Consider the following 57,671-nt stretch of genomic DNA (forward strand, 5'->3'; position numbering starts at 1 on the left):
CGGCATTACTGCGTTGACGTCGGCCACCGGGGCCCCTTTCAAGACGTGCTGCTCACCGAACCGAGCAGCCGTCCACCGTACGCGAAAGGGGCCCTCCTTGTGCACCTGCTCGCGGCTACACGTCGACCTTGACCAGGCGTTCGCCGTCCAGCGTGGTCACCTCGAAGTGGTCGATGTCGTTGCGGTCCATGGCGGCGCCCCCGTGCACGTACAGCGGTCCGCGCGCCCACTTGTCCGGGCTGTCCTTGATGCCGTAACCCCACTTCGGCACCGACCACGTGGCGACCGTCTCCTTGTCGCCGTCCTTGCCGACCGCGACCAGGGAGCACTTCAGCGGGCCCTTGACGTTCTTCAGCTCCAGGACGGCGTGGGTGCCCCAGGCCTTCTCCTCCGTGCCGACGGTGGCGCTGACCCGGGTCCTCGGGTCCGTGCCCCGCGACTTCTCCGTCATGTGGTGGAAGAAGGCGTCCTCCGCGGGGCTCGTGGGGTGCGGCTCGGCCACGGCGTCCCTCGGGCCGCCGTCACCGCCCGCCGCGAGGACCGCGAGCGGCCCGCCGACGATCAGCACGGCCGCCACCGCGACGAGCAGCAGGGCCCGCCGGCGTCCGCGCGCCCGCTCGGCGGCCACCTCGCCGGTCAGGCGCTCGGCCAGGCGCGGCCCGGGACGCGCGGCGAGCCGCTCGCCGACCTCCGGGGCGCCGTGCCCCGCGGGGAAGTCCGCGAGCGCCGCCAGCACCGGCGCCATGCCGGAGAACTCCTCCAGCCGGTGCGCGCAGTGCTCGCAGCCGGCGAGGTGGGCCTCGAAGCGGGTCGCCTCCGCCGCGTCCAGGACACCGAGCGCGTAGGCGCCGACGGTCTCGTGGACGTTCTCCTCCTGCCACCCTGCGTGGTGGCCGTGGGACCCGGTCATACCGTCACCCCCCGCTCCTCCAGTGCCAGCTTCATCGAGCGAAGCGCGTAGAAGACCCGCGAGCGGACCGTCCCACTGGGGATGCCCAGCGTCTGTGCCGCCTCATTGACCGTACGCCCCTTGAAGTAGGTCTCGACAAGTACCTCACGGTGCGCCGGAGTCAGGTCCTCCAGCGCGTCGGACAGTGTCATCAGCCACAGCGCCTTGTCGATCTCGTCCTCCGCGGGGATGACCTCCAGCGGCGACGGATCGACCTCCTGCGGCCGGGCCTGCCGGCTGCGGTGGCCGTCGATGACGATGCGCCGTGCGACCGTCACCAGCCAGGGGCGTACCGAACCGGTGGCCCGGTTGAGCCGACCGGCGTTCTTCCAGGCACGGATGAGCGTCTCCTGCACGACGTCCTCGGCGCGCTGCCGGTCGCCCGCCACGAGGCGGAGCACATAGGCGAGGAGCGCTCCCGCGTGCTCGCGGTAGAGCGCGCGCATCAACTCCTCGTCGGGCCCCGGTGGCTGGCGCGAGCGGTGCCGCGGCGACGGCGGGCGTTCATCGGCCACGGCGGAATCCTTGCGCACGGCTGCCTCCGGTGTCCGCGGTTCGGGCGGTCTCACGACGGAGGTACGTAGATGGGGCGGATGGTGTTCAACGAGCGGCGCGTCGGGCGTCGTTCACAGGCGGCGCCGGCCTCGTGCGCGGGCGGGGCCCGTGGTCGTCACGGGCGGGCGAGGGCGGCCCTGCGGCGGTGCCGGGCGACGCGTTCGCGGTTGCCGCAGACCTCGCTCGAGCACCAGCGGCGGCGGTGGCCGCGTGAGGTGTCGAGGTACACGAGGGGGCAGTTGTCGCCCTCGCAGCGGCGGAGCAGGGCGCGCGCCACGGGGTCGGTCAGCAGGTCGACGGCGTCCCTGGCCACGGCGGCGACGAGCGCGGCGCAGCCCGGCTCGCCGCGCAGGGCGCGCACCAGGGTGCCGTCGGTGGCGCGTACGGCGTACGGGGCGGGGGGCGCGGCGGCGGCCAGCGCGTTCACCCGCTCCAGCGCGCCGGGGGCGGGCAGCCGGTCGATCTCCGCGCCGACCAGTTCCGCCGTCCGGCCGCGCAACTCCCGGAAGGCGTCGAGCCATGGGGGACCCGCGCCGGTCAGCCGCGCGTCCCGCGGGACGAGGCCCGTGCCCGCGAGCCAGGCGCGGAGTGCCGCCACGGAGTCGAGCCGTTCCACGGGGTGGTCCGTCGCCATGAGGTCGAGGCAGCTGCGCCCGGAGTCGAATCGCAGCTCGTGCGGAGCCGGGGCCATGCCCAACGCCATGCGTCTGTCACCGCCTTGGGGGTCACCTGTGCGGAAGGCCGTTGCCTCCCCCTACAGTGCCCTTCCCCCGCCGGGTCCGGAACCCCTGCCACCGCGCGGGGCTCCGGCGAGCCGCCCCGGGGCGTCGGTCAGTGCGCGTACTTGGAGTCCGCCGCCGGGTCGACGGCGAGGCGGTAGCCGCGTTTGACGACCGTCTGGATCAGCTTCGGGACGCCCAGCGCCGTGCGCAGGCGGGCCATCGCCGTCTCCACCGCGTGCTCGTCGCGGCCCGCGCCCGGCAGCGCCCGCAGCAGTTCCGCGCGGGCCACCACCCAGCCGGGGCGGCGGGCGAGGGCCCGCAGCAGCGCCATGCCCGCGGGCGGCACGGCCCGCAGCTCCTCGTCGACCACGGCCGCGTGCCCCCGGATCTGCACGCGGTGCCCGGCGACGGTCAGCACCCGGGCGCGGGAGGGCAGTTCCTGGCAGAGGAGCTGGACGAGGGGGCCGAGCCGGAAGCGCTCGGGCTGCACGGTGTCCACGCCGCGCGACTGGAGCGGCAGCGCCGTCACGGGCCCCACGCACGCGGCCAGCACGTCGCGTCCGAGGGCGGTGAGGAAGTCCTCCGCCATGCCCCGCTCCTCGGCCCGCGAGAGCAGGGACGCGGCGGCCGGCGCGCTGGTGAACGTCAGGGCGTCGACGCCCCGCCCGGCCACCGCGTCGAGCAGCCGGTCCACGGGCCCGAGGTCCTCCGGCGGCAGCCACCGGTAGACGGGCACGCCGATCACCTCGGCGCCCGCGGCCCGCAGCGACTCGACGAAGCCGGGGAGCGGCTCGCCGTGCAGTTGCAGGGCGATGCGCCGCCCGGCGACGCCCTCGTCGAGCAGCCGGTCGAGCACCTCCGCCATGGACTCGGACGAGGGCGACCACTCCTCGGTGAGCCCGGCGGCCCGTACCGCGCCCTTCACCTTCGGGCCGCGGGCCAGCAGTTCGACGCCCCGCAGACAGCGCAGCAGCGCCTCGCCGTGCCCCCAGCCCTCGGCGGCCTCGATCCAGCCGCGGAAGCCGATGGCGGTGGTGGCGATCACGATGTCCGGGGCGTGGCCGATCAGGGCCCTCGTCGCCGAGAGCAGTTCGCTGTCGTCGGCCAGCGGCACGATGCGCAGCGCGGGCGCGTGGAGCACGGTGGCGCCCCGCCGCTGGAGCAGCGCGCCCAGCTCGTCGGCGCGCCGGGCCGCGGTCACGCCGACGGTGAAACCGGCGAGGGGCCCGTACTCCGCCTGCGCGGCCGTGTCCGGTTCGTTCGATGGAGTGGCGTGCATAGGTCCGTCTCGTCTGGTCCCGCGGGGCTGGTGACTGGCAGGGGCGGGTCGGGGTCCGAGCGTGCCAACGGCGCGTGACGGGCCCGGTTCATGGTGATGTCCGCCGTGTTACGTCACACCTCGGCGTAGCCGAGCCGCGGCTCCGCCTCCGTGTCCGTACCGGGAACCCTACGGCCGGCCGCGGGCCGGCGGCGAAGGTAGACGGCCCATGTGACGCCCGCGCACACGCCGTAGAAGGCGAGGAAGGCGAGGTACGCCCCCGTCCCCGAGCCCACCTCCTGGAAGGACTGCCGCAGGGCGAGGTTGATGCCGAGCCCGCCGACGGCGCCGATCGCGCCGATGAGCCCCATGGCGGCCCCGGAGAGCCGCCGCCCGTGGGCCGCGGCGGCCTCCCCGGTCAGCCCGAGCGCTTCGCCCTTGGCCTGGAAGATGCCCGGGATCATCTTGTACGTGGACCCGTTGCCGAGCCCGGTCAGCACGAACAGCGCGATGAAGGCGCCGACGAACAGCGGCAGCGACTCCCTGACGGAGGCGATGACGACGGCTCCGGTCGCGACCGCCATGGCGAGGAAGTTCCCCAGCGTGATGCGGGCCCCGCCGAACCGGTCGGCGAGCCGTCCGCCCACGGGCCGGATCAGCGAGCCGAGCAGCGGGCCGATGAAGGTGAGCTGGGCTGCCTCCAGCGGCGTGCGCCCGAACTGCGTCTGGAGGACGAGCCCGAAGGCGAAGCTGTACCCGATGAACGACCCGAACGTCCCCACGTACAGCAGCGCCATCACCCAGGTGTGCCCCTCCCGTACGGCGGCCTTGGCGGCGCCGGTGTCGTTGCGGACGGAGGAGATGCTGTCCATGTACCGCGCGGCGCACAGCACGGACAGCAGGATGAACGGGATGTAGATCCCGAGGACCACCCGCGGCCCGCCGCTCGCCCCGATGACGGCGAGCCCGACCAGCTGCACCACGGGCACCCCGATGTTGCCGCCCCCGGCGTTGAGCCCGAGCGCCCAGCCCTTCTCCCGCAGCGGGAAGAAGGCGTTGATGTTGGTCATGCTGGACGCGAAGTTGCCGCCGCCGACCCCGGTGAGCAGCGCGCACACCATGAAGGCGGTGTAGGAGGTGCCGGGCTCCATCACCACGAAGGCGGCGACGGTCGGCACGAGCAGCAGCGAGGCCGCGATGACGGTCCAGGCGCGTCCCCCGAAGCGGGCCACGGCGAAGGTGTAGGGCACGCGCACGACGCCTCCGACGAGCGTCGCCATCGACACCAGGAAGAACTTCCCCGCGGCGTCGATCCCGTACTCCGGCCCCATGAAGAGCACCATCACGGACCACAGGCTCCACACGGAGAACCCGATGTGTTCGGACAGCACGGAGAACGCCAGGTTCCGCCGGGCGACCCGCTCCCCGCCCTCCTCCTTCCAGAACCGCTCGTCCTCGGGCTCCCACCGCTCGATCCACATCCCAGCCTCCACACCTCGACCGACGCCGTGCCCCGAAGGTAGGAGCCCCCGATTTCAGCTCTGTGGCCCCTGGTGACCACGGGGGAACGTTGCTCTCACTCGGGGGGCGGCGGGATGGTGAGGGACGGCGGGGTGGCGGCCGGGCCGCTCAGCCCAGGTGGGTGTCGCCCAGGGAGACCAGCAGCCTGCGGAGGGCGGCGTCGACGGCGGCGCGGTCCTCCGGGGGCAGGGCCGCCAGCATGCGTTCCTCGTTGGCGATGTGGGCGACGACCGCGCGGTCGACCACGTCCAGGCCCGCTTCCGTGAGGCGGACGCGGACGGACCTGCGGTCCGCGGGGTCGGGGCGGCGTTCGATGAGGCCCTTGCGCTCCAGCTTGTCGAGGCGGTTGGTGATGGCGCCGGACGTCACCATCGCGCTCTTCAGGAGCCCGCCGGCGGTCAGTTCGTGCGGGGCGCCGACCCGGCGCAGCGTGGCGATGACGTCGAACTCCGCGAACTCCAGGCCGTGGTCGGCGAAGACCTTCTTCATGCCCTTGCTCAGCAGGTGGTCGGCCCGCCTGATGCGGCCCACCAGCGCCATCGCGTCCAGGTGCGCGAGATCGAGGTCGGGGCGCTCCCTGCGCCACTGGCCGCGCAGCTCGTCGATGGCGTCCGTCGTCTCGGCGTCGTGCCCGCTCTTGCTCACCGCAAGTCCCATCTCTCTGGCCTCTGAACAGTCATTCTCTCAACGTTCAGATACTTGACGTTCGCAGACTCACGTCCCATATTTATCTCAACGTTGAGATTACCAGCGTTGAGGGGATTTCCGAGGGGGACGTCATGCCCATCCGCGCCATCCGCGCCGGCGAGCCACAGCCGGCCACCGGCCAGGAGGGTCCGGCCGCCACCGGCCCCGCGACGGCGCCCCGCGTCTCCGCCAGGGCCGCCGCGGGCACCGCCACGCTCGCCGCCATCGGGCCCGCGACCTGGGGCACCACTTACGTCACGACCACCGAACTGCTGCCCCCTGACCGCCCGTTGCTCGCCGCCGCCCTGCGCGCGCTGCCCGCCGGTCTGATCCTCCTCGCCCTCACCCGGCGGCTGCCGAGCGGCGACTGGTGGTGGAAGGCGGGCGTGCTCGGGCTGCTCAACTTCGGGGCGTTCTTCCCGCTCCTCTTCTTCGGCGCCTACCACCTGCCCGGCGGCGTCGCCTCGACCGTCAGCGCGATCATGCCGCTGCTCGTCGCCGGTTTCGGGATCGGCGTCCTGAAGGTGCGCCCCTCCCGCCGCACGCTGCTCGCGGGCCTCGTCGGCGTCGCGGGCGTCGCCCTCCTCGTCCTGCGCGGCAGCGCCACGGTGGACCTCGCCGGCCTCGTCGCGATGCTGACGGCCACGACCCTGATGGCCCTCGCCGTGGTGCTGAGCAAGCGCTGGGGCCGCCCCGAAGGCGTCTCCCTGCTCGCCCTCACCGGCTGGCAGCTGACCGCGGGCGGCCTGGTCCTCGCCCCCGTCGCCCTCACCGCGGAGGGCCTGCCGGACCACTTCACCGGCGCCAACGCCGCCGGGTACGCCTACCTCGGCATCATCGGCACGGCCCTCGCGTACGCCCTCTGGTTCCGCGGCATCGAACGCCTCCCCGCCTCGTCGGTCTCCTTCCTCGGCCTGACCAACCCGGTCGTCGCCACGCTGGCGGGCCTGCTGCTCCTCGGGCAGACCCTCACCGTCTGGCAGCTCGGCGGCCTGGTCCTCGTGATCGGCAGTGTCGTCCTCGGCCAGAGCCGCCGCCGGTTCAGGGCGCGGTGACGAGCGGGTCCTCGAAGCTGACCAGGCGGGCCAGGCGGCCGAGGAGCGCCCGGTACTGCGCGCGCCGGACGACGGCGGCGGTCGTCAGCGTGAGGACCGCCATCCGCTGCCCGTCGGGGTGCGGGAGGCGGGCGTGGACCTGGAGCAGCGGCCGCGCCGGCAGCCCGGCCTCCTCGGCGGGCATCCGCAGGACCTCGCTGATCGATGCGGGGCCGCACGGCAGGTCGCGGTACTCCACGCGCGTGTGCCGCTCGGCGCCCGGCAGCTCGACGGCGGCCAGGGCACGCCGCGGCGACCAGCCGATGCCCTGCCAGGCCACGGTGAACAGACAGAGCAGCGGCCTGCCCCGGCCCCGGGAGTCGTCCCGGTGCAGGCCCAGCGAACAGTGGACGGTGCCGGGACCGCGCAGGGTGAGCAGCAGCCGCTGAGCGGTGGCGAGTTCCCCGACGAACAGCTCCCGGCGCGCCCCCTCCGGCATGGCCCCGACCACCGGCCCGAGCGCGTCCCCGAGCCGCCGCGCCGCGGGGGAGCCGGGGGCCGCGGTCAGCACGTCGAGGGGCAGCTCCGTGAAACCGGAGGGCAGGGCGAACCAGATGTCGGCGCGGGGGTCGCGGGCGGAGTCTTCGACGATGTAGCGGGGTGCGGGCATGTCCCGGCCCTCTTTCCGGATCTCTCGGCCGACGACCGAAGCCGTCGGCCAGGGGCGTGTGCGTACGCGGGAACGCCTCCGGCGTGCGCCCCGGCTCGGGGACGCGTCACGGATCGGCGCACCTCGCCGCTCCCGGAAGCGAGGAGGGAAGTTATCGGCGTCGCGCGGGACGTGCCAGTGGCATGTTCGGCCGCCGGACCGGCATACCGCCCATATCGGCCGTCGGCGGGGATCTGACGCCCTCCCGCCGTCGCCTCCCCCGCCGCTCAGGGGCCCACCGATGCCCTGCCGACGCCCCGTGCCTCGGCTCTCGCGTCGGGTCCCCGCGGCGACACAGGGGCAAGAGGCGCAGAACGGGATGCGTTCGCACCCGAGGGAGCGTGAGTCGCGATCTGTACGCCGTCCCGCGACACCCCACGCCGGCGCGCGCCATGAGGTCCCGCACCCGGCACACAGAAAGCCGGCCGCGCGTCGTCACCCGCCCGACGCACGACCGGCCTCCCGCGGCCCCGTGCCTCCCGCCTCGGGGCCCGCACCCCCGTCAGCGGGCCCCGGAGGGGACTACTTCGCCGCGAACCACTCCGCCACGCAGTACTCCGCCACGCGCTACTTCGCCGCGAACTTCCAGATCACCGGCTCGCCCTCGCTGTCCTCCGGCGCCCAGTGGACCTCCAGCGCCTTGGAGCCCGCGGGGACCAGGTAGGTCTGGCAGAGCACGTGGCTCTCGCCCTTCTTCCAGCCTTCGAGCTCCAGTTCGTCCTCGCAGCCCGCGGCGTCCTCGGAAGCGCCGATCAGGAGGCCGCCGCGGGTGCCGTCGGCGTAGATCTCCGCGCCGTCGCCGACGTCGGGGACCTCCGCGAGCGGGGCGCCCGCCTTGTGCGTGTACTTCACGTGGGCGACGGCGGCGACCAGGCCCTTGGCCTTCTTCGGGTCGGAGACCAGCTTCGCGGTCTCCGCCTCGGTGCTGAGGTCGACCTTCTGGGCGGCGATGTCGTACGTGACGGTGGCGTCGCCCTCCTTCGTCCTGCCCGTGGTGCTCTCCCCCGGCTTCAGCGCGGACGGCTTCCCGGCGTCGGAGTCGGCGGAGTCGGCCGAGCCGGAACCGGAGTCCGAGCTGTCGGACTTGGACGTGTCGGCCTTCTTGCCCTCGGACTTCTCGTCGTCACCGCCGCCACAGGCGGTCAGGGCGAGGGCGAGCACGGCGACGGGCGCGGCGAGACGCAGCGCGGTCTTCTTGCGAAGCAAAACGATCTCCTGGCAGGTGTGGGGCCCCGCCGCCCGGCGCGCGATCCGTCCGCATCTGCAATGCGCGTGATCAGCACGCGCGTTGCGGCCGGCTGAGACGACCACCCTAGGAGGCGACCACGTACCGCGTCGAGGCGATTACCGCACACGCCGACCCCACCGTTCGCACGCGCCAATCTCCGTTGCCATACAGGCCCTTACGTACGATCAGACACGGGTCGTACGACATTCGCCCACGCGAAGTTCTGCATCTCTTGCGACCGGCGAGGCGGGCGCGGCGTCCTCAGCGGGCACCCGAACTACCCTGCCATGCGGGGATATTTCCACGCCGTCCGCGGGCCCGCCCCCACTGTTCGCGACGATAACGGTTGCACAACTCGTCGGCGTCACAGACGACTCACCGGGCCACCGCACGCCTCCCCCGCGACGACGCCCCGGCCCCGTTCGGCCACAGGCGGGGACGGCGCTTGGCCGCCAGGTCCTCCACCCAGCCGACGGCCACCACCATCAGCCCGATCAGCGGCCAGACCAGCAGGGTCATCCACAGCATGTACGTGGTGTCGAGCGCCGAGCTCCAGCGCTCGTCCGCCATGAACGGCAGGTCGTACGCCAGGTCGATGATCGGGACCGTCGCCATGATCAGGAGGTTGTGCCAGAGGTAGATCGTGACGGCCCTGTTGTTGGAGAGGGTCACCAGCTTGTCCCACTTCGCCAGCCTGCCCGGCAGCTCCCGCCACGACGGCGCGTACTGGAGCAGGATCACGACGAAGCCGAAGGACCACGCGGCCTGGGCCAGGGGGATGTCGTTCAGGTCCCAGCCGTCCGGGCCGAGGTGCCCCGAGGCCCACCACAGGCCCAAGGCCATGACCAGCGTCGCGGCCGACACCGCCAGATAGCGCGGGACACGGGCCAGCGTGCCGTCCTGGTGCGCGAAGCCGAGCACCCAGCAGCTGCCGTACTGCGCGAAGTCCGTGACCGCGTTGCCCGTCTCGCCCGGGATGGTGACGAGGCCCGTGCCGATGACCGCCGTCAGGGCGAGCGGGGCGGCGAGCGTCACCCAGGGGGCCCTGCGGAACGCCCACAGCAGGAGCGGGGACGCGATGACGAACCACAGATAGGCGCGGATGTACCAGAGCGGGCCCGCCGCCTGCGCGGGCCAGGTGTCCTCCAGGAGGCCCGCCTTGTCGCCCAGGTGCCAGGGGAAGGGCGGCGCGCCCACCGGGAACACGTAGTTGGCCAGGCTCACCGGGCCCCAGGCCCCGCCGTGGTCGGGGTCGTCGCCCACGCTCCAGCCGCCGGCGAAGAGCAGGAGGAGGACCGCGGCGCTGAACACCCACATGGGCGGCAGGAGCCTGCGTATCCGGCCCTTGACCACACCCTGCGCGGGACGCTTCAGGGAGCGCGCCATCAGGGAGCCCGCGAGCGCGAACATCACGCCCATGGAGGGGAAGAGGATCGTCAGCCAGGCCCAGCCGAACAGGTGGTAGACGACGACGCGGACGAGCGCGAGCGAACGCAGCAGGTCCAGATAGCGGTCCCTGCCCGGCCTCCCGGGAGCGGCCGGGGTGCCGGGAGCGGCGGGCGGCGTGGCCGGCAGCGTCGGCGGGTGGCCGGGTGCGAAGGCGTGGCTCATGCGACGGGACTCCGATCATGACTGCCCGACCGCTGTCGCGGGATGGCGCCGGGCGCGTCGAGAACTCCCGTGCGGCGGAGCTTCTGCCAGCGCAGACGGCCTCCGGTGAGAGCGGTTATCCAGGACTGGAGCAGCACGACGTACATCAGCTGCCGGTAGAGGATCTGCTGGAGCGGCAGCGAGATCAGATGGGTCATGCGCTCGCGGTCGAGGCGGAAGGCGTACGCGGCGCAGACCGCCTGCACGGCGAGGACGCCGAGCCAGGCGGCGACGGTCTTCTCGGTGGGGCCGAAGAGCAGGCCGTACAGGAGGAACACGTCGATGAGCGGGGCCAGGAGCGGCGCGAGCACCATGAAGAGCGACACCAGGGGCAGCCCGACGCGGCCGAAGCGGCCCGACGGGCCCCGCTCGACGACCGCGCGGCGGTGCTTCCAGATCGCCTGCATCGTGCCGTACGACCAGCGGTAGCGCTGGGACCAGAGCTGCTGGACGGTCTCCGGCGCCTCGGTCCAGGCGCGCGCCTTCTCCGCGTACACGACGCGCCAGCCGTCGCGGTGCAGGGCCATGGTGATGTCGGTGTCCTCGGCGAGCGTGTCGTCACTCATGCCGCCGACCCGTTCGAGGGCCGAGCGCCGGAACGCGCCGACCGCGCCCGGGATGGTCGGCATGCAGCGCAGGACGTCGTACATCCTGCGGTCGAGGTTGAAGCCCATCACGTACTCGATGTGCTGCCAGGCGCCGATCAGCGAGTCCCTGTTGCCGACCTTCGCGTTGCCCGCGACGGCGCCGACGCGCGGGTCGGCGAAGGGCTGCACGAGTTCGCGGACGGTGGACTCCTCGAAGACCGTGTCGCCGTCCATCATCACGACGATGTCGTGGCTCGCGTTGGCCAGACCGCGGTTGAGGGCGGCGGGCTTGCCCGCGTTGAGCTGGCGCACCACGCGGACGTACGGCAGGCGCAGCCCCTCGACGATGCGGGCCGTGCCGTCCGACGAGCCGTCGTCGATGACGACGACCTCTATGGGGTGGTCGCTCGCCATCAGGGAACGGACCGTCGCCTCGATGCACTTGGCCTCGTTGTACGCGGGGACCAGGACCGACACCGGCTCGGTGACCGGCGGGCCCCAGCGGAAGTCGCGCCGCCGCACCCGGCGGGCGTGCGCGGCGGAGAGCAGCAGCATCAGGCCGAAGCGGGTGAAGACCAGGACGCCGATGACGGCGAGGGCGACGACGAGGCCGTCGGTGATGTGCTCGGCCGCGCCGACCAGGAAGACCCAGGATTTGCCCTTCCACAGCTCGACGCCGCTGACCTTCGTGTGCGCGCTGGGCGCGTCGAGCGCCTCGGTGAGGTTCCCGAACTCGTATCCCTGCTTCTGGAGGGCGGGCAGGAAGCGGTCGAGGGCGGCGACGGTCTGCGAGCGGTCGCCGCCGGAGTCGTGCATGAGGACGATGGCGCCCTTGCCGCCCTCGGGCGTGGCGCGCCGGATGATCTCGTCGACGCCGGGGCGCTTCCAGTCCTCGCTGTCGGTGTTGTTGACGACGGTGAGGTAGCCGCGGCTGCCTATGTGCTTCGTGACGGGGTACGACTTGTCGTCCATCGCGTCGGCGAACGAGGAGTACGGCGGCCGGAAGAGGGAGGTGCGGATGCCCGCCGCCCCGGCGAGCGCGAGCTGGTTCTGCGACAGCTCCCGGTCGATGCGGCTCTCGGACTGGTACGACAGGTCGGGGTGGTTGAAGGTGTGCAGGCCCACCTCGTGGCCCTCGTCGACCATGCGCTGGACGAGGCCGGGGTGGCGCGAGGCCATGGTGCCGGTGACGAAGAAGACGCCGTGCGCGTGGTGTTCCTTCAGCACGTCGAGGACCTTGGGGGTCCACTCCGGGTCGGGGCCGTCGTCGAAGGTCAGCACGAGCCGGTGGTCGGGCACGCTCATGGTGGTCTCGCGGCCGCCCCGGGTGTCGATGACCGGGCCGCCTTCGAGGATCTTCTCCGGTACGTGGTCGGTGGGCGCGGGCGGCCTGACGCGGTGGTCGGCGGCTATCTCGCTGTGCACGTAGCCGCGCAGCATCAGCATGGCGAGCAGCGCCACGAGCAGCAGCGAGGGCAGCAGGTAGCGCAGGGGCAGGCGGCGGCGCCTGGCGGGAGCCGCCTTGCCGCGCCGGCCCTTGCCGCGCCGCCCCTTGGGCCGGACGCCGCGGGGGGTGTGGCCGGCCGGGGCGCGGTGGCCGGTGTGGAGGGTGCTGTTCAGGGCGGGGCCGTTCTGGGGGTGGCTGTGCGGGGGGTGGACGTGCTGGGTGCGGCCGTGCTGCGGGCGGGGGGAGCCGCCCGGGTCGGTGCGGAGGTTCATCGCTGCGCGGCCTCCGGGGGCGGCTGGTCCGCGGGCTGCCGGCGGTCGGGCGTGGTGTAGGCGACGGGGACCTCGCCGCCGCCGTCCGCGCCCGCCGTGCCGCCGGGCTCCGCCGACGTGGGCGGGTCGGGCGGCTGCTCGGCGGGGTCCGTCGGGTCGGCCGCCCCACCGCCGTCGCCCGAGGGGTCCGGGCCGGGGGCGTCGCCCCCGAAGGAGCCGGGGCCGGGATCCGGCTCGCTCCCGCCGTCCGCAGGGTCGGACCCGGGCACGGTGCCGGGCGTGCCGGCGCCCTCGCCGCCGCGGGCGGGCCCGGGGGCCTTGGGGTCGGCGGGTCCGGGTGCGGCGCCGACGCCGTCCGTGGCGGCGGGCGAGGGGGACGTGGCCGAGGACGCGGACGGGGCCGGGGCGTCCGCGGGGCGGCCCGGGGTGTCCACCTTGCTCGCGGGCCTGCCGTCCTCGGGGGCCTGTATCGGCACCCAGGGCGCGCTCGAATTGCCCGAGAGGAGCGTGGCGACGATGGCCACGGCGTACACCGCGCAGAGCAGGCCGACGAACATGCCTATGCGGCGGTACCTCCGGCCGCGGCGGCCCGTCGCGTCGACGAAGACCGGCCCGTCCGCCGCCCCGCCGACCGGGTCGGGGACCAGGTCCGCCAGGTGGCGCCCCACGCCGTCGATCTGAACGGTGACCTCGTTCGGATCATGGGTGTGTTCCGGCCGGGCATCTTCTCGCCAGGTTTCCATGCGTACGCACAACCCCCCACTCAATGGATCGGGTGCGCGCGCGACTCCGGGTACCCGCCGTTCGATCCGGGCCCCCACCCGTACCGAGCGCTCCCCCTATCACATCGCACCCGAGCGATGAATGTAGCGCACCGGCGTGGCAACCGCTGTTCTCGGTCAGATTTGCTCGGTCATGATCTGGGCGTCCATGGCCGGAACCCAGCCGTTCGCGGGCCTCCGCAGCCACCCTTCGGTGGCCGACAGCTCTGCCGCCGCGCTCCGCAGGGCAGTCACACCGGGATGAATCAGGCCCTTTCGCCACACCAGTGACACGGGTGACAGCGGAACCGGGTCGACCAGTGGCCGCAGCTCGGCACCCGGCATGGCCGGAAAGTCGACAACGGCCAGGACTGGATTTCGCTTCTTCGCCATAATCCGCCCGAATTCTTCCGGCCCCACGGCGAGTGGCGCCGGTTCCGCGACAGCGATGCCGCGCCCCTCGAAGAGCCGGTGCGCGAGATCGGTCCACTCCGGCGTCCGGGGGTTCCCCGCCCCCGCGTACACGGTCTCGCCGGCGAGCGCCGCCAGCGGCACCGCGTCGAGCCGGGTCAGCGGATGCCCCTCCGGCAGCAGCACCGCCATCGGTTCGTACCGCACCGGCTGGTGGGCGAGCGCCGAGCGCAGAGCGGGGTCGAGGCCCGCGTACCGCCCGAAGGAGACGTCGAGGCGCCCGGCGGCGATGTCGGCGGCGGCGCCCGTGAGGCCGCTCTCGTAGCGGGCCATCAGCTCGCACTCCGGGGCGAGTTCGCGGGCCCGCTCCAGGATGCGCGCCGAGACGAGGCCGGGGCTGTTCAGATCGACGAGCAGCGGTCGCCCGGCCGCGGTGAACGCGGCGACCAGCTCGTCCTGCGCCGCGATGACCCGCCGCGCGTGCGGCAGCAGCCGCTCCCCGTCGGCGGTGAGCGTGACCTGCCGGGTCGTCCGCGAGAACAGAGCCGCCCCCAGCTCCCGTTCGAGGCGGCGCACGTCACGGCTCAGCGCCTGCTGCGCCACATACAGCCGGGCGGCGGCCCGCGTGAAGTGCAGCTCCTCCGCCACGGCGAGGAAGGCGCGCAACAGCCGCGGGTCGATGTCGCGCCGCGGGGTTCTCGAAGGTCGTGTCACCGGATGCACCGGGGGAACTTACAACACACGTGCGTGAATCGGCACGGAGAAGGTGTTGGACCCCGCCGCGGCCCCCTGGCCAGGGTGAGACCCATGCCGAAACTCCTCACCCGGCGAAGAAGCGCGCCCGGCCCGCCCCGCCGTCCGCGCACCCCCTACGCCGCCCTCTTCGCGATACCCGGGGCCACCGCCTTCACCGCCGGCAACCTCGTCGCCCGGCTGCCCATGGGCATGTTCAGCGTGAGCGCCGTCATCATGATCTCCGGGGCCCGCGGGTCCTACGCCCTCGCCGGCGCCGTCACCGCGACCGGCCTCGCGGCCACCGCCGTCGTCGCGCCCTGGACGGCGCGCCTCGTCGACCGGTACGGACAGGCGCGCGTCGCCGTGCCCGCCACCCTGACCGCCGCGCTCGGCTCGCTCTCCCTGCTACTCTGCGTGCGCTGCGGAGCGCCCGACTGGACGCTCTTCGCCTCGTACGCGGCGACGGCCACCACCCCCAACACGGGCGGCATGTCACGGGCGCGCTGGGCCCATCTCCTCGCGGACGACCCCGAGGCCGTCCACACCGCCAACTCCTTCGAACAGGCCGTCGACGAGCTCTGCTTCATGCTCGGCCCGGTCCTCGCCGCCTTCCTGTGCGGTGCGCTCTTCCCGCAGGCGGGCACCCTGATCGGCGTGATCCTCCTGGTGACGGGGGTGCTGCTGTTCGCCGCCCAGCGCTCCACGGAACCCCCGCCGCGGGGGCGCGCGGACGCCGCCGGGACCCGCTCGCCCCTCCGCTCCCCCGGGTTTCCCGCCCTGCTCGTCGTGTTCCTCGCCACCGGCGCCGTGTTCGGCTCCCTGGAGGTCGTCACCATCGCCTTCGCCGACGACCGGGGGAACAAGGCCGCCGCGGGCGCCGTCCTCGCCCTCCAGGCCGCGGGCTCCTGCGCGGCGGGACTGGTCTACGGCGCCATGAGACCCCGCGGCCCGCTCGTGCGCCGGCACCTGTTGTGCGGCGCCGCGATGGCGGCCCTGATGACGCTGCCGCTGCTCGCGGTGACCGCCACCGGCTCCCTGCTCCTCCTCTCCCTCGCCCTGCTCGTCGCGGGCATGGCGACGGCCCCCACCATGGTCACCGGCATGACGCTGGTCCAGCGCCGCACCCCCGAGGGGCGCGTCAACGAAGGCATGACCCTCGCCGTGACCGGCCTCCTCGGGGGCATCGCGTGCGGCGCCGCGGGCGGCGGCTGGGCCGTGGAGCGCTTCGGCCCGGCCGCGGGCTACTGGGTTCCGCTGGCCGCCGCCTGCACCGCGCTGCTGCTCAGCAGCGCGCAGGCTTGCGCCACGAGCACTCCACGTCGGCGCCGGGCCCGGCCGCGCGTGCCGAGCGCGGGGTGACCGGCTCGGCCCTGTCGGCGGTCGAGGAGGCGAGGGTCACGACGATCGCGTCCTCCAGGGCCTTCACCGAGGAGGGCAGGTAGTTGTTGAGGATGACGCTGAAGACCAGTTCACGCCCGTCCTTGTCCTTGACGTAGCCCGACAGCGCGGACGCCCCCGTCAGCGAGCCGGTCTTGGCGTGGACGTTGAGGGCCGCCGGGGTCCCGCACATCCGCGAGCGCAGCGTGCCGCCCTCGGACTTGCCGGGCGCGCACGCCACCGGCAGGGACGCGTACCAGTCGGCGAACCAGGGCTCGCCCTTCACCGACCGCAGCAGCTCGATGTACTGGTCCGCCGCCACGTTGTCCTTGCGTGAGAGCCCGGAGCCGTCCACCTGGCGGATCTTGCCGGGGTCGACACCGGCGGTCCTCAGATAGCCGCCGATCGCGGCGACGCCATCGCGCCAACTGCCGGGACGCCCGGTCGCCTTGTGCCCCATGGCCTTGGTCAGGGACTCCGCGTGCATGTTGTTGGACAGCTTCATGAAGGGGACCATGAGGTCCTTGACCGGCATGGAGTCGTGCGAGGCGAGCCGATCCGCGCCCTCGGGCGTGGCCTTCCCCGTCCTGGTCGGGCCGCTCACCCGCACGCCGTGTGCGGCGAGCGCGTCGCGGAAGACGGCGGCGGCGTACCCGGTCGGCTCCCAGACGGTCACCCACTCCTTGGTGGTGTCCCCGCCGGCCGGCGCCGTGCCGCTGACGGTGATGGTGTTCTCACCGTGCCGCCGCTCGACGGCGATGGTGTCGGCGCCGCCCGCCGCGACGGTGGTGGCGCGCAGATCGATGTCCACGTACTCGGTCTTCGGGGTGACGCTCACGCGCGGCCTCTCCCCCGCCTTCGCGCCCGGCGCGACCTCGACGATCACCGTCCCGGTGTCGTAGTCCGTGTCGGGGGCGACGCTGAGGGCGCTGATCTGCGCCGCGTAGTAGGCGGACTCGTCGTCGCCGCCCCATGTGTCGCCGACGCGGTGGGCGTCGAAGCGGGTGTCGTCGGCGACGAGGCGCCCCGAGACCCGCCTGACCCCCGAGTCCGCGATCTCCGCGGCGAGACCGTCGTAGTCCTTGGCCAGCGTCGTCGGATCGCCTGTGCCGCGCAGATACAGGTCTCCATGGAGCACGCTCCCGCGCCGCGTGCCGTCGAGGAGGACGTCGGTGGTGAAGCGGTGGCCGGGGCCGAGCAGCTCCATGGCGGCGGCCGAGGTGAGCAGCTTGGTGTTGGACGCGGGCATGAGGCGCCCGCTGGGCCGGTGCTGGTAGAGGATGTCGCCGGACGCGGCGTCGGCGACCACGACACTGGCCGTGCCGCCCTCCATGCGGGGGTCGCCGAGAATGGTGTCGATGGCTTCGGGGAGCCCGGACCGGTCGGAGTCCGCCCCGGCCGGCGGCCCGAAGGAGAGGCCGGCCGCCGCGACGGCGAGCACGGCGGGCCAGATCCAGTGGCGCATGCGGTGGTTGACGCGTCTCACGGGTCTACTCATGACCCTGGAGCATCCCCGACCCGGCCGCGTCGCGACAGACCCCGCTCCGCACGGAACGGAGAAACGGCACGGAAAAAGCCCCCTGGTCCGGGGACCGGGGGGCTCTGACCTCACATGGGAATTGTGGAGATGGCGGGAATCGAACCCGCGTCCAACGGTGCAGAATCAGGGCTTCTCCGTGTGCAGTTCGCTGCGATTTTCTCGGCCCCGGCGATCACGCGAACAAGTCGCCGACGGGCCCAGTCACTGTTTGATTTCCTTCAAGGTCCCGTGACCGGGCCTAGAAGTTTAGTTCCCTAGCTGATGCCAGGATCCGGGTCGGGAACAGCCCCGGGCTGACACTTCGCAAGTCGCTACTTAGGCAGCGAGGGCGAAGGAATCGCGCTTGGTGTTGGCGATTATTTGTTGCGACATATGGTTAACGAGATCATTGCCGCTTCCTCGACACGCTTCCCCTGCTTCGACATCCGCTGTCGAAACCGATCATCCCCATGTTGATTTTTCAAGGTGGATCCTCCGACCCGCCCCGCGGCGGACCTTCGCATCCGGGTGCCCCGTCACCAGCGGAGCAAGACCCATCGTACGTGACCAACGCACGACGGTGCCAGCCCATTCCCGCGGACGGGCGGACCGGCGGGCCGACTGGCCGACTGACCGGCCGGCGAGCGGGCTAGCCGATGCCCTGGCGCCGCCGCACCGCCGAGATCGCGCGGTTCGTCTCGCGGGTGTCCTGCTTCTCACGCAGCGTCTGCCGCTTGTCGTACTCCTTCTTGCCCTTGGCCAGGGCGATCTCCACCTTGACCCGGCTGTCCTTGAAGTACAGGGAGAGCGGCACGATCGTGTGGCCCGTCTCCTTCGACTTCGACTCCAGCTTGTCGATCTCCGCGCGGTGCAGCAGGAGCTTGCGCTTCCGCGTGGCGGAGTGGTTGGTCCAGGTGCCCTGCACGTACTCCGGGACGTGGATGTTGTGCAGCCACGCCTCGCCGTGGTCGATGTGGACGAAGCCGTCCACCAGGGAGGCCCGGCCCATGCGCAGCGACTTGACCTCGGTGCCCATCAGCACCAGGCCGCACTCGTAGGTGTCCAGGATGTGATAGTCGTGCCGCGCCTTCTTGTTCTGCGCGACGATCTTGCGGGAGGGGGCCTTCTCAGCGGCCTTCGCGGCCTTGCGCTTTACCTTTTCCTTCGCCATAGTGCGGCCATTTTCGCACTAGGAGGGGGGTCCGAGGCCAGTCAATACTGTCTCGGCCCGCGCTTCGGCGCCGTCCTCGGCCTCCAGGTCCGGTGTGATGCCCCGGCCGTCCACCGCCCGCCCCGATGGCGTGCGGTAGTGCCCGACGGTCAGTTCGGCGACGGAGCCGTCGGGCAGGCGGCTCGGCATCTGGACCGACCCCTTGCCGAAGGTCCGCGTGCCCACCACCACCGCGCGCCCCCGATCCTGCAGCGCGCCCGTGAGCAGCTCGGCCGCGCTCATCGTGCCGCCGTCGACGAGCGCGACCACCGGTCTGCCGGTGTCCCCGCCGCGCTCGGCGTGCAGAGCCTTCTCCTCGCCCCGCACGTCGTACGTGGCGACGAGGCCGCCGTCGACCAGCGCGGACGCCGCGGTGACCGCCTCCGACACCAGCCCGCCCGAGTTCCCGCGCAGGTCCAGCAGGATGCCGGCGCCCTCGGGCGCCTCGCGCACCGCCTCCCGCACGGCCTCGCCCGACCCCTTGGTGAACGCGTCGATTTTGATCACCCTCGCCCCGCGGGACAGCTCGGCGACCCGCACGGAGTCCGTGGACAGACGCGCCCTGCGCAGCGTCTCGCTCCACGCGCGCGTGCCGCGCTCCAGGCCCAGCTCGACCGGGGTCCCCGCGCGGTCGCCGCGCAGCAGGGAGACGACCTCCGTGACCGGTCGCCCCGCGACGCGCCTGCCGTCGACGGAGCGCAGCCGGTCGCCCGCGCGGATGCCGGCCAGGGCCGCGGGCCCGCCCTCGCTCACCCGGGAGACCTCGATGCGCCCGTCGGCGGCGCGGCGCGCCCACAGGCCGACGCCGGTGTAGGCGCCGTCCAGGGCCTGCTCGAACTTCTGGAACTCCCCGTGCGAGTACACCGAACCCCAGCGGTCCCCGCTGCGGCTGACGGCCTCCTCGGCGGCCGCCTCGGCGGACTTGCCGTCGGCCATGGCCTCGGCGGCGGCGTCGGCCGCGTCACCGGCGGCGCCGCCCAGCGGGGCCGCGGCGTCCGGACGTACCGAAGGGGTGGCCGTTTTCCGGCCCTCGTCCGCCTCGTCGCTCCAGGACCCGGTGGCGGCCCCCGTGACGAGGACGCTCGCGAAGACCAATGCCAGGGCGGCCCCGCGGCGGACGCGGCGGGGCGGTGAGAGCCGGTCCACGAACCGGTCGAGGCCTGACATGCCGGTGAGTCTAGGACAACGGGGAGCGCCGTACGGCTCGTTGAACCGTACGGCGCCCTGTTCCGCTGAACGTACTTGTCACACCTTGAGGTACTTGCGCAACGCGAAGAACGCGGCGAGCGCCGGCATCAGCAGGCCGATCGCGAGCACCAGCGGCAGCTTCGCGAGGACCGCGTCCCAGCCGATGAAGTTGATGAGGTTGATCTTCTCGGAGAGCGCGAGACCGTGGTCGATCATGAAGTAGCGGCCCACGACGAGCATTCCGCAGGCGAGGCCGCCGCCGATGAGACCGGCGACCGCGGCCTCCATGATGAACGGCATCTGGATGTAGAAGCTGGACGCGCCGACGAGGCGCATGATGCCCGTCTCACGCCGACGGCTGAACGCGGAGACGCGCACGGTGTTGACGATCAGCATCAGCGCCACCACGAGCATCAGCGCCATGACCGCGACCGCCGCCCAGTTCATGCCGTTGAGCAGTTCGAAGAGGTTGTCCAGATAATCCTTCTGGTCCTGCACGGACTGCACGCCGTCACGGCCCGAGAAGGCGGTGGCGACCACCTGGTACTTCTCCGGGTCCTTCAGCTTCACACGGAAGGACTCCTGCATCTGGTCCGGCGTCAGGGAGCTGGCCAGCGGCGAGTCGCCGAACTGCTCCTTGTAGTGCTTGTACGCCTCGTCCGCCGACTCGTGCTGGACGGTGTCCACGACCGGCATCTTCTTCAGATCCGTGAGGATCTGGTCCTTCTGCTCGTTCGTGACGGCGCCCTTGGCGCACTTGGGGTCCTGCTCGGCGTCGGCCTTGTTGCAGAGGTAGATCGAGACGTTGACCTTGTCGTACCAGTAGCCCTTCATCGTGCTCACCTGGTCACGCATGAGCAGCGAACCGCCGAACAGGGCGAGCGAGAGCGCTACGGAGACGATGACCGCGAAGGTCATCGTGAGATTCCGGCGGAGACCGACGCCGATCTCCGACAGGACGAACTGGGCGCGCATGGCGGCCTTTCAGTGGATCAGGTGGATCGAGTGGATCAGACGTGCGGGCGGACACGGACGCCGGGCGTCCGTGTCCGAGAGTTCGCAGCTAGTGCTGGTATCCGTACACGCCGCGCGACTGGTCGCGGACGAGACGGCCCTTCTCCAGCTCGATGACCCGCTTGCGCATCTGGTCCACGATCTGCTGGTCGTGGGTGGCCATCACGACGGTGGTGCCGGTCCGGTTGATCCGGTCGAGCAGCTTCATGATGCCGACGGAGGTCTGCGGGTCGAGGTTGCCGGTCGGCTCGTCGGCGATCAGCAGCTTCGGGCGGTTGACGAACGCGCGCGCGATCGCCACCCGCTGCTGCTCACCGCCGGAGAGCTCGCCGGGCATCCGGTCCTCCTTGCCGCCGAGGCCCACGAGATCGAGCACCTGGGGCACGGACTTGCGGATCTCGCCGCGGGACTTGCCGATCACCTCCTGCGCGAAGGCGACGTTCTCGCCGACGGTCTTGTTCGGCAGGAGGCGGAAGTCCTGGAAGACGGTGCCCAGCTGGCGGCGCATGTGCGGCACCTTGAAGTTGGACAGGCGCGCCAGGTCCTTGCCGAGGACGTGCACCTGGCCGTGGCTGGTGCGCTCCTCGCGCAGGACGAGCCGCAGGAAGGTGGACTTTCCGGAGCCGGAGGACCCGACGAGGAAGACGAACTCGCCCTTCTCGATCTCCAGGGAGACGTCCCTGAGCGCGGGGCGGCTCTGCTTCGGATAGGCCTTGGAGACGTTGTCGAATCGGATCACGGATGCACCACGGGTTGCCGGGGGTAGGTGAGCGTGACCATACGCGAACCCGGTGCGCGAGCGCAGTCGGCGTCCTGAGTTGCGCGATTTGTCGTGGTGCGCCCGGGGAACAAAAGGGGTGGGCGCCCTGACGGGCGGCGGCGCGGCGACCGGTCGGAAACCGTCGGAACAGGGCGGGCCGCGCCTAAATCCGCGGAAGCTGGCACAGTGGTAGGGGGAACGATTGCGTTCCCCGTAGCGTTGGGCAGGCTGACACTGTGCGGGAGGAGAAGCGCATGACCCTGGATCGGTTGGTATGCGCGAACTGCGCAGCGCCCGTGAGCGAAGGCCGCTGCCCCGTGTGCCGGGCCAATCGCGAGCGCATGCAGCAGGACGGGCCCTTCGCGGGCCTCAATCCCGCGGCTCTGATAGCGCTGCTCGTGGTGCTCATCGCGGCGGTCGCGCTGCTGGCGCACCAGTCCGCGTAGGGACGACACGCACGCGGCGTCCCGAGCGGGACGCGATGGCGTCCGGAGCCGGACGCGTGAGAAAGGGCCCAGGTCCTCCGCCGGAGGTCCGGGCCCTTCGTCATGTCCGCACACCGCGTACGTCGCCGTACGTAGCTACCGCGTCACCCCGCGGTCAGGCAGCGGCGCCGCGGCTGCCGACGAGGCGCGGCAGGATGCGGAAGCCGATGCCGCCGGCGATCATCGTCGCGGCGCCGATCAGCAGGAACGTGGTCTCGGCGGCGCCGGTCTCGGCCAGCTCGCCCTTCTCGCCGCCGGCCTGGTTGCTGCCGCCCTGCTCGACGGGCTTGGAGCCGGTGTCGGTCAGGCTGTCCTTGCCCTGACCCTGCTCGACGGGGTTGGAGCCGCCGTCGGGGCCGGGGCCGGTGTCGCCGCCGCCGGTGCCGCCGCCGTTGCCACCGCCGCCGGTGCTGCCACCGTTGCCGCCACCGCCGGTGTTGCCGCCGTTGCCGCCACCGCCGGTGCCGTTCCCGTCACCCGGGGCGGTCGGGTCGGTGGTGGGCGGGTCGGTGGGCTCACCCGGGTTCGTGGGCTCCGGGTCCGGGTTGGTCGGCTCGGGGCCCGGGTTCGTCGGCTCCGGGTCGGGGTTCGTCGGCTCCGGGTCCGGGCCGGGGATCGTCGGGTTCGGGTCGGTCGGCTCCGGGTCGGGGTCCTCGTCGCCCGCGGCCGGAAGGTCCACGTCCACACCGACGCCGCTCTCGTCCGCGTGGGCGCCCGCGCCCACACCGCCGAGGTCGACGCCGACGTCGAGGGCCGAAGCGGCACCCGCGGCGGTCAGCGAGGCACCGGCGGCGATCACGGCGCCGGCGGCTATCCGCGCGACACGGATCCGCGTCTTCTTGGTCATCTGGCTGCTACCCCCAGTAGCTGAAATCGTCGGTGAGGCAGCGTCCGGGGCGGCGATCGCAGGGGCGCTCGATCAGCCCCCACAGATCCCACGCGCCCCACGAATACGCATGCCGCGCGCCAGCCTTTCCACTTTTGACAGCAGCGTCAAGGTCGTTGCGGGCGCGATGTCCGTTATCGAGGGGGTTGACCGTCCTACGGAGATGTGACTGTGACGTAAAAGGCAACTGCCGCCTTTGCGGCGGCAGTTGCCTTGTCGATAAAGCCGCTCAGGGCCGCTTTTACTTCTCCTGCTGCTTGCGCCAGCGAATTCCGGCTTCGAGGAAGCCGTCGATCTCGCCGTTGAAGACGGACTCGGGGTTGCCGACCTCGCACTCCGTCCGGAGGTCCTTGACCATCTGGTACGGGTGCAGGACGTACGAACGCATCTGGTTGCCCCAGGAGTTGCCGCCGTCGCCCTTGAGCGCGTTCATCTTCGCCTGCTCCTCCTGGCGGCGGCGCTCCAAGAGCTTCGCCTGGAGGACGTTCATCGCGGTCGCCTTGTTCTGGATCTGCGAGCGCTCGTTCTGGCAGGAGACGACGATGCCGGTGGGGATGTGCGTCAGGCGGACCGCCGAGTCGGTCGTGTTGACGCCCTGGCCGCCGGGGCCCGAGGAGCGGTACACGTCGACGCGCAACTCGCTCTCGTCGATCTCGATGTGGTCGGTCTGCTCGACCACGGGCAGGACCTCGACACCGGCGAAGGAGGTCTGGCGACGGCCCTGGTTGTCGAAGGGCGAGATGCGCACGAGGCGGTGGGTGCCCTGCTCGACCGAGAGCGTGCCGTACGCGTACGGCACCTGGACGGCGAAGGTGGTCGACTTGATGCCGGCCTCTTCCGCGTACGAGGTCTCGTAGAGCTCCGTCTTGTAGCCGTGGCGCTCGGCCCAGCGCAGGTACATGCGCTGGAGCTTCTCGGCGAAGTCGGAGGCGTCGACGCCGCCGGCCTCGGCGCGGATGGTGACGACGGCCTCACGGGAGTCGTACTCCCCGGAGAGGAGGGTCCTGACCTCCATCTCGTCCAGCGCCTTCTTGACGGCCGTGAGCTCGGACTCGGCCTCGGCACGGGTGTCCGGGTCGTCCTCCTCCTCGGCCATCTCGAACAGCACACCGAGGTCGTCGATGCGACCGCGCAGCGCCTCGGCCTTGCGGACCTCCGCCTGGAGGTGGCTCAGCTTGCTGGTGATCTTCTGCGCCGCCTCGGGGTCGTCCCAGAGGGACGGGGCGGCCGCCTGCTCCTCGAGCACGGCGATATCGGCCCTCATCTTGTCGAGGTCCAGGACGGCCTCGATCGACTCCATGGTCGAGGAGAGGGACTTGAGCTCTTCGGATACATCGACGACTGCCACGACTCCAGCGTAACGGCTGCGGCAACCGTTTCCCTCCGGGGTGGGTCCGGCCCCCGGGCCCGCGCCTACGGGGCCGGAGGGGCGGAGGTGCTGGTGTCCGGGGGCGCGGCCTCGTCGTCGGAGGTGGCCACCCACGTGCCCGCGGCGGCCGCCGCCACCAGCACCGCCCCCGCCACGCCGAGCGTGATCCGGCGGCGTCGCGCGGAGGCCCGGTGCTTCGCGGAGCCCGGCCGCGCCGCTCCCGAGGCCCGCGGGGCGCGTGCCGTGCCGCGGGCGCCGCCGGCCAGCTCGTCGGGGCCCGGCACCCGCATGGAGGTGTGCGTGTCGCGGTTGGAGTCGGCGGGCGCGGCCCCCGGCACCAGGGGCACCGCGCCCCGCCGGGGAGCGGCCTCGCGCGGCTCGGGGTCGGACTCCTCGTGCGCCGCCTCGGCCGGTGAGGCCTCGGTGTCCGGCTCGTCGACGTCCAGCGGCGGCATCCCCGCGACCAGCGGCAGCAGCTCCCGCAGGCGGGCGGCCAGCTCGGAGGCGCGCAGCCGGGACGCGGGGGCCTTGGCGAGGCACTGGACGATGAGCTGCCACAGCTCCTCGGGGATGCCCGGCAGGGGCACCACGGTCTCGGTGACGTGGCGCCGCAGGATCGCCCCGGGGTGGCCGCCCCCGAAGGGGGTGAAGCCGGCCAGGAGTTCGTACAGGACCGTGGCGAGGGCGTAGATGTCGACGGCGGCGCGCGGCGGCAGGCCCTCGATGATCTCGGGGGCGAGGTAGTCCGGGGTGCCGATGATCTTCGCGGCGCGGGTCCTGCGCGGGGAGTCGATCAGCTTGGCGACGCCGAAGTCGGTGAGCAGGGCGGGGTGCGCGCCGCCGGGTCCGAGGGGGCCCTGCATGTCCAGGAGGACGTTCTCGGGCTTGACGTCCCGGTGCACGATGCCCGCGGCGTGCGCGGCGGCGAGGCCGTCGGCGACGTCCGCGACGATGGCGACGGCCGCCTCGGGGGCCATGCGCCGCTCGCGGTCGAGGCGGGTGCGCAGATCGGTGCCGCGGACGAGGTCCATGACGAGGGCCAGGTCGTTGCCGTCGACCACCAGGTCGTGGACGCCCACCACGCGGGCGTGGTCGAGGCTGAGCAGGGCCGTGCGCTCCTGCACGAAGCGGCCGACGAGTTCCTGGTCGGAGGCCAGGTCCTCGCGCAGCAGCTTGATGGCGACGGGGCCTTCGGGCCCCTCGCCGAGCCACACCGTGCCGGCGCTGCCACGGCCCAGGATCTGGTGGGCGGTGTACCGGCTGCCGATCTTGCGCGTCAAGACTGCTCCTACGGATGCGTGTTGGCGACAAAACTACGCGGCCTTGCCGCCAACCTTCACTCCGGGAGCGGAAATCACTCCGCAGGTGTCGACAAATCCCCACACCGAGCCGGGGATCGTCGCTCCGGGACGCGTCGCGCTACTTGCCGCCGAGGTCCCCGACCCAGCCGCTGACGGTGTCGTACCAGTCCGTGAGCTGCTCCCAGTAGCCCTTCGTCGTCCCGATCCACTCCTGCAGCGGGCTGAACTCCCAGACCAGCCAGCTCACGACGAAGAGGATGACGATCGTGAACAGGCAGCCCTTGAGGCAGCCGAGGCCCGGGATCCTCATCGGGTTGGCGCTGCGCTGCCGCGGCTGGCGCGGCTCGCGCGCGGGGCGCGGGGCGGGCTGCTGGGGCGGCGGGGCCTGCGGGGGCGCCGCGTACTGCTGGGGCCGGTGCTGCGGCTGCTGCTGCGGCGCGGGCGCGTACTGCTGCTGCGGGCGCCGGTCACGGGCCTGCCCGCGGGGCTGCTGCGGCGCGTACTGCTGGGGGTGCTGCTGCTGCGGCTGCTGCTGGGGCCTGGCCACCTGACGCTGGGGGCGGCGGCGCAGCGGGTCCTGGCTGGGGTCGAGGTAGGACTGGACCTGTGTCTGTTCGTTGCGGTCGCGGGCCGCGCGCATCTGGTTCTGCCAGGGGTGCGGCTCGTTCGGGTCCGCGCCGGGGTCGTTCGGCGGCACGGGCGGCATGACCGCGGTCGGGTCGGCAGCGCCCCGGTTGTTCGGCAGCACGGAGGTCGGGTCGGCGTCGCCGGGGCCCTGGCCGTGGCCGGTGCTCTGCATGACGCTGGTCGCCGCGTTCGGGTCGTACGAGCCCGCGTTGCTCGGCAGCACCTGCGTGGGGTCGGCCGCGCCGGGGGCGTCGGGGACGTGGGCGGGCGCCGGGTCGGGCGTCAGCAGGGCACCGACGCCCTCCGCGGCGGCGATCTGCGCCGGGGTGGAGTGCACGCCGATGCCGTCGGCGACCGTGCGCAGCCCGCGGGCGAGGTTCTCGGCGCTGGGGCGGCGGTCGGGGTCCTTGTCCAGGCAGCGCTCGATGACCGTCCACAGGGGGTCCGGCACGGTGGAGGGGCGGCGCGGCTCGGCGCTGAGATGCTGGTGCAGGACTTCGAGCGCCGAGTCGCCGCTGAACGGCGGGCGGCCCGTGACCAGCTCGTACAGCAGGATGCCCGCGCCGTAGACGTCGACGGCGCTGGTCTGCGGACGGCCCTCGGCGGACTCGGGCGCGACGTACGCGGGCGTGCCCACGAACTCATGGGTCCTGGTCAGGCCGGGAGAGTCCGCGAGGCGGGCGATGCCGAAGTCCGTGAGCATCGGGTGCATGCCCTCGCCGTCCTGCTTGAGCAGGACGTTCGCGGGCTTCAGGTCGCGGTGCACGACGCCGTCGGCGTGGCTCGCGGCGAGCGCGTCGGCGATCTGGGCGGTCAGGAGCGCCGCGGCGACGGGCGTGAACGGTCCGTTCTCGCGCAGGTAGCGGTGCAGGTCCGGGCCGTCGACGAGGTCCATGACCAGAGCGAGGAGGTCGCCCTCGACGACCAGGTCGCGCGTCCTGACGATGTTCTCGTGGGTGAGCCTGAGCAGGACGGACCGCTCCCGCAGGAAGCGCATCACGACGTCCGCGTCGTTGGCGAGCTCTTCCTTGAGGACCTTGATCGCGACGGTCTCGCCGGGCTGGCCGGGAACGGCCGCCTCGGCACCCGCCGTCTCCCGCTGGCGGGCTCGCCAGACGGTGCCCGTGGCGCCGCGCCCGAGCGGCTCCTCGAGCAGGTACTTGCTGCCTACCGGCCGCACGTCATGCGCTCCCTGCTGGTCTGGCTGGTCCCGTCCGGACGCCGATGCGGCCCGGGGGTCTCTTCCCGAAAGATGTTCCGACCCACTGTAGTGCTGCCGGAGGGGGCGCCGGCCGAACGGATTCCGACGGTCCGCCGCCCGACGGAAAGACGCTCTTCCGTGGCCGATGGTTGCCGGAGCGACGCCCTCAACGGTCCAAGCAGGCACTTTTCCGAGCAGAGCCGACCATTCAAGATCACAAACGAGTGGCCGCCGGGCGTGTTGTCAGCGGCAGGTGACAGGATGCCCCCAGTACTGGCCGACGTGCCCGTGTGCGGTGGGGGGAATCACAGCGCGAGTCCCCGCGCCGGGCGCCCAGCGCAGAAGGGACCGCTGACGGCGATGCAGATCCGGCTGACCGTCCTCGGGCCGCGCAGCGGCCAGACCGAGCAGCAAGGCCGCCCCACGGCGGCGACCGGGGCGCAGGGCGCCTGTGACGTCCTGGTCACCGCGCCCGCGGGGACCGCGCTCGCCGCGGTGGCCTCGGGCCTCGCCACGGCCGTCGCGGGCGCCGAGAGCCCCCTCGTGCTGTACGCGGGACCGGAGCGCCTCGACGCCCAGCGGTGCACGCTCGGCGAGCCTCCCCTGATCGACGGCGCCGTGCTCTCCCTGGGGGCGCCCGGCGAGCCCGGCCCCGAGCTGGCGGAGGCCGCGGCCCAGCTGCACGTGGTGGCGGGGCCCGACGCCGGCGGCGTCCATCTGCTGCACGGCGGCCAGATCCGCGTCGGCCGCTCCGCCGAGGCGGACGTCGCGCTGGACGACCCCGACGTCTCCCGGCTGCACTGCGCGGTCACCCTCGCCGCGGACGGCCGCGTCACGGTCGAGGACCTCGGCTCGACGAACGGCACGTCCGTGGACGGCAGGGAGGTCACCGGACGCCCCGTGCCGGTCTCCACCGGCTCCCTGCTCCGGATAGGCGAGTCGGCGCTGCGCCTCGCGGACGGCGCCCTCGGCCCGGCCGCGGGGACCGGCGGCGCCCCGACCACGGCCCCCGACGGCGAGGGGCACGTGCGCGTGCGGCCCGCCGAGCACCCGCAGCCCGCCTTCCGGCCCCCGTCCGCCCCCGAGGCCGCCAGCCACCACGCGTACGGCACGGCGGGCTGGGGAGCCGCGGGCGACGCCGGCGCGGCCCCGGGGGCGCACGCGGCCCCGCCCGGCGCCCACCACCCCGGCGCCGCCGAGCCGTACGGCTCGGCGGGATGCGGAGCGGCGGGCCGGGCCCCGGCCGCCCCGCCCGCGGCGGGCGACCCGCCCGGCGCCGAGCGGGCGCGCGTGGGGACGCCGCCGCGCGGGACGGCGGTGCCGCGCTCCGTGCGCAGGCGCGGCGGCCTCTCCGCCTGGGCCCGGCGCCTGACCGGGGCCAGGGACGGCGAGCAGGGCCGCGGCGCCCCCGGGTCCCCCGACCTCTACGAGGACGACGGCTTCGACGACGAGGAGTTCGGCGCCGCCCCCGAGCCGACCCCGGAGGAGCTCGCCGTGGCCGCCGCCGCGCGGACCCCGGAGTCCTGGCCCGACCCCGCGGCCCTGCTGCTCACGGCCCTCGGCCCGGGCCCCCGCCTCTGGGAGCGCGGCCCCGGCCACCCGGAGGCCCTCGCGGTGCGGCTCGGCACGGTCGACCGGGTCGGCCCCGGCGACCAGGGGCTGCTGCCCGCCGTGCCCGTCACGGTCGGCCTGCGGGAGGCGGGCGCGCTCGGCCTCGCCGGGCCCCGCGAGCGGCTGAGCGGCCTGGCCAGGGCCGTCGTCGCCCAGCTCGGCGCGCTGCACTCGCCCGACACCCTGGAGATCGTGCTGATCAGCACGGACCGGGCACGCCCCACCGCGCGGCGCACCGCCGAGTGGGCCTGGCTCGGCTGGCTGCCCCACCTGCGGCCCACGCACGGCCAGGACTGCCGCCTCCTCCTGGCCTACGACCGCGAGCAGGCCGCGGCCCGCACGGACGAGCTTCTGCGGCGGCTCGACGACCGCATCGCCGACGAGGACCGGGGCGCGGCACGGGCCGGGGCGCCCGCGTCGCACACGGTCGTGATCGTCGACGGCGACCCGGGGGCCGCCGGGCTGCGGGAGGCCACCACCCGCCTGGCCGGGGAGGGCGCCCGCGCGGGGATACACGTGGTGTGCCTCGCCGAGACCGAGGCCGCCTCGCCCGCCTCCCCGGTCCTCGACACGTACGAGGCGGCCTGCGCGGTCTCGCCCGCCTTCCGCGCGTGCGGGGCCGTGGCGCTCCTCAGCGGGGACGTGGCGACCGCGCTGCGGCTGATGCGGACGGCGGGCGGACGCCCCGCGGGGCACGGCACCGTCGCCGCGGTGGACGCGGTGTCCGCCGCCTGGGCCGAGCGGTTCGCGCGGGCTCTGGCGCCGCTGCGCGCCGACGGCGGCCCCGGCGAGGGGCACACGCGCGTGTCCGCGCCGCTGCCCCAGGCCGCGCGGCTGCTGGACGAGCTGGGGCTCGCGCGGGCGACGCCCGCCTCGCTGATGGCCCGCTGGGCGGCGGCGGGCGACGACCCCGAGGCGCTCGGCGGCCGTGCCCTCGCGGTGCTGGGGGCCGGGCCGCGCGGTCCGGTCGTCGCCGACCTCGCCGCCGACGGGCCGCATCTGCTCGCCGAGGGCCCCGCGGGCAGCGGGCGCACCGAGCTGCTGCGCTCCCTGGCCGCGTCCCTCGCCGCCGCCGAGCGGCCCGACCGGCTCGGCATCGTGCTCGTCGACGGACGGGACAGCGGCGGCTCGGGCGGCGCGGCGGGACGGCAGGGCGCGGGGCTCGGGGTCTGCACCGACCTGCCGCACGTCACGACGCACCTGGTGGCGAACGACCCGGTCCGCATGCGGGAGTTCGCCCAGTCCCTGGCCGCCGAGCTGAAGCGGCGCGCCGAGCTGCTCGGCAGGCTCGGCTTCACCGAGTGGCACACGCAGCGGGAGATCTCGGGGCGGATGGTGGCCCAGCGCTCGCCGTCGTCCGCCGGCGGCGGGGCCTTCAGGGCGTCCGCCGCCAGGGCGTCCGCGGCGGCCGGCGGCCAAGGGGCCACCGGTGCCCCGGGCGGGTACGACGCCTCCGGCGCGGCGGGCGGCGCGGGGCCCTCCCCCGCGACCGGCCCCGGGGCTCAGGGAGCGCCCGGCGACGCCCCGCCGGGCGCGGTGGACGCCCCCGGCTCCCCCTCCGTGCCGCCCCAGGCGGCAGGGGGCGACATCGAGACGCCGCCCAGCGCCACGATGCGGCTGCGGCCCGCCGCGCGGCAGCGCGTGGAGCCGGGGCCGCCGCTGCCCCGGCTCGTGGTGATCGTCGACGACTTCGACGCGCTGCTCTCGCCCGCCCTCGGCTCCCCCGGGCGGCCCGCGGCCGGATCGGTCGTGCGCGCGCTGGAGGCCGTGGCGCGCGACGGCGAGCGGCTCGGGGTGCATCTCGTGGCGTCCACCGGCCGCTGCGAGCGGATGCCGGAGACCGAGCTGGGGCAGCGGGCCTCGCTGCACGTGGCCCTGGACGCGGTGACCGCGGGGCCCGACGAACCGGCCCCCGGGCGGGGCGAGCTGCGCTCCCCGGACGGCCGGGCCACGCCCTTCCAGGCGGGCCGGGTCACGGGACGCATTCCCCGTACGGCGACGCTGCGGCCCACGGTCGTGCCGCTGGAGTGGGAGCGGATGGGCGATCCGCCCGCCAGGCGGCCCGTCCGGGAGCTGGGCAACGGCCCGACGGACCTCGCCCTGCTCGCGAGCGCCCTGGAGCGAGCGGCGCGTTCGGTGTCGGCGGAGGAGGTCCCGTCCTTACTGTGAGCGGGACCGTGAGCGCGAGCGCGGGCGAGGCTGCGGGCGCGGGCGCGACGACCGGGTGCGGGCTCGCCGCCGCGCCGCTCCCGGCGGGCCCACGCCCCGTCGGCGTCGTCGGGAGCCGCTGCCCGCCCCCGGTGACGGCTATCCGCACCCCTGACGGGAAAAGACCGCTTCGCGGCGCATGACGCCACGTCACAACGCCATTACGATCAACGAGTTGACAGCGCAGGCCATCTTGCCGCCCCTCCCCGCCCGGGCGTAGACCAGACCCGGACGGGACTCGTCAGGGAAGAGAACGGGGCAGTGATGCGCAGCACTCTTCGTACACGCAGGGCTTCGCTACATCGGCGTACCACCGCCAGGATCGCCGCGGCCGTCGTCGCGGGCACGCTCGCGCTGACCGTCACCGCGTGCGGTGGCGACGACGACAAGGACGGCGAGGGAGGCAAGGGCGGGGGCAAGGACACCGGGACGGCGCTGAAGCTGCCGAAGCTGGACGGGGAGAGCGTCTCCGTGGCGGCCGTGTGGGGCGGCACGGAGCGCAAGGTCTTCCTGAAGGTGCTCGACGAGTTCGAGAAGAGGACGGGCGCCAAGGTCTCCTTCGTGCCCGCGCAGGACCCCATCATCAGCTTCCTCGAATCGAAGGTGGCGGGCGGGCAGCCGCCGGACGTCGCGATGCTGCCGCAGGTCGGCGCGATCGAGCAGGCCGTGGCGAACAAGTGGGCCAAGCCGGTCGGCCCCGAGGCCCAGAAGCAGCTGGAGAAGAATTACGCCAAGGGCTGGCAGGACCTCGGCTCGGTCGACGGCGAGCAGTACGGCGTGTATTTCAAGGCGGCCAACAAGTCGCTGGTCTGGTACAACGCGAAGGTCTTCGAGAACGCGGGGGTCAGCGTGCCCAAGACCTGGGACGACTTCACGAAGACGGCCCAGATGATCTACGACTCGGGTGTGCCGCCGGTATCGGTCGCGGGCGCCGACGCGTGGACGCTCACCGACTGGTTCGAGAACGTCTACCTCTCCCAGGCGGGCCCCGAGAAGTACGACCGGCTCGCCAAGCACGAGATCAAGTGGACGGACCCCTCGGTCAAGGAGGCGCTGACCACCCTGGCGGAGATCTTCGGCGAGAAGGGCTTCGTCGCGGGCGGCGCGAGCCGTGCGCTGCAGACGGAGTTCCCGGCGTCCGTGAAGCAGACGTTCAAGGGCGGCGACCAGCCCGCCGCGGGCATGGTCTTCGAGGGCGACATGGTCTCGCTGGCGATCTCGGAGACCAAGGCGAAGGTCGGGACGGACGCCAAGGTGTTCCCCTTCCCCGCGGTCGGTGACGAGTCCCCCGCCGTGGTCGGCGGTGACGCGGCCGTCGCGCTGAAGGACAGCAAGGGCGCGCAGGCGCTGCTCACGTTCCTCGCCTCGCCCGACGCGGCGAAGATCTGGGCCGAGGCGGGCGGCTTCATCTCGCCGAACAAGAGCCTGGACCTGGCGGCGTACCCGAACGACGTGCAGCGCGACATCGCCGAGAACCTGATCGCGGCCGGTGACGACATCCGCTTCGACATGTCCGACCAGGCCCCGCAGTCCTTCGGCGGCACGCCGGGCAAGGGCGAGTGGAAGGCGCTCCAGGACTTCCTGAAGAACCCGAAGGACGTCACGGGCACCCAGAAGGTACTGGAGACGGCCGCCGTCAAGGCGTACAAGGACTGACGCGGTGACGTCCGCGAACGCCGGTGGCACCCCGCGAGCGGTGCCGCCGGCCCCGACCCCGCGCAAGAGCGTGACCGGCACCCGTACGTCGATGGCGGTGCTGTTCCTGCTGCCGGCCCTGGTGCTGCTGGGCGCGCTCGTCCTCTACCCCATCGGGTACTCGCTGTTCCGCAGCTTCTTCGACGACTCGGGCGACTTCACGGCGTTCGGCAACTACGAGACGCTGTTCACGGACGACAGCATCCGCACCGCCATCAAGAACAACGCGGTCTGGGTGGTCGTGGCGCCCACCGTCGCGACCGCGCTCGGCCTGATCTTCGCCGTGCTGACCGAACGGGTGCGCTGGGGCACCGCGTTCAAGCTGGTCATCTTCATGCCGATGGCGATCTCCATGCTCGCCGCGGGCATCATCTTCCGGCTCGTGTACGAGTCGGACCCCGACCGGGGCGTCGCCAACGCGGTGGCGGTGAGCGTGCACGACACGTTCGCCGAGTCCTCCGCGTTCCCCCAGGCGCACCCCAGCATGAAGTCGCCCCTGAAGAACGCGTCCGGGGGCGCCTTCATCACCCGTGAGCCGGTACGGGCGGGCGCCCCGGTGGTTCTTCCGCTGGTCGGCGTGGCGCCGGACACCATGCCGGACGGCGCGAAGCCGGCGAAGCCCGCGCAGGCCGACCCCGACCAGGTGACGGGGACGGCCTGGCAGGACTTCACGCGCGGCAAGGGCCGGGGCGAGGTCAACGCCCCCGACACCGCCGAGCTGGGCTACGACGGCATCAAGATCGAGGCGGTCAGGGACGGCGAGGTCGTCGCCTCGACCACGGCGGGCGCCGACGGCACGTTCGCGCTGCCCAAGGAGGCGGACGGGGCGCAACTGCGCTTCCCCGCGTCGAACTTCCGCGAGCCGTACAACGGCGTCGAATGGCTCGGCCCCACGCTGATCACGCCCGCCATCATCGGCTCGTACCTGTGGATGTGGGCGGGCTTCGCGATGGTCCTGATCGCGGCGGGCCTGGCGAGCGTGCCGCGTGAACTCCTGGAGGCGGCGCGCGTGGACGGCGCCAACGAGTGGCAGGTGTTCCGCCGGGTGACGGTGCCGCTGCTCGCCCCGGTCCTCGCGGTGGTGCTGGTCACGCTCATGATCAACGTTCTGAAGATCTTCGACCTGGTCTTCGTGATCCCGCCGGGCTCCTCCAAGGACGAGGCGAACGTGCTGGCGGTGCAGCTGTACAACTCGGCGTTCCTCGACAAGGACTCGGGGGTGGCGAGCGCCATCGCGATGCTGCTCTTCCTCCTGGTCATCCCGGTGATGCTGTTCAACATCCGGCGCATGCGGCGGGAGGCCAAGCGATGACCGCCCCTACCGAAACGGTGAAGGCCCGGCAGTCCCTGGGCGGGCGGATCGCCTCCCTCCTCGGCAGCACCGCGCTGCGGGTGTTCCTGGTGCTCGTGGGCCTGTTCTGGCTGGTGCCGACGATCGGCCTGCTGATCGGCTCGTTCCGCACTCCGGCGGACATGAGCGAGAGCGGCTGGTGGAAGGTGTTCTCGGCGCCTTCGCAGATGACGCTGGAGAACTACAGCAATCTGCTGAAGGACGAGACGATCACCGACTCGATCCTGTCCAGCGTCATGATCACCGTGCCGGCGACGCTGCTCGTGGTGGTCATCGGCTCGCTCGCCGGCTACGCCTTCGCGTGGATGGAGTTCCCGGGCCGCGACTGGTGGTTCCTCGGGGTCGTCAGCCTGCTCGTGGTGCCCGTGCAGGTGGCGCTGGTGCCGATCGCCGACCTCTTCGGCAAGATCGGCATCTTCGAGACGACGATCGGTGTGATCACCTTCCACGTGGCGTTCGGGCTGCCGTTCGCGATCTTCCTCCTGCGGAACTTCTTCGCGGAGATCCCGCGTGAGCTCCTGGAGGCGGCGCGCCTGGACGGCGCGGGTGAACTGCGGCTGTTCTTCCGGGTCGTGATGCCGCTGGGGGCGCCCGCGATCGCCTCGCTCGGCATCTTCCAGTTCCTGTGGGTCTGGAACGACATGCTGATCGCACTGATCTTCGCCGACTCCAAGAACCCGCCGATCACGGTGGCGCTCCAGCAGCAGGTGCGGTTCTTCGGCGACAACGTGCAGGTCCTGGCGCCCGGCGCGTTCATCTCGATGGTGATACCGCTGGCCGTGTTCTTCGCCTTCCAGCGGCAGTTCGTCTCGGGGGTGATGGCGGGCGCGGTGAAGTGATCACCGCCCTCCGGCAGGCCGGCCTCCCCGCACGCACCGTTCGGCCGAATGGAGCCTTGTCGGTCCTATGTACCTACAACACGCGCGGTGAGCGAGGAGGTCACGGGCGGACGCGGGGCAAAGTGGTGCGATGCACCGCATTGGGATCACGCCCCCGCGCCTCCCCGGGCTCCCGTCGCCGCTCGGGCGGCGGCTGCGCGCCGCCACGCGAAGCACGCGGTTCCGTCTGGAGCGGGCCGCCGCGGGGCGGGTGCGCGGCCGGTCCGAGCCCCTGCTCACGCCCGTGCACCTCTCGCTCAGGGACAGCAGGACGCTCAACCTCGCCCTGGACGCCGCGGGCGTCGGCGCCGCGGACCGCGCCCGGCTGCTGATCAGCCGCGGCCCGCGCGGGCTCGCCGTCCCCCTCGTCCACGAGACGCACACCGCGGGCGCCCCGCTGCTCACCGCCACGGTCACCCTGCGGGACATGCGGGACGGGGTGTGGCGGCTCACCGTCGAGACATGGGACGCCGGCGGCCGCGTACGGCGTCGGGGCCTCGCACCCGCCGCCGACGCCGCGCCGCTCGCCACGCCGACCCTGCCGCACGCCCCCGACCCGCGGACCGGCACCCTCGTGCGGATCGTCAGGTGCCGCAGCGGGCGGGCCGCGCTCCAGGCCACGCGGTCGCGGCCCCGCGCGGAACTGGTGCGGTTCGAGCCGCGGGGCGACGGGATCACCGTCCACGGCCGCCTGGTGGGCGCGGCGTCCCCCGACCGGCGCGCGCGGGCCGTGCGGCGCAGGGACAAGGTGACGGTGCCCGTCGACGTCGCGTGGTCGGGCGCGGCGTTCACGCTGCGGGTGCCGCTGGCCGCGATGACCGGGGCCGGGCCGGGCCAGTGGGTGTGGGACTTCCGGGTGGGCGGCCTCCCTCTCGGGCGCTGGCTCTCCGACGTACGGGACCCCGCCGCGGCCTGCCCCACGCCCTTCCGCGTCTTCGCGCTGCCCGGCGGGGCGCTGGTGCGGGCGCACGCCCACTTCACCGGGACCGGCGCGTTCGCCGTGACGTGCTGGGACATCACCGACCTGGCGTGGACCCCCGGACAGGGCCCCGCCGGGCAGGTCCCCGTCCCGGACGCGGCGTCCGGGTCCGGCCGACGGGAGCTCACGGAGGAGACCTCATGAAGATCACGTATCTGCTCGGCTGGGGCGACGAGATGGGCGGGACCGAACTCGCCACGTACACCCAGGCCAAGCACCTCGCCGAGCGCCCGGACATCGAGGTCGAGATCGTCTCGGTCTTCCGCACCCGCGACGAGCCGTTCTTCGTCGAGGCACGCGCCCTGCCCGTCCGCTACCTGGTGGACCGCACGGTCACCCCGGAGCGGCCGGTGCGCGACTCGGACCTCGACGACGCCGCGTGCCGGACCCTGGCCGCGCTCCCCAGCGAGCTGATCAGGCCCGCCTGGGAGGACGCCTTCGACCGGCTCTCCGACATCGAGATGGCCGACGCCTTCGCCCGCCTGGAGACCGACGTCCTGGTCACCACCACGCCCGCGCTCCTCGCCGCCGCCGTGACCCTCGCCCCCGCGCGCGTCGTCACCGTCCACCAGGAGCACCGCCCCACCCAGCGGCGCGGCCCCTCCGGCGAACCGCTGCTCCTGCACGCGCCGCGCCTGGACGCCCTGGTCACGCTGACCGGCCGCACCCGGGACTGGATCGCGGAGTCCCTCGGGCCCACCGCGCCCGAGCTGGCCGTCATCCCGAACGCCGTGCCGGACGGCTTCCGGCCGCGCGCCGACGGGGAGTCCACGGTCATCGTCATGGCCGCCAGGCTCACCGGCGAGAAGCGCGTCGACCACGCCGTGCGGGCCTTCGCCGAGGTCGCCGACGCGCACCCGGAGTGGACCCTGCGGATCTTCGGCGGCGGCCACCGCGAGCGGCACCTGCGCCGCCTGGTCGACGGCTTCGGCCTGCACGACCGCGTCGAACTCCTCGGCCCCTGCCAGGACATGGCCGCCGAGTGGGCGAAGGCCGGGCTCAGCCTGATGACGGCGGGGCACAACGAGGCGTTCCCGCTGGTCCTCCTGGAAGCGCTGGCCGCCGGGGTGCCCGTGGTGGCGTACGACGTGCTGACCGGGCCCGCCGAGATCGTGCGGCACCGCGTCGACGGGCTCCTCGTGCCACCGGGGGAGATCACCGAGCTGGCCGCGGCCATGGGTGAGCTGATGGGCGACCCGGAGAAGCGGCGCGCCTGCGCCCGTGCCGCGCGCGAGGGCGTCTACGCACGCTTCTCCTCGGCCGCGGTCACCGCCCGCTGGGAGGAGCTGTACCGGCGGCTCGTGGCGGGGCGCGACCGTCCCGAGCGGCTGCGGGGGCGCGCGGACCGCGTGGCGCTCGGCGTCGCGTCCGGCGGCTGCGGGTTCCGGCCCACCGCCCCGCACACCTTCGACGCCGCGGCGGCCGACGGCGAGCGCGCGCGTGAGGACGAGATCGTCGCCGCCGACACCACGGGCCGCGTCATCCGCTCGGTGGGCCGCCTCGCCGAACGCCGCGACGACGTCCTCGCGCCCCGCATGGCGGCCTGGAACCTCGAACTCACCGCGGACGCCCTGGAGGCGGAGGGCGTCCCCTACGTCAAGGTCCGCACCCACGACGGCACGGCCCACACCCTGGCCGTGGCCGCCGAGCACCGCGACCACGCGCTCAAGGCCCTGGCCGGGGCGTTCGCGGGGAAGCCCGTCTACGCCGAGCTGGTCAACCCGCGCGACGCGGCGCCCGGCGCGGTCCTCGCCGAACGGCTCGACGCGATCGGCGAGGTGGCGGGCGTCAAGGTATTCAAGCCGGTGACGACGACCACGCTGTCCCTGCGCCACGGCACGGCCCAGGCCTGCACGGTGGCGTTCTGGGGGCGGACCGAGGGCGGCCCGTTGGGCACGGAGGGCTTCCGGGCGCCCTTCGGCGCGACCCTCGCCGGGGCCGAGCTGCCCTCGCTCACGCCGACGGCGACACTGCGCGTGGCGGAGCGGGACTACCCCACCCTCGACGTGTTCACCGAACTGCTCGTCAAGGACGTCGACTTCCCCGTCGACGCCGTCTACACCTGGGTCGACGACTCCGACCCCGAGTGGCGCGCCCTGCGTGACGCGGCACGGGGCGCGGCGGGGCGCGAGACCGCCGACGACGGAGCGGTGCGCTTCCGCAACCGCGACGAGCTGCGGTACTCGCTGCGCTCCCTCGCGATGTACGCGCCGTGGATCCGGCACGTCTACCTCGTCACGGCCGGCCAGCGCCCCGCGTGGCTCGACGCGGACCACCCGGGCCTAACGGTCGTGGACCACCGCGACCTCTTCGCCGATCCCGGCGCGTGCCTGCCGACCTTCAACTCGCACGCCATCGAGTCCCAGCTCCACCGCGTCGACGGCCTGTCGGAGCACTTCCTCTACTTCAACGACGACATGTTCCTCGGCCGCCCCACCAACCCCGACACCTTCTTCCACAGCAACGGCATCGCCCGCTTCTTCTGGTCGTCGGCGTCCGTGCCCGCCCTGCCGGTCTCACCGGACGACGAGGGCTATCTGGGGGCGGCGAAGAACAACCGCGAGCTGCTGCGCCGCGCGTTCGGCAGGACGACGACGCACAGCTTCTTCCACGTGCCGTACGCGCTGCGCCGCAGCGTCCTGGAGGAGATCGCCGAGCGGTTCCCGCAGGAGTGGGAGGCCACGTCGCGCAGCCGCTTCCGCTCGACGGGCGACCTCTCCGTCGTCTCGTCCCTGCACCACCACTACGCGTACCTCACCGGGCGCGCCGTGCCCGGCGGCATCTCGTACGACTTCGTGGACATCGGGGACCGCAAGGACCACGCGCGGCTCGGGCGGCTGCTGCAGAACCGGGACCGGACGGCGTTCTGCATCGGCGAGTCGCACGACAGCGGCATGGCGGACGAGGAGATGGCGCTGGCCATCCGGTCGTTCCTGACGGCGTACTTCCCGGTGCGCTCGCCCTACGAGCGGTCGCGGGCCGTCACGGACGCGCCGTGAGGAACAGTTCGCGGACCACCCGCTCGGCGGCGCCCCCGTCGTCGTAGGGGCAGAAGCGGGCGCGGAACGCGGACCGCAGCGCCGCCGCCTTTGGGGAGTCCCAGGCGCCGTCCCTGAACAGCTGCGCCAGGGCGTCCTCGGTGGTGGCCGTCGCGCCGGGCGTCTCGCCGGGGCGTCCGGAGAGCACGTCGAAGTAGGTGCCGCGGGCCAGGCGGTAGGCCTGCCAGTCCGGCGCGTACGTCACGATCGGCCGGTCCAGGCAGGCGTAGTCGAACATCAGCGAGGAGTAGTCCGTGACGAGGGCGTCGGCGGCCAGGCAGAGGTCCTCCACGCGCGCGTGGCCGGTGACGTCGACGAGCTGCGGATGCCGGTCGAGCCCGGCGGCGACGCCGTAGAAGTAGTGGGCGCGCACGAGCACGACGTACGAGGGGCCGAGGCGCTCGGCGAAGCGCGCGAGGTCCAGGCGGGGCTGGAAGCCCTTCTGGTAGTCGCGGTGGGTGGGCGCGTAGAGCAGCACGGTGCGTCCGTCGCCGACGCCGAGCCGGGTGCGGATGCGCGCGATCTCCTCGTCGTCCGTCGTGTAGTACACGTCGTTGCGGGGGTAGCCCGCCTCCAGGGCGCGGTAGGCCGTGGAGGGGTAGACCCGCTCCCACACCTCCGTGGAGTGCGGGTTGGAGGAGAGACTGAGGTCCCACTGGTCGGTGTGGTCGAGGACCTTCTGGAAGCTGATGCCGTGGGTGCCCGCGGGGTAGCGGCGCTGGTCGAGGCCCATCGTCTTCAGGGGCGTGCCGTGGTGGGTCTGGAGGTAGACCTGCCCCGGGCGTTTGGTGAAGCCGCCGGGGAAGCTGGAGTTGTTGACGAGGTACGTCGCCCTCGCCATCGCCTCCCAGTACCGCCGCGAGCCCTCGATGACGTACTCCACGCCCGCGGGCACCTTGTGCTTGTTGCGGCCGGAGACCACCCACACGCCCCGGATGTGCGGGGCGAGTTCGCGGGCCTTGGCGTGGATCGCGGCCGGGTTGCAGGAGACCCCGCGGTTCCAGTAGGCGCCGTAGACCGCGAGGTGGGGGTCGAGGGAGCGGCGCAGGTCGGCGCGGTAGACGGCGCGCATGGCGCGGGCCCGCAGCTTCTTCTTGCGCTGCTTGAGCTCCCTGGTGACGCGGGCCCGCCGGGCGTCGGCCTCGCGCAGGCCCGCGTAGGCGGCGTAGGAGGCGGCGGCGAGCGCCTTCTCCGCGGGGCTCCGGGGCTCCGGGGCCCGCTGGGGCGCGTACGCCCGGTACACGCGCGCCGCCTCGCGGAAGAAGTCGCGCCGGTCGGCCGCCCGGACGCGCCCCGGGTCGTCGAGGACGGCCATGAGGTGCGCGGCGGCGTGCGGCAGGAGCCGGGCGCGGTCGGCGGGGCCGGCGGCGGCGAGCAGTTCCTCGTACCGCTCGACGACGGCGAGGTGCTGCCTGCCGGGCGTCTTGGCGAAGCTGCCGCCGCGCCGCTCGCGCCAGCGCACGCAGTTCCGGTCGAGGACGGCGACGCGGTCCCCGGCCCGCAGGGTCGCGGTGTGGACGGGTACGACGTCCTCGTAGGGCCCCGCGGAGAACGCGAGTCCGCGCTCGTGCCAGAACGCGCGCCGGAAGACGCGGTTCCAGGCGGCCGGGGTGTGGCCGAGCGGGTCGCCGGTGAGGCGGTCGCCGCCGGGGCGCACGTGCTCCCACCAGTCGACGCGGTCGTGGCCGAACAGCAGGACGTCCGGCTCACCGTGTTCGGTGAGGGCGGCGTCCAGGGCGTCGAGGGCGCCCGGCAGGAGCAGGTCGTCGCCGTCGAGGAAGAGCAGGTGGTCGCCGGTGGCGCGGCCGACGCCGGCCTCGCGGGCGGGGCCGGGGCCCGACCGCGCCGGGAGCCGCACGAGTTGCACGCGGGGATCGCGCTCCGCATACTCCCCGGCGATCGCCGCACAGGCGTCCGGCGAGGCGTCGTCGACGACGATCAGCTCGACGTCGGCGAAGGACTGTGCGAGCACGGAGTCCAGGCATTCCCGCAGGTAGCCCTGGACACGGTGGGCGGGGACGATGACCGAGAAGCGCGACATGGCAACCGACCGTAGCCAGCGGGACACCCCCTGTCGAAGACCACGCGTCACTCATCCGGGTGGAAGGCGGCGAAGTGGCTGACCAGCGCGAGCGAGCAACGGGCAAAGGGGATAAATATGCCCGTACTCTCACGAAAGGCCGGTCGCCGTGCAGCCCCGTCTCAGCGTCGTCGTGCCCATCTACAACGTCGAGGAGTTCCTCCAGGAGTGCCTTGAGTCGATCGCCCGGCAGACCATCGGCGGTCCTGACCGGCCGGGCGGCCCCGAGGGAGCGGGCGGGCCCGGGGGCGTGGGGGCGGGCGGGCCCGAGGGGGCGGGCGGCCTCGAATGCATCCTCGTCGACGACGGCTCGACGGACGGCAGCCCCCGCATCGCCCGCGAGTTCGCCGCCAGGGACCCGCGCTTCGTCTACGTGCGCCAGCGCAACGCCGGGCTGAGCGCCGCCCGCAACACCGGGGTGCGCAAGGCCTCCCCCACCGCGGAGTTCCTCACCTTCGTCGACAGCGACGACGTCGTGCCGCACGACGCGTACCAGCGGATGATCGCGAGCCTCGACGCCACCGGGTCCGACTTCGCGAGCGGCAACGTCTGGCGGCTGACCGAGCGCGGGCGCTCCCAGGCCTGGCAGTACAAGTGGCTCACCGAGCCGCGCAGCCGTACGCACATCACGCGCGACCTGGACCTCCTCGCGGACCGCGTGGCCTGGAACAAGGTCTTCCGGCGCTCCTTCTGGGACCGCCACCGCTTCGCCTTCCCCGAGGGCAAGCTCTACGAGGACACCCCCGTGATGATTCCGGCGCACTTCCTCGCCGGCTCCGTGGACGTGCTCAGCGACCACGTCTACTACTGGCGGGTGCGCGAGGGCTCGATCACCCGGCGGCGCACCGACGTCAAGGGCGTGCGCGACCGCGTCGCCGCGTGCGCGCACGTCAGCGCCTTCCTCGCCACGCACTCCCCGCGGCTGAAGAAGACCTACGACGCGTCCTGCCTGCGCGACGACTTCGTGTACTTCCTGGAGGGGCTGCCGATGGGCGGCCCCGAGTACCGCGCGGCGTTCATGACGGACACGGCCGCCTTCCTGCGCCGCGCCGACCCGTCCGTCATCGGGGAGCTGCCCGTCGGCCTGCGCGTCAAATGGCAGCTCGTGCGCGAGATGCGGACCGCCGAACTCATCGCGCTGCTCGCCTTCGAACGGGCCAACGGCGCCGCCTTCCACGTGCGCGGCACGGTACGGCGGCGCGCCGCCTACCCGGACATCGGCCGCGTCCCCGAGAAGCTGCTGCGGCTCGGCCGCGACGAACTGCCGGTGGTGGCCCGCGTCGACGAGACGCGATGGGGCGACGACGGCAAGCTGCGGATCAGCGGCTACGCCTACGTGCGCAACCTGGAGGCGAGCCGGCCGGGGCACTGCGTCAAGACGGGACTGCTCCGGTCGACCAGCGACAGACGGCAGTTCCGCCGGGTGCCGACGCGGACCGTCATCGCGCCGAAGGCCACCGAGGACTCCCGGCAGCGCCTGCACTGCTACGACCTGTCCGGCTTCGAGATGACCGTCGACCCCGAGCGGCTGAAGACCGGCGGCCGGTGGCGGCCCGGCGCCTGGCTGCTCGGCGTGGTCGTCGCGGGCCACGGCTCCGTGCGGCGCGCGGCCGTCCGCGCCGCCGACGGTTCCTCCGCGCAGACCCTGGTGCGCGAACTCGGCGACGGCCTGCGCCTGGCCGTCGGCTACAGCAGGGGGCGGCTCGTGCTGCGCGTGCAGGAGTACGCGGCGCGCGTGGAGGCCCACCGCCTCGACGGGGGCGACGTCGTGCTGAGCGGCAGCCTGCCCGGCGGTCTGCGGCCCGAGTCGCTGCGCCTGACCCACAAGCACTCCGGGACCCACTTCGCCTACCCGCTGCGCCTCGCCGAGGGCCGCTTCGAGGTCCGCGTACGCCTCGGGGACCTGACAGGGGTCCCGCCCGTGCCGCACCTCGCGCCCAAGGAGGTCGAACCGCCGCACGGCGACCGCTTCCAGGCCAATCTCGTCCTGCCCGACGGCACTCTGAAGTCCCTCGCCGCGACGCTCGACCTGGCGCCCGGACGCTACCCCGCAGGCCCCGGCCGTGAGCTGTGCGCCACCGCCAACGACCAGGGCGCCCTGGTCGTGGAACTGACCCGGCAGCCGGTCGTCGACCGCGTCGAGTGGGGCGCCGACGGCACGCTGACGGTGGAGGGCGTGGCCACGGCGGCGTCGTGGCCCGAGGCCGAATTCGTCCTGCGGCACAGCGGCCTCGACGAGGAGCTGACGGTCCCCGCCGAGCGCACCGGCGACCGCTTCCGCGCGGTGCTCGCGCCGGGCGGCGGGGCGCTGCGGGAGGGGCGGTGGTACGCGTTCCTGCGGGAGACCGGGGCGGCCGGGGCTGTCGGGGTGACTGGGGCGGCCGGGGCTGTTGGAGTGGCGGGGGCTGTTGGAGTAGCGGGGGCTGTTGGAGTGGCCGGGGCGAGCAGGGCTGTTGAGGTGGCTGGGGCTAGCGGGGCGGCCGGTGGCGGGGCGGACGACAGTGGCGGGGCGGCCGGTGGCGGGGCGGACGACAGTGGCGGGGCGGCCGGTGGCGGTGCGGACGGCAGTGGTGGTGCGGACGGTGGTGGTGCGGCCCGTGGCCACGACGGCATGCCCGTGCGGCTGCTCGCCTCCGTCTCCGCCGCGCTGCCGCTGCGCCGTGCCGTGCAGGGGCGGGACTTCGCCGTCGACCGGCGGTTCGGCGACCGGCTGCTGGTCGAGGCCGGGTCCGTCCTCGCGCGCTCCGAACGCGGGGCGTACCGCCGGCACAGGCTCCGCACCGGCCACTACCCCGCCTGCCGCGAGCGGCCCCTGACCGACGCCGTCCTGTACTTCGACGGCGACTCCCCGCGCGCCGTCCACGAGGAGCTGGTGCGGCGCGGCGCCGACGTCGAGCACCTCTGGGTCACGCACGACCAGCAGACCCGCGTGCCCGCGGGCGCCAAGGGCGTGGAGGAGCACAGCGCCGCCTGGTACGAGGCGCTGGCCCGCTGCCGGCGCGTCGTCACCTCGGGGCACCTGCCGGACTTCTTCGAGCGCCGCGAGGGCCAGACCGTCGTGCAGACCTGGAACGGGGCCCCGCTCAAGCGCATCGGCATCGACCTCACCGACACGCTCTACGCCGACCACGGCCACCTCGACGCCCTGCCGAGGCTGTCGCGCCAGTGGGACGTCCTCGTCTCGCCGAACCGCTTCTCCACCCCGCACCTGGGCCGCGCCCTCGCCTACGACGGCGAGGTGCTCGAAGCGGGCTCGCCCCGCAACGACGTGCTCTTCGGCGACGACCGCGGCAAGGTCGCCGACCGCGTCCGCCGGGAGCTGGGCATCCTGCCGGACAAGCGGGTCGTGCTCTACGCGCCGACCTACCGCGACCACCTCGCGTACCGCCCCGGCCGCTTCCGCTACGAGCCCGCGCTCGACTTCGGCGCCGCCGAGTCCGCGCTCGGCGACGACCACGTCCTGCTCGTCCGCAAGCACCCCCTGACGACGGGCCGGCTGCCGGGCGCCCGGCAGCCCTTCGTGCACGACGTGTCGGCGCACCCGAGGGCCGCGGAGCTGCTGCTGATCGCGGACGTCCTGGTCACGGACTACTCCTCCCTGATGTTCGACTTCGCGCACACCGGGCGGCCGATGCTCTTCCACGCGTACGACCTGGAGCACTACCGCGACACCGTGCGCGGCTTCTACCTCGACTTCGAGACGACCGCGCCGGGGCCGCTGCTCACCTCCACCGGCGAGGTCGTCGAGGCGCTGTGCGACCTGGAGTCGATCGCGGACCGGCACGCGGAGGCGTACGCGGCGTTCCGCGAGGCCTACTGCGACCTCGACGACGGCCGCGCGGCGGCCCGCGTGGCGGAGAGGCTCATGCGGTGACGGGCACGCTCGTCACCCGCAGGACCGCCAACGGCGCCACGGCGCTGCACGGCGGCCGGCGGTGGCGTCCCTCCCCGTACGCCGTCTTCGGCGGCCTCTTCTGGCTGGTGATGTCGCTGGCCTTCTGGCGGGTCCCGATGTGCTGCGACTTCGGGCAGCACGCGGCGGTGGTCGAGCGCCTCAAGGACGACCTGCTGCACCCCGCGCACCCGATGGCGGACCTGCCGGGCGACGGCAGCCCGTACTACTCGCCGTACGCGGTCGCGCAGGGCCTGTTCGCCCAGTTGTCGGAGCTGGCGGGCCGGGAGGTCGTGAAGCTGAGCGGCCCGGTCAACCTGCTCGTCCTGCTGACCGGCATCGGCCGCTTCGTGCGCGTCCTGACCCCCCGGCCGTGGGCGCCGGTCCTCGCGCTGGCCGCGATGGTGCTGCTCTGGGGCACGCGGATGGCGTGGTGGAGCGGCTATCTGGGCCTGATGTCGATGACGGGCAACCTCGGCTATCCGTCGACGTTCGCGATCGGCCTCGCCTTCTGGGCCTGGGCGTGGGCGGGCGCGCTGGCCCGCGAGGGGCGCCGGGGCCTCTGGCCGTACGCGGGGCTCGGCGCGCTGTGCGGACTGATCCTGCTCGTCCACCCGATCTCGTCGGTGGCGGCGGTGATCGGCGTGGCCGCGTTCGCGGCGCCGACGGTGGGTGTCCGCCGGGCGGCGGGCGGCCGCTGGGCGGCGGGCGGCCGCTGGGCGGCGGGCGGCCGCTGGGCGGCGGGCACCCGCTGGGCCGTGGCCGCCCGCTGGGCGGTGACCGCGCTGACGGCGGTGGTGGTCGCCTCGGCGTGGCCGTACTACAGCGTGTTCTCCCTGGTCGGCGACGAGTCCGTCGACTGGATCCACCGCCAGCTCTACACCGGCATGCCGCAGCGCTTCTGGCTCGCGCTGCTCGGCCTGCCGGCCCTGTGGCTGCGCTTCCGCAGGGACCGCGGCGATCCGCTGGTGCTGATGTTCGTCCTGGACTGCCTGGTCGTGGCGTACGGCTGGGTCAGCGGTCACTACACCTACGGGCGCATCCTCGGCCTGACGCTGGTGCCGCTGCAGTTCGCCCTCGCCGTCGAGCTGGCGGCGCCGCGTACCTGGGGGTGGCGGCGAGGGGCGCTCGCCGGGGCCGCGGCGCTCGGGGCGGGCGTCGGGTTCTTCCAGCTCCAGGCCGGCGCGGTCGTGCCGCGCGCGCTCGATCCCGTCGGCTTCGACCAGCCGCCGCGCTGGCCGGGCTACGACTGGGCGGTCGGCCATATGCGGCACGGCGACGTCGTCCTGACCAACGGCTACCGGCCCACGCGGTCCGTGCCCGGCTACGGGGCCAACCTCGTCGCGCCCGCGTGGCCCGACGCCTCCCTCGACGAACGGGTGCGCGCGCGCCGCCTCGACGCCGTGCGCGCCTACCTCGACCCCGGCTCCACCCGTGCGGAGCGGGCCGCGATCGTCCGCGCGTACGACGTGCGGTGGCTGCTCCTGTCGCCGGACCAGAAGGTGCCGCCGGAGGCGGTGGTCGTGGACTGGAGCCGGGGCACGGGCGAGGTCCTCGCACGCGTGAACGGACGGGAGCAGGGTAGGAAGTAAGCCACGAATACCTTCCTATACCCACCTAATCGGATAATTAGGAGAAACCACTACCATTTCCACCGTGGACCGCACCCTCCCTCAGCCGCCTGCCCGGAACCACCCCTCCCACAACCCCCACGCGCAGGTCTCCGTCGTCGTGATCGGCTACAACGACGCGGCGCACATCACCGGCGCGGTGCGCTCGGCCCTGGCCCAGGGCCCGGTGGTCGGGGAGGTGATCGCCGTGGACGACTGCTCCACGGACGACAGCCCCCGCCTCCTGGCCGCCCTCGCCGAGCACGACCCCCGCGTCCGCGTGATCCGCCGCACCGCCAACAGCGGCGGCTGCGGCACCCCCCGCAACGACGGGATCGACGCCGCGGCCTACCCGTACGTGATGTTCCTCGACAGCGACGACGTCCTGCCGCCCGGCGCGGCGGGGGCACTGCTCACCGCGGCCTCCACGCAGGACGCCGAGGTCAGCGCCGGGCTGTGCGTGCGCCGCGAGCTGCCGTCGGGGCGCGAGGTGCCCTGGCAGCCCGAGCTGTACGCCGCGGCGCGGCTCGTCCCCCGCCCCGAACTGCGCGCCCGCCTCGTCCACGACACGCTCTGCGTCGACAAGCTGTACCGCACGGACTTCCTCCGCAAGCACGACGTCCGCTTCCCCGACGGCCACGTCATCTACGAGGACTTCGTCTTCGCCGCGCGCGTGCTCGCCGCGGCCCCGCGCATCGCGCTGATCCCCGACACGGTGTACGTGTGGCACGTGCGCCGCGCCGCCACCCGGCTGTCCATCTCCCTCGACCGCTCCGGGATCGCCAACTGGCAGGCCCGCATGGCGGCCCACCGGCACTCCGTGGAGATCCTGCGGAACGCGCCCGGCGGCGAGCGGCTCGCGCGGGCGGCCCGCGCGAAGTTCATCGACCACGAGCTGCGGATGTACGTCCGTGAGCTGCCGACGCGGAGCACCGGCTACCAGCGCGAGTGGTGGTCCCTCACGCGCACCTACCTCGCGACGTTCGACGCCGCCGACCTCGACGCGGCGCCCGCCCCGGGCCGCGTCATCGCGCGCGTCATCCTCGCCTCGCGGGAGCCGCGCGACCTGCCGCGCCTGAAGGAGGTGGCCGCGCGCCCGGCCCGGCTCACGCCGCCCTACCCGAGGGCGGCCGACGCCACGCCCGTCTGGGCGGACGACCTCCCCCAGGTCACCCTGGAGCACCTGCTCGTACGCCCGGTCCGCCTGCTGCCCCTCGCGGTCGACGGCGAGCTGCGCCCGCGCGGCGGCAGCGCCCGGCTGACGCTGCGGCTGCGCGAACTGTACGGGCGGGTGGCCGAGGCGGGCCCCACCACGGTCGACGTCGAACTGCTCCACCGGCAGAGCGGCCACCCCGGGCAGCGCCGCACGGCCGCGTTCGGCGCCGCACGGCCGGACGGCACGTGGACCTCCACCGTCCTGCTCGACCTCGGGGCGCTGGCGAGCCAGGAGGGCGGCGTCTGGGACGTCCGGCTGCGGCTCCACTTCGCGGACGGAACGACACGCGAGACGACCGCGCGCGCCGCCGCGGGTCCGGGACTGCTGCGCCGCACGGTGGCGCCGGACGCCCGGCGCGGGGTGCTCCTGGTCCAGCCCTACGCCACCCAGGCGGGCAATCTCTCCCTCCGCCTCGCCCCGGGGGTGCGGGGGGTCGCGGGGGTGGCGAGGCGGCGCTTGGGGCGGCTGGTCCGGGCGCTGACCGGGGCCTCGGGAGCCGCGGGGCGCTGATCCGCCGCCGCGGCCGGCTCTGGGAGACTGCAGCTCACGACGACGAGACCACGGGACGGGACGAGCGACCATGACCTGGCTGATCACCGGCGGCGCCGGATACATCGGAGCGCATGTCGTCCGCGCCATGACGGAGGCGGGCGAGCGGACCGTGGTCTACGACGACCTGTCCACCGGCATCGCGGGGCGCGTCCCCGAGGGAGTGCCGCTGGTGGTCGGCTCGGTCCTCGACGGCGACGCCCTGCGGCGCGCGCTGACGGAGCACGCGGTGACGGGCGTCGTCCACCTCGCGGGGAAGAAGCGGGTGGCGGAGTCGGTGGAGCGGCCGCTGCACTACTACCACGAGAACGTGGAGGGCCTACGGGTCTTGCTGGACGCCGCGTGCTCTCCGGGGGCGGGGCCTGCGTCGGGGTCCGTGCCGGGGCCGGGGTCCGTGCCGGGTGTGCGCTGCTTCGTGTTCTCCTCCTCCGCCTCGGTGTACGGCATGCCCGACGTCGACCTCGTGACCGAGGAGACGCCGTGCCTGCCGATGAGCCCGTACGGGGAGACGAAGCTGGCCGGCGAGTGGCTGGTCCGCGCGGCGGGCCGCGCGCACGGCCTGGCGACGGCTTCCCTGCGGTACTTCAACGTGGCGGGGGCGGCGTCGCCGGAGCTGGCGGACACCGGCGTCTTCAACCTCGTGCCGATGGTCTTCGAGAAGCTCACCGCCGGTGAGGCCCCGTGCATCTTCGGCGCGGACTACGCCACGCCGGACGGCACGTGCGTACGGGACTACATCCACGTCGCCGACGTCGCCGAGGCCCACGTGGCGACGGCCCGCGCCCTGGCCTCCGCCGTGCCCGGCACCGACCTGACGCTCAACATCGGTCGGGGCGAGGGCGTCTCCGTCCGCGAGATGACGGACCTGATCAACGAGGTCACGGGCCACGCGACGCCGCCCACGGTCACATCCCGCCGCCCCGGCGACCCGGCGCGGGTGGTGGCCTCGGCGGAACGCATCGGAACGGAACTGGGCTGGGCGGCGAAGCGGGACGTACGGGAGATGGTGGCTTCGGCGTGGGAGGGGTGGCGTGGGGGCGGGGCGGGGGCTTCGGCGGGCCGGGGGCGTTGACTGCTTGCCGGGGCCGCCCGGTTCTCCGGGAGTGTGGCGGTTCCGCCCCGCCGGTAAAGGGCGCTCCTTCGTCGCGTCGGCTGCGCCGATGTCCCTTCGGGCCACCCTTGACTGCCGGCGCTCCACCGCAGGGGTTTTGCCGGCCGGGCGGCCGGGGTGGGGCGGCGGAGCCGGTTGGGTTGTGGCGTGCGGTTTTCCCGCCGGGTGCGGACTAGTCCTTCTGGTGTGGGCGTCAGGGGGTAGCGGGTTGCCGCCGGTCCGGCGGCCGGGCCTGGGCGGGACACCGGCTTCACCGCCGGGTGCGGGCTAGTTCTTCCAGTGCCGGCGTCAGGGGGCGAGCGTGCCGTGTGGCCGGCGGCTGGGACTGGGGGGCATCGGCTTTCGCCGCCGGGTGCCGACTGGTTCAGCGGTCCTCGGCTGCGTCGGTGCGCGGGCCCGGCGCGCGGCGCTTCGAGTGCGCGGCGTCGCGGCCGCCGATGCGCACCAGCGCGCCGCCTTTCCTGCACTACAGGAAAGCCTCACCGCCGGGGACCGACGCCCGCTTCTGACCTGCTGTTTCTTCGGCGACAGCGGGGACTTCTCTGCGCTCCTGATCCACCCGCACCGCACCCGGGACGGTGGGGGCTCCTGGGGTGTGGTCCGGCATCGGTGATGGGCCGTCCGTGTGGGCGGTGGCGTGGGCGAGACCGAATTTGCTGAAGGCGCATTCGGGGCTGCGCGCGCCCCTCGTGGGGCGAAACGCAACCTTCGTAAAGTTGGTGCCCCGCCCGCCGGGAGGGCTGGGCGTCCCCTTCCCCGCACATCGCCCCGGACCTCAGTCCCGTATCGAATCGGTCCGCGAGTCGCTGCGGAGCTGGGGGTGTTCAGGCGTCGACCCACCCGACCGAGCGCTGCCCCTGCCCCTGCCCCGCGCACGGCCCCCAGCCGTCACACCCATGCTGAGCGCTGCCCCCGGCCCCCGCACCGTATGCACCGGTCGGCAGTCGGCCGCGAGGCCCGGCACCGCCACCGAAGCGCAGCCGCCCAACCGCCAGGCCGAGCGCTGCCCCCGACCCGCACACCGTATGGACCGGACCGCACCCGGCCGCCACACCCGACACTGCCACCGAAGCCGAGCCGCCAACCGCCGGGCCGAGCGCTGCCCCCGACCCGCGCCCCGTATGGGCCGGTCAGCAGTCGGCCGCGAGGCCCGGCACTGCCACCGGAGCGGAGCCGATCCACCCGGCCGCACCCCCATCAGCCGCGCCGAGGCCGCGACGAACCAGTCCGCGCCCGGCAGGAAGACCGCACCCCACAACCCAGCCGGCCCCGCCGCCCCACCCCGGCCGCCCGGCCGGCAAAACCCCTGCGGTGGAGCCCCGGCAGTCAAGGGTGGAGCGGAGCGACATCGGCGCAGCCGACGCGACGAAGGAGCGCCCTTTACTGACGGGGCGGAACCGCCACACTCCCGCAGAACCGGGCGGCCCCGGCAAGCACGCAACGCCCCCGGCCCGCCGAAGCCCCAGAACGCAGACCCCGAGGTGGAGCCAGCTACACCTCGGTCACGGGACCGTGCTCTCTCGCCCCGTAGGCCCACCGTTCCTAGCGTTCTCCGTAGCAGCAGCGCGGGCATCGAGAGGACGTACGACATGTTCAGGCGGCGGAAATCCGGGGGCGGTGAGGCCCCGGGGCTGGTGGCGGTCGGCGAGCCGGGTGCGCTCGTGCTCGACGGGGTCGGCAAGCGGTACCGGCACGGCGTGACCGCCCTCGCCCCCGTCGACCTCACCGTGCCCCGTGGCCGCTTCCTCGCCGTCATGGGCCCCTCCGGATCCGGCAAGTCGACGCTGCTGCAGTGCGCCGCCGGGCTCGACCGGCCCTCCACCGGCGCCGTCCGCATCGGCGGTGTCGACCTCGGCTCGCTGAGCGAGGCCGCGCTGACCCGGCTCCGCCGCGAGCGCGTCGGCTTCGTCTTCCAGGCCCACAACCTCGTACCGTCCCTGAGCGTCCTGGAGAACGTCTCCCTGCCGCTCCTGCTCGCCGGCGTCGACGACGCCGAGGCGGCGCGGCGCGCCCTCGCCGCCGTCGGGCTCGGCGGGCGCGCCGCCGACCGGCCCACGGAACTCTCCGGCGGCCAGCAGCAACGCGTGGCCATCGCCCGCGCCCTGGTGACCTCGCCGGAAGTCGTCTTCGCCGACGAACCCACGGGCGCCCTCGACCCCGTGACCGCCCAGGACGTCCTCGCGCTGCTGCGGCAGGCGGTCGACGGGGACGGGCACACCGTGGTGATGGTGACGCACGACCCGTCCGCCGCGGCCTGGACGGACGAGGCGCTGTTCCTCACCGGCGGCACCGTCGTCGAGCGCCTCCTCGCCCCCGGCGCGGCCCAGGTGCACGCGGTCATGCGCTCCCTGGGGAGGGCCGCCGCATGAGCGAAAGCAGCAACGCCCGGCCCCGTCCCGCCGCCCTCCTCGCCCGCCGTGCCTCCCGCCACCACCGCAAGGCCTGGGCCGCCGTCTTCGCCGCGCTCGCCCTCACATCGCTGCTGCTCGGCTCCTTCGGGCTGGCGCTCGGCTCCGCCGGGCTCGGGCACGCGCGCGTGGAGCGGTACTCCGCCGCCGACCTCGTCGTCACCGGGGACCAGAACACCCGCTACACCGCCAAGCCCTGGGGCAGCAAGCCCGAGACGGCGACCGCGGGCCTCACCGAACGCGTGCGGGTCCCGCGGGCCGCGCTGGAGACGGTGCGCCGCGTGCCCGGAGTGCGTGATGTCGTCGCCGACGAGGTGTTCCCCGCGGGGGTCGGGAGCTCCGACGCCATCGGCAGGCCCTGGAGCGCCGCCCGGCTCGGGTCGTACGGACTGCGGGACGGTGGCCCGCCCCGGCACGCCTCCGAGGTCGTCGTCGGTGAGGGCACCGCGCGGGTCGGCGGGCGCGTGGCCGTGCGCGTCGACGGAGCCGTCGCCACGTACACCGTGGTCGGGGTGGCCGCGGGGCCGCGCTCCGCCGTCTACTTCACCTCCGCCGAGGCGCGGCGGCTCGCCGGGCACCCCGGTTCCGTGGCCGCCGTCGGCGTGACGGCGAAGGCGGGGACGAGTGCCGCCACGCTGTACGGGCGCGTACGGCAGGCCCTGGACGCCGCCGGGCTGGAGAGCGTGGGGCAGCGGGCCGCAGGCGACCGCGCCGGGCTCCGGGTGCTGGCCGGGGACGGGCGCGGCGGGGCCGAGTTCCTCGCCGCAGCCCCCGCGCGGGCCGGGATGCTCGCGCTGCTCGGTTCCGTGGCGGCGACAGTCGTGCTCATCGCGCTGCTCGTCGTGTCGTCCACGGTGGTGCAGGCGCTGGCCCAACGCTCCCGCGAGCTGGGCCTGTTGCGGGCGGTCGGCGCGACGCCGCGGCAGTTGCGGGGCGCGGTGGGCCGCGAGGTCGGCCGGATCGCCGCGTGGGCGGCGTTGGCGGGCGCGGCCGGGGCGGTGCCCGCCTACCTCGGGCTGCGCGCCCTGCTCGGGGCCCGCGGCGCGCTGCCGCCCGGCCTCGAACTGCCGCTGCCGCCCTGGCTGCTGCCCGCGCCCCTGGTGACGGCCGGCCTCACGCTGCTCATCGCCCGCGTCGCCGCGCTCATCGCCTGCGCGCGGGCGGCGAAGGTGCGGCCCGCCGAGGCGTTGCGCGAGCCGGAGCCGGGCACGGCGCGCCGGGTCAGCGGTCTCGTGCTGCTGTTCCTCGGGGTGAGCGCGGCCGGCACCGCCACGCTGCAGGACGGGGAGGCCGCGGCGGCAGCCGCCGGTGCGGCGACCGTGGTCCTGGTCATCGCCTGTGCGCTGCTCGGCCCCTGGATCGCGGAAGGGGCGATGCGGGTGCTCGGCGCTCCGCTGCGCAGGTTCGGCGGTGCGTCGGGTCGTCTCGCGGCGGCCAACTGCACGGCGTTCGCGCGGCGTTCGGGGGCGGCGCTCACGCCGATCATCCTGGTCACGGCGTTCGTCACGGTGCAGCTCTCGGCGGGCGCGACGGTGACGCACGCGGCCGGCGGCCAGGCGCGGGAGGCGGCACGGGCGGACTACGCGGTGACGGCGGCGGGAGGCCTGCCGACGGACGCCCTGGAGCGGGTCAGGGACGTCCCCGGGGTGGTGGCGGCGACCCGCGTCACGCACGGCACCGTCGTCCTCGCCCGGCGGGACACGGGCTCGCCCCGCCTGGACCGCCTGCCGGTGCTCGGCGTCACCCCCGGCGGCCTGGCGCGGACAATGGACCCCGGCGTCCGCGAGGGCGACGTCGGCGGCCTGCGTCCCGGCGCGGTGGCGGTCGGCCACGACCAGGCGCGGGCCCTCGGCGTACGCCCCGGTTCGACGGTGACGCTGCGCTTCGGGGACGGCGTCGAGGCGCGGCTGAAGGTCGTGGCGACGTACGACCGCGAACTGGCCCTCGGCAGCTTCCTCCTCGCCCGCGAGCAGCTCGCCCGGCACACGTCCTCGCTCCGGGCGGAGGCGGACCGCGTCCTGGTGGCCGGGCCCGCCGCCCACGCGCGGGCCCTGCGGCGAGCGGCCCCCGGGGCGGAGGTGACGAAGGATCCCGCGCCCGAGCGGCTGCGGCCGGAGGACCAGGCGTTGGGCGAGGTCGTGACCGTCGCCGCGGTCGCCGCGATCGGCGGCTTCGCGGTGATCGCCGTCCTGAGCACCCTGTCGCTGATCACGATCGGGCGGCGTCCGGAACTCTCCCTGCTGCGCCTCGCCGGGGCCGGGCGGCGTCAGGTGCGGCGGATGCTGCGCCTGGAGGCGGCGGCCACGGCGCTGACCGGCCTGGTGGTCGGCGCGGCGGTGGCCTCGGCGCCGCTGCTCGCCTTCAGCGTGGCGTTCGCGCACAGCCTGCCGCACCTCGCGCCGGTGCAGGCGGCGCTGATCGTCCTGGTGGTCGCCGCCACGGCCGCCGCGGGCACCCTGGTGCCGTCCTGGGCGTCGCTGCGGGGCCGCTACCCGGCGCCCGCCGGACAGGGCTGATCCTCACGGGACGGAGCGGGGCCTACGCCTTGTTCAGATACGCCAGGACAGCGAGCACCCGCCGGTGCCCGCTGTCGCTCGGCGGCAGCCCCAGCTTCGCGAAGACATTGCCGATGTGTTTGCTGACGGCACGGTCGGAGACGACGAGAAGCGACGCGATCGTGGCGTTGTCCCTGCCCTCGGCCATGAGCTGGAGCACCTCGCGCTCGCGGGGCGTGAGGGAGTCGAGGGGGTCGTCGCGGCGCCGCGTGAGCAGTTCCGTCACGACCTCGGGGTCGAGCGCGGTGCCGCCGTCGGCCACCCGTTCGAGCGCGTCGAGGAACTCGTCGACCCGGCCCACGCGGTCCTTCAGCAGATAGCCGACGCCGCTCGCGCCGCCGCCGAGCAGTTCGGCCGCGTACGTCTCCTCGACGTACTGGGAGAGGACGAGGACCGGCAGGCCGGGCAGCTCGGCGCGGGCCGCGAGCGCCGCCCGCAGCCCCTCGTCCCGGAAGCCCGGCGGCATCCGCACGTCGAGGACCGCGACGTCGGGCCGGTGGTCGAGGAGGGCGGGCAGCACCTCGGGGCCGCTGGAGGCGACGGCCACCACCTCGTGCCCGGCGGAGGTGAGCAGGAGCACCATGCCCTCCCTCAGCAAGGCGTTGTCCTCGGCGATCACCACGCGCACGGCAGCTCCACTTCGATCACGGTCGGCCCCCCGGTGGGGCTCGTCACGGTCAGGGTCCCGTCGAGGGCGGCGACCCTGCGCCGCATGCCGAGCAGCCCGGTGCCGCCACCGGCGCCGGTTCCGCCCCCGGCCCCGCCTTCGGCCCCGCCCCGCCCCTCGTCGCGTACCGCAATGCCCAACACCCCGCCCTCCCGGAAAAGTTCCACGGTGGCCCGGTCGGCGCCGCTGTGCTTGGCGGCGTTGGTCAGCGCCTCGGCGACGACGAAGTACGCGGCGGCCTCGACCGCCGCCGGCGCCCGTACCGCCTGGCCCGCGGCGTCCTCCACGCCCCGCGCGGTGACCGTCACGTCGAGCCCGCTGCCCGCGGCCAGCGCCCGGACGGCGCCGAGGAGACCGCGGTCGGTGAGGATCGGCGGATGGATGCCGCGCACGACGTGCCGCAGCTCGGTCAGCGCCTCCTCGGCCTGTTCCTGGGCGTCGTCGAGGAGTTTCCGCGCGGCCACGGGGTCCTTGTCGTAGGCGCGGCGGGCGAGCCCGACCCGCATCGACAGGGCGACGAGCCGCGCCTGCGTCCCGTCGTGCAGGTCCCGTTCGATGCGCCGCAGCTCGGCGCCGTGCGCGGCGACGGCGCCGGCCCGTGTGAGGGTCAGCTCCTCGACGCGCTCGGCGAGGTCGGCGTTGCGCTGCGCCTTTGGGGAAGGCAGCAGCAGGGCGCGCGACCAGGCGGCGTCCAGGTCGGCGAGGCGGTCGAGCAGCGGCAGGGCCACGGCCCGCTGCCGCAGGAGCCCGCACCAGAAGCCGTCGACGAGCAGGCCGAGGATGCACAGCGGGATGGCCACGTACATCAGGGCGCAGCCGTACACGAAGTGGGCGGTGAGCCAGCGCAGGTCGCGCCAGGTGCCGGGGTCGTCGAGGGCGGTCCGCACGCGCGCGCGGACGCCGCCGGTGAGCGGGGCGTAGGCCTCGGGGACGGGGACGCCGCTCCAGTCGGCGACCAGGCGCCGCTTGAGGCCCGCGGTCCTGCGCAGCAGCAGCACGGTCTCGGGCAGCACGGCAGCGCCGACCACGAGCAGCGTGACGACGGCCGTGAAGAGGATGAGCGCCGCGAAGAGGTACGACGCGATGGCGAGCCCGGCCGCCTTGCCCAGCTGCGCCATGGCGCGCCCCGCCGCCCCCGCTGTCTCCTTCATCCGGTCAGGCTAAGTCACCGCGCGGGCGGGGTCCGGCGGGCGGGCTCCCCCACGGGGGTGTAGCGCGCTACACCATGGCTTCGGGAGAGCACACCCTCGTGGAGGGCCCGCGCGAACGGGAGAGTTGTTCCCGGGCCGCCGCACGGGGCGGCGGCCGAAGCTCCACGGAAGGACCGACTCCCATGAGGCCTCTGCTCTGGCTGGTCTTCTCACTCGCGGTCGTCGCCAACGCGATGCTCAGCTTCACCCCCTGGGACGGCGTCACCCGCACCCTGGCGAGCGTCGGCACGGGCGTCGTGGTGCTGGCGGCCGGCACGGGCCTGTGGGTGACGCGGCGGCGCGAGGCCTGACGCCGCCGACGGCCGGGCGGAGCCGTCAGAGCGCGCGCAGCCCGGCGGCCGTGGCCGCCGCGAGGCGTTCGAGGTACCCCTTGGGCAGCTTCGCGCGGACCACCACCGAACGCCAGTAGAGCGGCCCGGACACCAGGTCGAGGGCCAGCTCCTGGTCGACGTCCGCGCGGAGGTCGCCCCGCTCGACGGCGGCCCCCACGATGCCGCTCGCCACTCCGTACTGCCCCTCGCGCAGCGCCTTCTGCAGGGCTTCGGCGATCTCGGGGTTGCGGGCCGCCTCGGCCTGGAGGTCGGGGATGACCTGCGAGGCCACGGGGTGCCGCAGGGCACGGGACGTGACCTCGTACAGGAGGCGCAGGTCGCCCTCCAGGGAGCCGGTGTCCGGCGCGGGCAGCCCCTGGACCGCCAGGGCCGACACCAGGTCGAGCACGAGGTGCAGCTTGGAGCGCCAGCGGCGGTAGACGGCCGTCTTGCCGACGCCCGCGCGGCGGGCGATGCCCTCGATGGACATCCGGGAGTACCCCACCGAGGCCAGCTCCTCGAAGACGGCGGCCCTGATCGCCTCGGTCTTCTCCTCGCGGAGCACGGCGGCTCCGGCGGGGGGCCTGCGGCGCGGCTGTTCATCCTGTGGCCTGCTCGTCGTCATACGGACAGCATAGGACGAGACGACGATACGGTTGCGTTCCGACGCGGCGAGGCCCTACTGTCGGCGTCACGACGAAACGGTCCCGTCCCGTCGTGCGCGACATGCACCGCCTCCCCGAGCGAAAGCAGCGGATGTGAGCCAGGTCCTCGACACACCGCCCCACCCGGCGCCACCGGCCGCCGAACCCTCCCCCGCGGAGCTCTCCCCCGCCGA

General features: G+C 73.9%; 43 protein-coding genes and 1 other RNA gene (2 of these 44 cut by a window edge). 17 read left to right on the forward strand and 27 right to left on the reverse strand.

Annotated elements, in window-relative coordinates; all coding sequences use genetic code 11:
* The 7 genes from DCW30_RS06720 to DCW30_RS06750 form a co-directional block, all read right to left on the reverse strand.
* On the reverse strand, window positions 1–6 hold the beginning of the coding sequence (locus DCW30_RS06720) for a HelD family protein (protein WP_076685895.1). It extends 2,373 nt beyond the left edge of the window; 6 of the gene's 2,379 nt are visible here — the first part of the coding sequence; its start codon is at window positions 4–6; its stop codon lies off the left edge, out of view.
* A 109-nt stretch (window positions 7–115) separates the two neighbouring features.
* The gene (locus DCW30_RS06725) at window positions 116–910 is read right to left on the reverse strand and encodes an anti-sigma factor family protein (RefSeq protein ID WP_076685893.1); all 795 of its coding nucleotides are present in this window, start codon (window positions 908–910) and stop codon (window positions 116–118) included.
* Window positions 907–1,482, reverse strand: coding sequence for a sigma-70 family RNA polymerase sigma factor (locus DCW30_RS06730; protein WP_076685892.1), 576 nt, complete (start codon window positions 1,480–1,482; stop codon window positions 907–909). Before DCW30_RS06730 ends, DCW30_RS06725 begins: the two co-directional genes overlap by 4 nt.
* A 137-nt stretch (window positions 1,483–1,619) precedes the next feature.
* Window positions 1,620–2,207, reverse strand: a complete 588-nt coding sequence (locus DCW30_RS06735) for a CGNR zinc finger domain-containing protein (protein WP_062776163.1) — start codon at window positions 2,205–2,207, stop codon at window positions 1,620–1,622.
* Window positions 2,208–2,335: 128 nt separating this feature from the next.
* Window positions 2,336–3,505, reverse strand: a complete 1,170-nt coding sequence (locus DCW30_RS06740; protein WP_076685890.1) for a uroporphyrinogen-III synthase — start codon at window positions 3,503–3,505, stop codon at window positions 2,336–2,338.
* Between the two features lie 113 nt (window positions 3,506–3,618).
* Window positions 3,619–4,965: a nitrate/nitrite transporter gene (locus tag DCW30_RS06745; RefSeq protein WP_062776158.1), complete on the reverse strand. Its 1,347-nt coding sequence runs from the start codon at window positions 4,963–4,965 to the stop codon at window positions 3,619–3,621.
* A gap of 148 nt (window positions 4,966–5,113) precedes the next feature.
* Window positions 5,114–5,650 (reverse strand): MarR family winged helix-turn-helix transcriptional regulator, encoded by a 537-nt coding sequence (locus DCW30_RS06750; protein ID WP_237283427.1) that lies wholly within the window; start codon window positions 5,648–5,650, stop codon window positions 5,114–5,116.
* A gap of 134 nt (window positions 5,651–5,784) precedes the next feature.
* Here DCW30_RS06750 and DCW30_RS06755 point away from each other — a divergent pair, with 134 nt between their 5' ends.
* Window positions 5,785–6,747 (forward strand): EamA family transporter, encoded by a 963-nt coding sequence (locus tag DCW30_RS06755; protein ID WP_079250113.1) that lies wholly within the window; start codon window positions 5,785–5,787, stop codon window positions 6,745–6,747.
* Here DCW30_RS06755 and DCW30_RS06760 read toward each other — a convergent pair.
* The 6 genes from DCW30_RS06760 to DCW30_RS06785 form a co-directional block, all read right to left on the reverse strand.
* Window positions 6,734–7,396: a hypothetical protein gene (locus DCW30_RS06760; RefSeq protein WP_076685887.1), complete on the reverse strand. Its 663-nt coding sequence runs from the start codon at window positions 7,394–7,396 to the stop codon at window positions 6,734–6,736. The two genes, DCW30_RS06755 and DCW30_RS06760, sit on opposite strands and share 14 nt — an antisense overlap.
* 606 nt (window positions 7,397–8,002) lie before the next feature.
* Window positions 8,003–8,641 carry a hypothetical protein gene (locus DCW30_RS06765; protein WP_076685885.1) on the reverse strand — a complete coding sequence of 213 codons (639 nt, stop codon included), beginning with the start codon at window positions 8,639–8,641 and terminating at the stop codon, window positions 8,003–8,005.
* A gap of 397 nt (window positions 8,642–9,038) precedes the next feature.
* Window positions 9,039–10,274 (reverse strand): acyltransferase family protein, encoded by a 1,236-nt coding sequence (locus tag DCW30_RS06770; protein WP_076685883.1) that lies wholly within the window; start codon window positions 10,272–10,274, stop codon window positions 9,039–9,041.
* Entirely contained in the window at window positions 10,271–12,346 is a 2,076-nt protein-coding gene (locus DCW30_RS06775; RefSeq protein WP_103557472.1) for a bifunctional polysaccharide deacetylase/glycosyltransferase family 2 protein, read from the reverse strand. Before DCW30_RS06775 ends, DCW30_RS06770 begins: the two co-directional genes overlap by 4 nt.
* A 269-nt stretch (window positions 12,347–12,615) precedes the next feature.
* Window positions 12,616–13,287, reverse strand: coding sequence for a hypothetical protein (locus DCW30_RS06780; RefSeq protein WP_129299885.1), 672 nt, complete (start codon window positions 13,285–13,287; stop codon window positions 12,616–12,618).
* 231 nt (window positions 13,288–13,518) lie between these two features.
* Window positions 13,519–14,505, reverse strand: coding sequence for a LysR family transcriptional regulator (locus DCW30_RS06785; RefSeq protein ID WP_237283426.1), 987 nt, complete (start codon window positions 14,503–14,505; stop codon window positions 13,519–13,521).
* Between the two features lie 93 nt (window positions 14,506–14,598).
* Between DCW30_RS06785 and DCW30_RS06790 the strand changes: the two genes are divergently transcribed.
* On the forward strand, window positions 14,599–15,885 hold the full coding sequence (locus tag DCW30_RS06790; protein WP_079250111.1) for an MFS transporter: 1,287 nt from the start codon (window positions 14,599–14,601) through the stop codon (window positions 15,883–15,885).
* Here the strand turns inward: DCW30_RS06790 and dacB are convergent.
* The 6 genes from dacB to ftsE all read right to left on the reverse strand — a co-directional run bounded on the left by dacB (window position 15,809) and on the right by ftsE (window position 21,573).
* Entirely contained in the window at window positions 15,809–17,401 is a 1,593-nt protein-coding gene (gene dacB / locus DCW30_RS06795) for a D-alanyl-D-alanine carboxypeptidase/D-alanyl-D-alanine endopeptidase (RefSeq protein WP_076685876.1), read from the reverse strand. The genes DCW30_RS06790 and dacB overlap by 77 nt on opposite strands.
* A 121-nt stretch (window positions 17,402–17,522) precedes the next feature.
* Window positions 17,523–17,892, reverse strand: a transfer-messenger RNA (tmRNA) gene (ssrA, locus tag DCW30_RS06800).
* Between the two features lie 179 nt (window positions 17,893–18,071).
* Complete coding sequence (gene smpB, locus DCW30_RS06805) at window positions 18,072–18,593, reverse strand: SsrA-binding protein SmpB (RefSeq protein ID WP_062781425.1); 522 nt, start codon at window positions 18,591–18,593, stop codon at window positions 18,072–18,074.
* A gap of 18 nt (window positions 18,594–18,611) precedes the next feature.
* Window positions 18,612–19,799, reverse strand: a complete 1,188-nt coding sequence (locus DCW30_RS06810; protein WP_076685875.1) for a S41 family peptidase — start codon at window positions 19,797–19,799, stop codon at window positions 18,612–18,614.
* A gap of 78 nt (window positions 19,800–19,877) precedes the next feature.
* Window positions 19,878–20,795, reverse strand: a complete 918-nt coding sequence (gene ftsX / locus DCW30_RS06815; protein ID WP_062781429.1) for a permease-like cell division protein FtsX — start codon at window positions 20,793–20,795, stop codon at window positions 19,878–19,880.
* An 88-nt stretch (window positions 20,796–20,883) separates the two neighbouring features.
* Complete coding sequence (ftsE, locus tag DCW30_RS06820) at window positions 20,884–21,573, reverse strand: cell division ATP-binding protein FtsE (RefSeq protein WP_062781431.1); 690 nt, start codon at window positions 21,571–21,573, stop codon at window positions 20,884–20,886.
* 275 nt (window positions 21,574–21,848) lie between these two features.
* Here ftsE and DCW30_RS06825 point away from each other — a divergent pair, with 275 nt between their 5' ends.
* Window positions 21,849–22,040 (forward strand): hypothetical protein, encoded by a 192-nt coding sequence (locus DCW30_RS06825; protein WP_062781434.1) that lies wholly within the window; start codon window positions 21,849–21,851, stop codon window positions 22,038–22,040.
* Between the two features lie 154 nt (window positions 22,041–22,194).
* On the opposite strand, the gene DCW30_RS06830 is transcribed toward DCW30_RS06825, so the two are convergent.
* From DCW30_RS06830 to DCW30_RS06845, 4 genes are all read right to left on the reverse strand, one after another.
* A complete protein-coding gene (locus DCW30_RS06830; protein WP_076685873.1) occupies window positions 22,195–22,926 on the reverse strand; it encodes an LPXTG cell wall anchor domain-containing protein in 732 nt (243 codons plus the stop codon).
* A 280-nt stretch (window positions 22,927–23,206) separates the two neighbouring features.
* Window positions 23,207–24,313 carry a peptide chain release factor 2 gene (gene prfB, locus DCW30_RS06835; RefSeq protein ID WP_062781438.1) on the reverse strand — a complete coding sequence of 369 codons (1,107 nt, stop codon included), beginning with the start codon at window positions 24,311–24,313 and terminating at the stop codon, window positions 23,207–23,209.
* A gap of 65 nt (window positions 24,314–24,378) precedes the next feature.
* The gene (locus tag DCW30_RS06840; protein ID WP_076685872.1) at window positions 24,379–25,614 is read right to left on the reverse strand and encodes a serine/threonine-protein kinase; all 1,236 of its coding nucleotides are present in this window, start codon (window positions 25,612–25,614) and stop codon (window positions 24,379–24,381) included.
* Between the two features lie 139 nt (window positions 25,615–25,753).
* Window positions 25,754–27,442, reverse strand: a complete 1,689-nt coding sequence (locus DCW30_RS06845; RefSeq protein WP_076685870.1) for a serine/threonine-protein kinase — start codon at window positions 27,440–27,442, stop codon at window positions 25,754–25,756.
* Window positions 27,443–27,823: 381 nt separating this feature from the next.
* Between DCW30_RS06845 and DCW30_RS06850 the strand changes: the two genes are divergently transcribed.
* The 6 genes from DCW30_RS06850 (at window position 27,824) to DCW30_RS06875 (ending at window position 39,184) form a co-directional block, all read left to right on the forward strand.
* Complete coding sequence (locus tag DCW30_RS06850; RefSeq protein ID WP_129299886.1) at window positions 27,824–31,243, forward strand: FHA domain-containing protein; 3,420 nt, start codon at window positions 27,824–27,826, stop codon at window positions 31,241–31,243.
* A gap of 303 nt (window positions 31,244–31,546) precedes the next feature.
* Complete coding sequence (locus DCW30_RS06855) at window positions 31,547–32,938, forward strand: ABC transporter substrate-binding protein (RefSeq protein ID WP_076689255.1); 1,392 nt, start codon at window positions 31,547–31,549, stop codon at window positions 32,936–32,938.
* Between the two features lie 70 nt (window positions 32,939–33,008).
* The gene (locus DCW30_RS06860) at window positions 33,009–34,289 is read left to right on the forward strand and encodes a carbohydrate ABC transporter permease (RefSeq protein WP_062781464.1); all 1,281 of its coding nucleotides are present in this window, start codon (window positions 33,009–33,011) and stop codon (window positions 34,287–34,289) included.
* The gene (locus tag DCW30_RS06865; protein ID WP_062781448.1) at window positions 34,286–35,167 is read left to right on the forward strand and encodes a carbohydrate ABC transporter permease; all 882 of its coding nucleotides are present in this window, start codon (window positions 34,286–34,288) and stop codon (window positions 35,165–35,167) included. Before DCW30_RS06860 ends, DCW30_RS06865 begins: the two co-directional genes overlap by 4 nt.
* Before the next feature lie 130 nt (window positions 35,168–35,297).
* The gene (locus DCW30_RS06870; RefSeq protein WP_076685868.1) at window positions 35,298–36,329 is read left to right on the forward strand and encodes a hypothetical protein; all 1,032 of its coding nucleotides are present in this window, start codon (window positions 35,298–35,300) and stop codon (window positions 36,327–36,329) included.
* Window positions 36,326–39,184, forward strand: coding sequence for a stealth conserved region 3 domain-containing protein (locus DCW30_RS06875; RefSeq protein ID WP_076685866.1), 2,859 nt, complete (start codon window positions 36,326–36,328; stop codon window positions 39,182–39,184). Before DCW30_RS06870 ends, DCW30_RS06875 begins: the two co-directional genes overlap by 4 nt.
* Here the strand turns inward: DCW30_RS06875 and DCW30_RS06880 are convergent.
* Window positions 39,168–41,264: a bifunctional glycosyltransferase/CDP-glycerol:glycerophosphate glycerophosphotransferase gene (locus DCW30_RS06880; RefSeq protein ID WP_076685864.1), complete on the reverse strand. Its 2,097-nt coding sequence runs from the start codon at window positions 41,262–41,264 to the stop codon at window positions 39,168–39,170. The two genes, DCW30_RS06875 and DCW30_RS06880, sit on opposite strands and share 17 nt — an antisense overlap.
* A 148-nt stretch (window positions 41,265–41,412) precedes the next feature.
* On the opposite strand from DCW30_RS06880, the gene DCW30_RS37315 reads away from it, so the two are divergent.
* The 6 genes from DCW30_RS37315 to DCW30_RS06910 all read left to right on the forward strand — a co-directional run bounded on the left by DCW30_RS37315 (window position 41,413) and on the right by DCW30_RS06910 (window position 54,605).
* Entirely contained in the window at window positions 41,413–45,177 is a 3,765-nt protein-coding gene (locus DCW30_RS37315; protein ID WP_237283425.1) for a bifunctional glycosyltransferase/CDP-glycerol:glycerophosphate glycerophosphotransferase, read from the forward strand.
* On the forward strand, window positions 45,174–46,787 hold the full coding sequence (locus DCW30_RS06890) for a hypothetical protein (RefSeq protein ID WP_076685862.1): 1,614 nt from the start codon (window positions 45,174–45,176) through the stop codon (window positions 46,785–46,787). Before DCW30_RS37315 ends, DCW30_RS06890 begins: the two co-directional genes overlap by 4 nt.
* Window positions 46,788–46,851: 64 nt before the next feature.
* Window positions 46,852–48,531 (forward strand): glycosyltransferase family 2 protein, encoded by a 1,680-nt coding sequence (locus DCW30_RS06895; protein WP_076685860.1) that lies wholly within the window; start codon window positions 46,852–46,854, stop codon window positions 48,529–48,531.
* Between the two features lie 70 nt (window positions 48,532–48,601).
* Complete coding sequence (galE, locus tag DCW30_RS06900) at window positions 48,602–49,642, forward strand: UDP-glucose 4-epimerase GalE (RefSeq protein WP_076685858.1); 1,041 nt, start codon at window positions 48,602–48,604, stop codon at window positions 49,640–49,642.
* Between the two features lie 1,628 nt (window positions 49,643–51,270).
* On the forward strand, window positions 51,271–52,050 hold the full coding sequence (locus tag DCW30_RS06905) for an ABC transporter ATP-binding protein (protein WP_076685857.1): 780 nt from the start codon (window positions 51,271–51,273) through the stop codon (window positions 52,048–52,050).
* Window positions 52,047–54,605, forward strand: a complete 2,559-nt coding sequence (locus DCW30_RS06910) for an FtsX-like permease family protein (RefSeq protein WP_076685856.1) — start codon at window positions 52,047–52,049, stop codon at window positions 54,603–54,605. Before DCW30_RS06905 ends, DCW30_RS06910 begins: the two co-directional genes overlap by 4 nt.
* Before the next feature lie 22 nt (window positions 54,606–54,627).
* On the opposite strand, the gene DCW30_RS06915 is transcribed toward DCW30_RS06910, so the two are convergent.
* Window positions 54,628–55,272, reverse strand: a complete 645-nt coding sequence (locus DCW30_RS06915) for a response regulator transcription factor (RefSeq protein ID WP_062780698.1) — start codon at window positions 55,270–55,272, stop codon at window positions 54,628–54,630.
* Entirely contained in the window at window positions 55,260–56,462 is a 1,203-nt protein-coding gene (locus DCW30_RS06920; RefSeq protein ID WP_076685855.1) for a sensor histidine kinase, read from the reverse strand. The genes DCW30_RS06915 and DCW30_RS06920 overlap by 13 nt, the downstream gene beginning before the upstream one ends.
* Before the next feature lie 182 nt (window positions 56,463–56,644).
* Here DCW30_RS06920 and DCW30_RS36600 point away from each other — a divergent pair, with 182 nt between their 5' ends.
* Window positions 56,645–56,812: a hypothetical protein gene (locus tag DCW30_RS36600; RefSeq protein ID WP_162933582.1), complete on the forward strand. Its 168-nt coding sequence runs from the start codon at window positions 56,645–56,647 to the stop codon at window positions 56,810–56,812.
* 25 nt (window positions 56,813–56,837) lie between these two features.
* Here DCW30_RS36600 and DCW30_RS06925 read toward each other — a convergent pair whose 3' ends face one another.
* A complete protein-coding gene (locus DCW30_RS06925; protein WP_062780696.1) occupies window positions 56,838–57,458 on the reverse strand; it encodes a TetR/AcrR family transcriptional regulator in 621 nt (206 codons plus the stop codon).
* A 133-nt stretch (window positions 57,459–57,591) separates the two neighbouring features.
* Here DCW30_RS06925 and DCW30_RS06930 point away from each other — a divergent pair, with 133 nt between their 5' ends.
* On the forward strand, window positions 57,592–57,671 hold the beginning of the coding sequence (locus tag DCW30_RS06930) for an ABC transporter permease (protein ID WP_076685854.1). It continues 853 nt past the right edge of the window; 80 of the gene's 933 nt are visible here — the first part of the coding sequence; it begins with the start codon at window positions 57,592–57,594; its stop codon lies off the right edge, out of view.

Origin of the sequence: Streptomyces alfalfae, from assembly GCF_004127445.1 — a bacterium.
Taxonomy (GTDB): Bacteria; Actinomycetota; Actinomycetes; order Streptomycetales; family Streptomycetaceae; genus Streptomyces; species Streptomyces alfalfae.

Excerpts from the sequence above, each read along its gene's own strand:
- ftsX (WP_062781429.1), bottom strand. The coding sequence starts at position 20,795 with ATGCGCGCCCAGTTCGTCCTGTCGGAGATCGGCGTCGGTCTCCGCCGG.
- DCW30_RS06775 (WP_103557472.1), bottom strand. The coding sequence starts at position 12,346 with ATGCTGATGCTGCGCGGCTACGTGCACAGCGAGATAGCCGCCGACCAC.
- DCW30_RS06880 (WP_076685864.1), bottom strand. The coding sequence starts at position 41,264 with ATGTCGCGCTTCTCGGTCATCGTCCCCGCCCACCGTGTCCAGGGCTAC.
- smpB (WP_062781425.1), bottom strand. The coding sequence starts at position 18,593 with ATGGCGAAGGAAAAGGTAAAGCGCAAGGCCGCGAAGGCCGCTGAGAAG.
- DCW30_RS06745 (WP_062776158.1), bottom strand. The coding sequence starts at position 4,965 with ATGTGGATCGAGCGGTGGGAGCCCGAGGACGAGCGGTTCTGGAAGGAG.
- DCW30_RS06870 (WP_076685868.1), top strand. The coding sequence starts at position 35,298 with ATGCACCGCATTGGGATCACGCCCCCGCGCCTCCCCGGGCTCCCGTCG.
- DCW30_RS06790 (WP_079250111.1), top strand. The coding sequence starts at position 14,599 with ATGCCGAAACTCCTCACCCGGCGAAGAAGCGCGCCCGGCCCGCCCCGC.
- DCW30_RS06830 (WP_076685873.1), bottom strand. The coding sequence starts at position 22,926 with ATGACCAAGAAGACGCGGATCCGTGTCGCGCGGATAGCCGCCGGCGCC.
- DCW30_RS06810 (WP_076685875.1), bottom strand. The coding sequence starts at position 19,799 with ATGTCAGGCCTCGACCGGTTCGTGGACCGGCTCTCACCGCCCCGCCGC.
- DCW30_RS06875 (WP_076685866.1), top strand. The coding sequence starts at position 36,326 with ATGAAGATCACGTATCTGCTCGGCTGGGGCGACGAGATGGGCGGGACC.
- DCW30_RS06740 (WP_076685890.1), bottom strand. The coding sequence starts at position 3,505 with ATGCACGCCACTCCATCGAACGAACCGGACACGGCCGCGCAGGCGGAG.
- DCW30_RS06755 (WP_079250113.1), top strand. The coding sequence starts at position 5,785 with ATGCCCATCCGCGCCATCCGCGCCGGCGAGCCACAGCCGGCCACCGGC.
- DCW30_RS36600 (WP_162933582.1), top strand. The coding sequence starts at position 56,645 with ATGAGGCCTCTGCTCTGGCTGGTCTTCTCACTCGCGGTCGTCGCCAAC.
- galE (WP_076685858.1), top strand. The coding sequence starts at position 48,602 with ATGACCTGGCTGATCACCGGCGGCGCCGGATACATCGGAGCGCATGTC.
- DCW30_RS06725 (WP_076685893.1), bottom strand. The coding sequence starts at position 910 with ATGACCGGGTCCCACGGCCACCACGCAGGGTGGCAGGAGGAGAACGTC.
- DCW30_RS06920 (WP_076685855.1), bottom strand. The coding sequence starts at position 56,462 with ATGAAGGAGACAGCGGGGGCGGCGGGGCGCGCCATGGCGCAGCTGGGC.
- DCW30_RS06925 (WP_062780696.1), bottom strand. The coding sequence starts at position 57,458 with ATGACGACGAGCAGGCCACAGGATGAACAGCCGCGCCGCAGGCCCCCC.
- DCW30_RS06770 (WP_076685883.1), bottom strand. The coding sequence starts at position 10,274 with ATGAGCCACGCCTTCGCACCCGGCCACCCGCCGACGCTGCCGGCCACG.
- DCW30_RS06735 (WP_062776163.1), bottom strand. The coding sequence starts at position 2,207 with ATGGCGTTGGGCATGGCCCCGGCTCCGCACGAGCTGCGATTCGACTCC.
- DCW30_RS06760 (WP_076685887.1), bottom strand. The coding sequence starts at position 7,396 with ATGCCCGCACCCCGCTACATCGTCGAAGACTCCGCCCGCGACCCCCGC.
- DCW30_RS06905 (WP_076685857.1), top strand. The coding sequence starts at position 51,271 with ATGTTCAGGCGGCGGAAATCCGGGGGCGGTGAGGCCCCGGGGCTGGTG.
- DCW30_RS06825 (WP_062781434.1), top strand. The coding sequence starts at position 21,849 with ATGACCCTGGATCGGTTGGTATGCGCGAACTGCGCAGCGCCCGTGAGC.
- DCW30_RS06850 (WP_129299886.1), top strand. The coding sequence starts at position 27,824 with ATGCAGATCCGGCTGACCGTCCTCGGGCCGCGCAGCGGCCAGACCGAG.
- DCW30_RS06865 (WP_062781448.1), top strand. The coding sequence starts at position 34,286 with ATGACCGCCCCTACCGAAACGGTGAAGGCCCGGCAGTCCCTGGGCGGG.
- DCW30_RS06910 (WP_076685856.1), top strand. The coding sequence starts at position 52,047 with ATGAGCGAAAGCAGCAACGCCCGGCCCCGTCCCGCCGCCCTCCTCGCC.
- DCW30_RS06855 (WP_076689255.1), top strand. The coding sequence starts at position 31,547 with ATGCGCAGCACTCTTCGTACACGCAGGGCTTCGCTACATCGGCGTACC.
- dacB (WP_076685876.1), bottom strand. The coding sequence starts at position 17,401 with ATGAGTAGACCCGTGAGACGCGTCAACCACCGCATGCGCCACTGGATC.